This window comes from Shinella sp. M27 (assembly GCF_049199905.1).
GTDB lineage: Bacteria > Pseudomonadota > Alphaproteobacteria > Rhizobiales > Rhizobiaceae > Shinella.
This window is the reverse complement of sequence record NZ_JBLZPK010000008.1, coordinates 119,088-176,758: the sequence shown is the minus strand read 5'-3', so window position 1 is coordinate 176,758 and position 57,671 is coordinate 119,088. Positions and strand designations below refer to the sequence as shown.

The following is a 57,671-nucleotide window of genomic DNA, read 5'->3' as shown; positions in this document are numbered from 1 at the left end:
GCATTCCCAGATGCGTCTTGATCTCATGGTGGCGCTGGAGGCGGCCGAAGAAGACGCCGCCGTCGGCGCGATCATCATCACCGGGGCAGGCGAGCGCGCCTTTGGCGCAGGGCAGGATCTCAACGAGACCAAGACCTTCGACCCCGATCGCGCGGAGCTCTGGATCGGCGAATGGGAACGGCTCTACGATCGTATCCGCAGCCTCTCCAAGCCGTTGATCATGGCGCTGAACGGCCTGGCAGCCGGCTCGGCCTTCCAGGTGACCCTGCTCGGCGATTTCCGCATCGGCCATGATGGCGTGAAGATGGGGCAGCCGGAAATCAATTCCGGCATCGCCAGCACGACCGGCCCGTGGATCATGATGGAAATGATCGGGCTTGCGCGCACTACCGACCTGACCCTCAGCGGCCGCATGATGGAGGCGGCGGAATGCGTCGCCATCGGTCTCATCAACCGGATCGTCCCGCGCGAGGAGGTGCTTGAAGCATCGCTGGCACTTGGCGAACAGCTTGCCGCCAAGCCGCGGCTTGCCATGAAGCTCAACAAGCAGCGCTTCCGCGAAGTCACCGAGGCCCGTTTCCGCGACGCGCTTGCAGCCGGCGTGCGCAACCAGCGTATCGCTTATGGCGATGGCGAGCCCAACCGCATGATGGAACAGTTCCTCGCAGCCAAATCCAAGGCGAAGTCCGGCTGAGCCGCGCCTGCCCTCCGCTTTTCAAGATCAATGACTTTTCAGGATTGTAGCGTGGAAGACCAAGGTTTCATTTCTCGCCTGCCAGCCCGGGCCATGGCCTCGCCCGATGCCATCTATGCGACGTTTGACGGCGAACCGATCACCTTTGCCGATCTGCACCGCAAGTCGGACAGTGTTGCGGTCGCGCTTCGTCGCCTCGGCGTCGAGAAGGGCGATCGCGTCGCGCTCATGCTGCGCAACAGTCCCGACAGCCTCGCCGTGCTGTTCGCCATCGCCAAGTGCGGCGCCGTGTGGGTGCCGGTGAATGTGCAGCTGCGCGGCGATGGATTGAAATACATCCTGGAACATTGCGATCCGCGCGTCGTCTTCGCCGATCGCGATCTTTTCCAGAATATTTCGGAGTGCGGTGCCGACACCTCGGTGTTCCAGCTCGTCGCGGAGGCGGGCGACACCGAGTCGCTCGACCAGCTTGCCAGCGGCGATCATGCCTTCGTCGAGCCGCTGCCGTCTGCCGATGACCTCTTCGCGCTGAACTATACGTCCGGCACGACCGGCCGTCCGAAGGGGGTGCGCGTCACCCATCGCATGCTGCGCTATGCGGCGGAGGGTGCGATGCTCTGCTCGGATGCGCGCGATGGCGATGTCTTCTTCGTCTGGGAGCCGCTCTATCACATCGGCGGTGCGCAGCTCATCCCGATCCCGCTGCTGCGCGAGGTCACGTTGTCCATGGTGCAGCGCTTCAGCGCCAGCCGTTTCTGGGATCAGGTGCGCGATTGCGGCGCGACGCAGATCCACTATCTTGGCGGCGTGTTGCAAATCCTCCTGAAACAGCCGGAGAGCGTGCGCGATCGTGACCACAAGGTTCGCGTCGCCTGGGGCGGCGGGTGCCCGCGCGATATCTGGCGCGCCTTCGAGGAGCGCTTCGGCACGCCGCTGCGCGAATGCTACGGCATGACGGAATCCTCCAGCATCACCACATTCAACGCGGCGGGCGTGCTCGGCTCGGTCGGCACGCCCGTGCCGTGGCTTTCCGTCGAGATTCTCGACGAACAGGGTGCGCCCGTGGCGGCGGGCGTGCATGGCGAGATCGTCGTCCATCCGCGTCAGGCGGGCGCGGTCTTCGCCGGCTATTTCCGCAACGAGGAGGCGACCGCCAAGGCGCTGCGGCCGGACGGTTTCCACACCGGCGACCTCGGCATGATCGATGCAGACGGCAACCTCTATTTCCTCGGCCGCCTGACGGACAGCGTGCGGGTAAAGGGCGAGAACGTCTCGGCCTTCGAGGTAGAGCATGTCGCCGGCAGCCATCCGATGGTCGAGGACTGCGCGCTGATCGGCGTCAAGGCCGAGGTCGGTGAACAGGAGATCAAGCTGTTCATCAAGCCGAAGGAAGGGGCCGCCATCGATTATCCGACTTTCTCCGACTGGCTTGCCCAGCGTCTGGCGCCGTTCCAGAACCCGCGCTACCTCGCCGTAGTCGAGGATTTCGAGCGCACGCCGAGCCAGCGCATCATGAAACACCGGCTGCCCGCATCCGTCGAAGGCAGCTGGGACAGGCAGCAGCGCACCGGCCGATAAGGTCCGGTCCCGATACGCACGAAACCGCATACCCCAAGGGGAGACAGTCAGAATGAAGGCCGCCGTTCTCTACACGTTCAACGAAGATCTCGTCATCGAGGATGTGCCGATCGCCGATCCCGGCGATCGCGAAGTGCTGGTGCGCATCATCGCGACCGGCGTCTGCCACAGCGATCTCAGCGCCGCAAAGGGCAAGTCGCGCCCCAAGCTGCCGGTTATCCTCGGCCATGAAGCGGCCGGCATTGTCGAGCGCACCGGTTCGGCGGTGTCGAAGGTGAAGAAGGGCGATCACGTCATCCTCTCCTGGGCGCCCAATTGCGGCGAATGCTTCTATTGCCACAAGCGCCTGCCGACCATGTGCGATACTTATGGCGAGGCTGCAGGCGGCAACACGCTCTGGAAGGGTGCCCGCCGGCTTGGCAGCGCGCAGAAGCCGGTCAATCATTTCACTTGCGTCTCGAGTTTTGCGGAGCTTGCGGTCGTGCCGGAAGCGGGCTGCTCCAAGATCGAGGATGACATTCCCTTCGAGGTCGCAGCCCTCGTCGGCTGCGCGGTGACGACGGGTTTCGGTGCCGTGGTGAACGATGCGCGCGTCGAGCCTGGCGAGATCGTCGGCGTCATCGGTGTCGGTGGTGTTGGCATCAACGCCATCCATGCGGCGTCGGTCGCTGGCGCAGAAGCGGTCGTTGCCATCGATATCAATCCGGACAAGGAGGCGGTCGCCCGCTCGTTCGGCGCGACGCACTTCCTGAATTCGGCAACGCAGGATGTCACCGCGGAACTGAAGGCGCTGAGCCGTGGCCGCGGACCCGACAGCATCATCGACTGCACCGGACGGCCGGCAGCCATCGCGCTTGCCTATGACAGCGTTCGGCTCGGCGGTTCGGTGATTTCCGTCGGCATCGCGGCGAAGGGCGAGATGGTCTCCCTGCCGGCCTCGACCTTGCCCAATACCCAGAAGCGCATCATCGGCAGCAACTATGGCGGCGGGGTTCCGGAGCGTGATTTCGAACGCATCCTCGGCCTCTACCGGGCGGGCCGTTTTGACCTCGACCGCCAGGTCGGCGCACGCGTGCCGCTGGAACAGATCAATGAGGCCTTCCGCTGGCTGGAGCAGGGCGTTCTTGCCCGCACGCTCGTGTGCTTTGACCGCTGACCGACGAAATCGAACGAGACAGATCATGTATCCCGATACCCAACTCTTCATCGCCGGCGAATGGACGAACGGCACGGACGGCGAAACGCTCGCGGTGCTCAATCCGGCGACCGGCGGTGAAATCGGCCGCGTTGCGAAAGCGACGACCGCAGACATGGATCGCGCGCTTGCCGCCGCCGCCAAAGCCTTCGAACAGTGGCGCAAGACGACGGCGCGCGAGCGTGCAAAACTGCTGCATGCAGCCGCCGACAATCTGCGCGCCCGCATCGAGGACATCGCGCCCATCCTGACCATGGAGCAGGGTAAGCCTCTCGCCGAAGCCCGCTCGGAACTGCGCAATGCCGATGATGTCATCCGCTGGTTCGCGGAAGAGGCCATTCGCTCCTACGGCCGCATCATCCCGGCGCGCAAGCCCGGCGTGCAGCAAATGGTCATGAAGGAGCCGATCGGCGTCGTCGCCGCGTTCACGCCCTGGAACTATCCGGTCGCCCAGGCGATCCGCAAGATCTGCGCGGCCCTTGCCGCCGGCTGTACCGTCATCCTGAAGGCCGCCGAAGAGGCCCCGGCCTCCTGTGCGGCCATGGTCCGCGCCTTTGCCGATGCCGGTTTCCCGGAAGGCGCGATCAACCTGCTTTACGGCGTGCCGTCGGACATTTCCGAATATCTCATTCCGCATCCGGTGATCCGCAAGGTGTCCTTCACCGGCTCGACGCCGGTCGGCAAACATCTGACCGCGCTCGCCGGCGCCCACATGAAGCGGGTGACGATGGAGCTCGGCGGCCATGCACCGTACATCGTCTGCGCCGATGCGGACCTTTCGTCCGCCGTTTCGATGCTGGCCGGCCACAAGTTCCACAATGCCGGTCAGGTCTGCATCGCGCCGACGCGCGTGCTCGTGGAAGAGCCTGTCTTCGACAATGTTCTCGAAGATTTCGTCAATGCGGCCAAGGCCGTGAGGGTAGGGGATGGGCTTTCCGACGGCATAGACATGGGGCCGATGGCGAATGCCCGCCGGCTCGACGCGATGGACCGGCTGATCGGCGATGCCGTCGCAAAGGGCGGCCGCCTGCTGACCGGCGGCAACCGCATCGGCAATGCCGGCTTCTTCTTCGAGCCGACGGTGCTGGCAGACGTGCCGCTGGACGCTGCGATCATGAACGAGGAGCCGTTCGGGCCTGTCGCGATCGTCAACCGTTTCGCGGCGGTGGATGCGGCGATCGACGAGGCGAACCGGCTGCCGTTCGGCCTGGCTGCTTATGCCTTCACACGGTCCCAGAGACATGCGCAGCGTTTCGCCGAAGACATTGAAACGGGCATGCTTTCGATCAACGATTACGGCCTTGCCTATGCGGAGGTTCCCTTCAATGGCGTGAAGGATTCCGGTTACGGCTCCGAGGGCGGTCCCGAGGCGCTGGAGACGTTCCAGACGGTCAAGTTCGTTTCACAAACGAATTTGTGAAAATCATCAAAATGAAATCTTGACTTCATTTTTTCATTAGTGTGAATTCGACATTGAAGTGAACGCACAGGAAAGACCCTCTCCGCCATGTCCCAGAACGCCTATGCCCTCCCGCAGCGCGCGCCCCTCTATCAGGCGCCGCCCTTCGACTACAAAGCCTTCAGCAAGGTCAGCGTGTTCTGCCGCGTTGACGAAGCGGCGATCCGCGCGGCTCTACCGGCGCAGTTCGACGTCCGGGGCGACGTGATCGAATTCTTCATCATGGACGTGCCGGCCGGTGGCGCGCTTGGGTCCTATGCGGAAGGCGGCATCGTCGTGCCGATGAGCTACCAGGGTCGCCCGGGCGGTCACGTGCTGTACGAGATCGTCACCAATGACGACTCCATGGCGGTCGGCCGCGAGGTCTGGGGCTATCCGAAGAAGATGGGCGAAGTGGCGTGGAAGGCGAGCGATACGGCAGTCACGGCCAAGCTCTCGCGCCGCGGCACCTCGCTGATCGAGATCGACTTCAAGGCCGATGGCCCGGCCTTCGAGAAGCCGGCTCTTCATCCGCGTTTCCAGACCCGCATCATTCCGTCGCCGGAAAGTGCGGCGGTCGAAACGCAGATCATCGAGAACTCGCTGGGGCAGTCGGAAACGCTTCGCCACGCTCTCGGCACGGCCGAGATCAAGGTCGGCGGCAGCGCCAGCGATCCGTTCTCCGATTTCCAGATCCGCGAGATCGTCGGCGCGGAAATGATCGTCGCCAACTTCGTCCTTGGCTTCGGCAAGATCGTCGGCTGAGGCGGGATTTAACAGGGAACCGTACACATGATGTGTGCAAATGCGCCCGAAAAGATGTTCAGACTCGATGAAAAGCGGGTCTTCATCACCGGCGGCGGTGGAGGCATCGGCCGCGCTGCGGCGCTGATGTTCGCTGCTTTCGGGGCGCATGTGGTGGTTCTCGACAGGGATCGGACGGCGGCGGAAGCCGTCTGCCGGGAGGTGCGGGAGGCCGGCGGTGCGGCGACGGCCTTCGCCCTCGACGTCACCGAAGAGGCCGACGTTCTCGCTGTTTTCGCTGCGGCGGAACAGGAAGCCGGCGGCCTCGACATCCTCGTCAACAATGCGGGCATCTCGATCCGCCGGCCTTCGACCGAACTTGCGATCGAGGACTGGAACAGCGTCGTCTCGGTCAACCTGACGGGCATGTTCCTGTGCTCGCGGACGGCTGCCCGCTCCTGGATTGCCCGCGGCATTCCCGGCGTGGTGATCAACACGGCGTCGATCATGAGCTTTTCGGGCGGCGGTCTCCATCCGAACGTCTCCTACCAGTCGACCAAGGCCGGCGTGGTGAACCTCACCCGGACGCTGGCCGTCGAATGGGCCGACAACGACATTCGCGTCAATGCGGTGGCGCCGACCTGGGTCCGTACGCCGCTCATCGATCATTTGATGATCGACGGCGCGCAGATGGAAAAGATTCGCAGCCTGACGCCGCTGAAGCGCCTGGCCGAACCGGACGAAGTGGCCTCCGCCATGATTTTCCTGGCCGGACCGGCCTCGGCAATGACCACCGGCCATGTGTTGGCGGTGGACGGCGGTTATCTCGCGAAATGAGGAGGGCGACGGGAAACTTCAGGTAGTCGTGCGCCTGGTCACTATCGTGAAGAATGTAGCTAATAATTTCACGCATGCGTTGCCCGGACGGGAGTTCCGTGCAACGAATCTCAACGAGCAAAAGGGGAACCAAAATGAACAGAACCCGTACACTTCTTTCTGCCGCAGCCCTCCTCTTCGCCTCCGGCGCCATGCCGGTGCTGGCGGATGATATCGTGCTGGGCGGCAGTGCGCCGATGTCCGGCGCGCAGGCCGAGTTCGGCCAGTCGCAGATCGACGGCGCCCAGCTCTATTTCGACCAGCTGAACGAGAAGGGCGGCATCAAGGGCAACAAGATTGTCTTCCGCCCGCTCGACGACCGCGCCGACCCGCGCCAGGGCACGCTCGTCGCCCAGCAGTTCTGCGACGACAGCGCCGTCATCGGCGTCATCGGCCACATGAACAGCGGCGTCACCATGCCGGCCCTCGACATCTACTCGGAATGCGGCATGCCGCAGGTCGTGCCCGCCACGAACCCGGAACTCATGCGCATGGGCTTCAAGACCGTCGTGCGCCCCGTTGCCAACGACTTCGTGCAGGGCGCGTTGCCGGCGAAATACGTCACCGAAAAGCTCGGCTTGAAGAATGCCGTGCTCGTGCATGACAAGACCGTCTTCGGCCAGGGTATTGCCGGCGTGTTCAAGGACAATTTCGAAGCCGGTGGCGGCAAGGTCTCGGGCACCTACGGCACGAACCCCGAGGACGTCGATTTCTCGGCGCTCATCGCCTCGATCAAGCTGGAAAACCCCGACGTCGTCTATATGGGTGCCGGCATGCCGCAGCTTGCTCTGTTCCTCAAGCAGATGCGCGAGCAGGGCCTGAAGGCCCAGTTCATCGGCCCCGATATCGGCTTCACCGTCGATTTCATCACGCAGGTCGGTGCGGCCTCCGCCGAGGGCGCGCTCATGACCTTCCAGCTTCCGCCCTATGATTCCTCGCCGGAACTGAAGGATTTCTCCGATCGCCATCAGGCCCGCTTCGGCCGCGCACCCGGTCCCTATGCCTCGCTTGGCTTCGCCAACGCGCAGGTGATGGCCGCTGCAGTCGAAAAGGCCGAAAGCCTTGACCGCGAAGGCGTTCTCGCCCAGCTGCATGGTGTGACGGTCGAAACTCTGCTCGGCCCGGTCGCCTTCGATGAGAATGGTGAAAACACCACCGCGCCGATGTACCTCTACGTTGTCAAGGACGGCAAGTTCGAGCTGATCAAGCAGTAATCAGCCGGACATTTGTTCAACGGGGCCGGCGCAGTCCGTGCCGGCCCGTCGTCACAAAGGCGATTCCCTTGTTCGACTATTTTCTTCAACAGCTGATCTTCGCGCTCGCTATCGGTGCGATCTACGGATTGATCGCCCTCGGCTACACGATGGTCTATGGCGTGATGCGGCTGATCAACTTCGCCCACGGCGAGTTCTTCATGCTCGGGCCGTATATCTACACGTTCCTCTTCAGCGGTCTCCTCGGTCTCGGTGGCCTGGCTCCGGTGCTGGACTCCGCCATCGCCATCGTCGCGAGCTTCGTGATCGTCGGCCTGCTGGGCGTGGCGATCGAGCGCTTTGCCTACCGGCCGCTGCGCGCCTATGGCCGCCTTGCGCCGATGCTGAGTGCGCTCGGCATGTCCATCGTGCTGCAGAGCGCGGTGCGTGTGACGGTCGGCCCGCAGCCGGTGCATTTCCCGGCGATCGTGCCGAGCACGCCGATCGACGCGTTCGGCGGCATGGTGACGACGGTGCAGCTTGGCATCCTCGCTGCCGCTGTCCTGCTGATGGTGGGCTTGACGCTCTTCGTCAACGGCACGCGCCTCGGGATCTGGATCCGCGCGGCGTCGGAAAGCTGGACCACGTCGAGCCTGCTCGGCATCCGCGTCAACCGAGCTGTCAGCCTCGTCTTCTTCATCGGCCCCGGGCTGGGCGCCATGGCGGGCATCATGTACGCCTCCTATTACGGCATCATGCAGCCGACCATGGGCTCCGTCATCGGCCTGAAGGCCTTCACGGCGGCCATCCTCGGCGGCATCGGCTCCATTCCGGGTGCCATGCTTGGCGGCTTCCTGCTCGGCGCGATCGAGACCTTCGGCACGGCCTTCCTGCCGATCCTCTCCTTCGGCTATATCGGCACCGAATATCGCGATGTCTTCGCCTTCGCCGTCCTCATCCTCGTTCTTCTGTTCAAGCCCGCCGGCCTGCTCGGCGAGACCGTCTCGGAAGAAACGACCGTCGCAAAGAAGGATTACTGACCCATGGGGAATTCGGTGATCGCCCGGCGGCTCGGCCTTCTCGCAGTTCTCGCGCTTTGCGTGGTTCTGCTGGCGCTGGTGCCGTACCTTCCGTCCTATTACGTCCGCGTCGTGGACAGTATCCTGATCTACATCATCCTCGCCGTCGGCCTGAACCTCGTGGTCGGCTATGCGGGTCTGCTGGATCTCGGCTTCATCGCCTTCTACGCGGTGGGCGCCTATGCCTATGCCCTGCTCGCCAGCGGGCAATTCGACATCCACCTGCCGTTCATTGTCATCCTGTTCATAGGGGCGGCGGCCGGTGCCATAGCGGGGGTCCTCCTCGGTTTCCCGGTGCTGAAGCTGCGCGGCGACTATCTCGCCATCGTCACGCTCTCTTTCGGTGAAATCATCCGCATCGCCATCAACAATGCCGATGAGCTGACCAATGGTCCGCAGGGCATTGCCGGCCTCGACAGGGCGAACCTCTTCGGCCTGCCGCTGACCAGCCCGGTGCATTTCTACTGGCTGCTGCTCGTGCTGACCGTCATCGTCTGCGCCGGCGTTTACTACATGGAACGCTCGATCCTCGGCAAAGCCTGGCGGGCGCTGCGCGAGGACCAGGATGTGGTGCGTGGTCTCGGCATCAACACGACGACGCTGAAACTGCTGGCCTTCGCGCTCAGTGCGGCGATCGGCGGGGCAGGCGGGGTGATCTTCGGCTCGTTCCAGCGCTTCGTCAGCCCGGAAAGCTTCACCTTCCAGGAATCGCTGCTCGTCGTCCTGATCATCATCATCGGTGGCGTCGGCAATATCGTCGGCGTCATCGCGGGGGCAGTCGTGCTCGTGATCCTGCCGGAAGTCCTGCATTTCGCCGCGCAATACCGCCTTTTGATCTACGGCGTCGTCCTTGTGACCGTCATCGTGCTTCGCCCCGGCGGCCTCGTTTCCCCCCGCTTCAACCTCGGCTTCATCATTCGAAAGGTCCGGACCCTATGGCTCTCGCCCTCGAAAACGTAAGCAAGCATTTCGGCTCACTGGTTGCGATCAGGAACCTGTCGCTGTCCTTTGACGTCGGTTCGATCTACTCGATCATCGGGCCGAACGGTGCCGGCAAATCGACCGTCGTCAACATGATCGCCGGCTCCTACTCGGTGACGTCAGGCACGATCCGGCTCGGTGCGACGGCGCTTAACCGGTTGCCCAAGCACCGCATCGCCCAGCTCGGCGTGTCGCGCACCTACCAGAACCTCCGCCTCTTCGACGGCATGACGGTTCTGGAAAATCTCGAGGTCTGCTTCTTCCCGCAGTCGTGGCTGACCTTCCTTACCGGTGCGAAACGGCTGAGCAAGGCCGAGCGGCTCGAGATCTGCCATGCCTGCCTCGCTGAATTCCATCTGTCGGACGTGGCGGATGTTCTGGCAGGCGACCTGCCGTACGGACGCCAGAAGATCCTGGAACTGGCGCGCGCCTTCGTCACGCAAGCCCCGATCGTGCTGCTCGACGAGCCGGCGGCCGGTCTCAACCATACCGAAACAAAGGACATGGCGGCGATGATCGCCGGCCTGAAACGTGAAGACCGCGCGATCATCCTCGTCGAGCACGACATGGACATGGTGATGTCCATTTCCGACCGGATCGACGTCTTGAACTATGGCGAGCTGCTTTGCTCCGGCACGCCGGATCTGGTGCGCACGAACGAAAGAGTGCAGGAGGCCTATCTTGGAACCACGGAAGAACTCGACGACATCCGCAAGCTTGCTCAAAGTCGCCGGGCTCAAGGCGGGCTACGGGCGAACGCAGGTATTGTTCGGCATTGATCTGGAAGTCCGCGCCGGCGAGATCGTCACGATCATCGGCGCGAACGGCGCGGGCAAGACATCGACGCTACGCTCGATTTCCGGCCTGACGCAGATCTTTTCCGGCGAGATCGAATTCAAGGGCCGGCCGATCAAAGGCCTGCCGCCGGAAGAGATCACCCGCCTGGGTCTCGCCCATTGCCCCGAGGGTCGCCAGATTCTTCAGCGGCTGACGGTCGAGGAGAACCTGCTGGCAGGCTACATTCCCGGCCGCGGGCGCAGCTTCGACGAGATTCGGACCCAGGTCTATGACATGTTCCCGATCCTCAAGGAGCGGCGTCATTCGCTGGCAAGCCGCATGAGCGGCGGCCAGCAGCAGATGCTGGCGATCGGCCGCTCGCTGATGGCGACGCCCGAACTCCTGATGCTGGACGAGCCGTCGCTCGGGCTTGCGCCAAAAATCATCAACCAGATCTTCGAGATCATCATCACGCTGTCGAAGTCCGGCATCAGCCTCATCGTCGTCGAGCAAAACGCGGCAGTGGCGCTGGAAATCGCCGACTATGCCTATGTGATCGATGCCGGCCGCTGCTCGGTGGAGGGGGGCGCAAACAACGTGCTCAACGATCCCGATCTCAAGGCCGCCTATCTCGGCGCCTGACTGGCGATATACGGAGGAAACATGTCTAAAGCCGAGACATCCATCCTGATCTCCGGCGCGGCCTCCGGGATCGGGCGGGCAACTGCGCTTTGCCTTGCGAAAGGCGGCGCTGCGCTCACCCTGTTCGACCGCAATGCGTCGGCAATGGCGGAGGTGGCAAGTGCCTGCCGGAGCCAAGGTGCGGCGGTGGTCGCGGTGGCGGGTGACGCCACCTCCGATGCCGACGTCGCCGCTGCGGTGGGTCGAGCCATCGAAACACACGGTTTTCTCTCCGGCGTGGTCGCCGCAGCCGGTGTCGCGCGGAAAGGCGACGTCACGACGCTGACCGACGAGACCTGGGAGATCACGCTGGCCGTGAACCTCACAGGCCCGTTCCTTTTGGCGCGGCATGCGGTTCCGCACCTGTTGCGCAACCCGTCCTCCGCCTTTGTCGCGGTCAGTTCGGACTCGGGCGTGCGCGGCTCACGCGGTTATGCCGCCTACAGCGCATCCAAGCATGGCGTGGTTGGCCTGATCCGCTGCATGGCGCTCGACCATGGCCCCCAGGGCCTGCGCAGCAATGTCGTCTGCCCGAGCTTCGTCGACACGCCCATGGCCGACGGTCTCCTTAAGGAAAGCGGCGGCGGCTACGACCGCGCCTTTTACGAGCGCCGCGTGCCGCTCGGCCGTTTTGCCCGGCCGGACGAAGTGGCCGATGCCATCGGCCATCTGCTGTCGCCGCAGGCGAGTTATGCCAACGGCATGGTCTATATGCTGGATGGCGGCACCACGGCGGGAACGTTTGGCTGAAATGAACCGGTAGATGGGGACAACCGGCGCGGCGGTTATTGCAATCTAAGGCTGGCGTTGACTTCGATGAAGTGTTTGATCAATTCCATCATTCAAGTGAATTTATCAGGTTATGCTCGATGTCCAATTCTGTTTTCGAAGCCCCGACGCCCGATCATGTGGGCAAGACGCTGCGTGAGCTCCGACGCTCGCGGCGCATCACCATCCAGCAGCTTGCCGAAGGGCTGAATCGCTCGACGGGCTATGTCAGCCAGCTCGAACGCGGCCTGTCGCAACCGACGCTGAAGGATCTCTACGCGGCCTGTACGATCTTCGGCGTGCCGATGAGCTGGTTCGTCGATCTGGAAGAGAAGCAGCCGGAGGCCGAACGCGAAAAGGATGTCGTCGTTCGCAGCGGGCAACGTCGCTTCATGCTGCATCGGGGCGCGCGAACCGAACTCCTGACGCCGCAACTCGATTCCGATGTCGAATTCATGATGTCGACCTTCGAACCCGGTCTTGAAACGGAACCCAAGAACGTGCCGACGGCAGGCGCCGAATACGGCTACATCCTCAAGGGGCGCCTGGAGCTCTGGGTCGACGAGGAAAAGTTCGAACTCTTCGAGGGGGACAGCTACCGCTTCGACCGCGCGTCGACCTATCGCTCCCACAATCCCTCGAAGACCGAACCGACCATCATCATCTGGGTCGGCGTTTACAAGTAGATCACGGCAGGCGGGCACGCATGGCATCTTCCATTTTCGACCCCGCGGCATTTTCGGGCAAGGTCGCCTTCGTTTCCGGCGCTGCTTCGGGCATCGGCGCTGCAACCGCCCGCAGACTAGCCGATCTCGGTGCAAAGCTCGTTCTCGCCGATCGGGACAAGATACGTCTTGACGCTCTTGCCGAAACACTCGCACCGGAGAACGTGCTGGCGGTCGAAGTCGACGTCACGGCGATCGGCAGCGTGGAAGAGGCAGTCACGCGTGGTGCCGATCATTTCGGTGGCCTCGATCTCGCCGTCAATTCCGCCGGCATCGACCTGCCGCGCTGCGAAACGGCGTCTTATCCGTCTGAGCAATGGGACAGGATCATCGCGGTCAACCTGACGGGCGTGTTCAACGCCGTCCGGCACCAGGTTCCGGCCATGCTGGCGCGTGGCAGCGGATCCATCGTCAATGTCTCTTCCATCATGGGGTTTCGCGGTTTTCCTGGCCAGCCGGCCTATACCGCCGCCAAGCATGGCGTGATCGGCCTCACCAAGGCGGCTGCGCTCGACCATGCAGCACAAGGCATCCGCATCAACGCCGTCGCGCCGGGCTTCATCGACACGCCGTTGCTCGGCCATCTGAGCGACGAAAAGCGCAACGCCGCAGCCGCCCTTCATCCGATGCAGCGGGTCGGGCAGCCGGACGAGATCACCAATGTCATTCTCTTCCTGCTCTCCGATGCCGCGTCCTTCGTCACCGGCGCATGCTTTGAAGCTGACGGCGGATATCTCGCAAAGTGAGGAAGGGCGCTCCATAGACCTCGAAGCGGAACCGTTTTCCGGGCAGAACGCCTCGGTGGCTCGCGCACCCTTGCAACATGGTTCCGCCTTCAGGCTGCGGGTCGGATAATAGATGCCGCCATGGATGACGCCGCTGTTGTGGCCGGTCTGGTGCCGGCCGAGCGCATCTTCCCTTTCGAGGAGGAGAAGGCTGCTGCCGGTATAGGTTTCGAGCAGCCGCATGGCTTTTGCCAAGCCCACGACACCCCGCCGATGACGCAATGGTCGATCGCAAACGATACTGCCCGCTCGTCCAGCATCGTGGGATCAAATTCGTCTTTCCGTGCCAAGGTCGAATTGTCATGCGTTCTCGCACCATGAACTCTGTTTCTATCGGAATGTGAATCAATTTTGGGTTCATCCGCTCGTGCGCCGGTTCTTGTGTTGATCCTGCCCCTCTCCACTGGCTATGAGGAAGCAGGTTCTGAGGACATTCCATGAAATCAGTTATTTACCGCCTTCGGGCGCCGCCGTTGCATTGCTGATGTGAAACAGACCTCCGAATGTCTGCAGGCAAAGCATGGCCTCGTCATTCGGACCCCGGACAGAAAGATCCCACTCTCCAGGCGGCGACGCGACAGCGACGTCGGCCTTCGATGCGGCGTGGCCTGTAAGTGCCCGTGCCGCGCATTCGATACGAATCCCAGGAAGCGCCGACATGAGCACGTTTGCCGAAATCCAGTCCAAGATCCAATCTGGCCTGCCGTCGCAGGAAATCGATCTGGGTGACAACAAAGCTTTACTGACGGTGGCTGAGGCAGCGCAGCTCGTTGCGGCGGGCGTGCATTTCGCAGCAGGCGACGCCATAACCATCCTTGATGCGGCGGAAAACATAGAGGCGGTCGATGCCAACGGCATCGCTTCACTTGCAACCATGGGGGCCGCGTCTCTTGTGGCGACAGACCGCGGCCTCGAACTCGACCTTTCGCAAATCAACGCCATCGCCAATGGCGGTCTTTCAGTCACCACCCGCTATGAAAGCGTGACTTCGACGCAGGAAGCGGCAACGCTCGTCAACAACATCGGCTCCTTCTATCCCAAGGCAGACCAGTCGGTGGTGGTACTCGCAAACGAAGGCTATGTCGTCACGTGGCGCTCTTCCGCCAATCAGGGCGACGTCCACGTCCAGCTTTTCGACACGGATGGCAACAAGCGCGGCGGCGACTTCACGGTACATGCCGATGTCACCCGTCAGCAAACCGATCCGACGATCACCGCATTGTCGGATGGCGGCTTCGTCGTTGCCTGGCAAGGGCGCGATTCCAACGGCGCGGGTGTCTATCTGCAGCGCTTCGATGCCGACGGCAACCGTTTGGGCGGCGAGACGCTGGTCAACACGCAGATAACAGGCGAGCAGCAGCATCCAACGATCGTGGCCTTGGCCGGCGGCGGTTACGCCGTTACGTGGTTATCCTACGGTTCCAATCTTTGGAGCGCCACGGCCCAGGTTTTCGGGGCCAATGGCCAACCTGTCGGCGGTGAACTCACGCTCGGCGCGCATCTCTATGAAGAGGGCATGCGGTCTTTCAGCGTCAAAGCGCTCTCCAACGGCAGTTTCGTCTTCACCTGGATGACCGAGGATCTCGGGGTCGAGGCCCGTATCGTCGCGGCCGACGGAACCATCGTCGGCTCCCTTGTCACCGCGGGCTCCGAAAAAGGCTATTATCCCGAGGTCACCGCCCTGTCGGGCGGCCGCTTCGTCCTTGCCTGGACCTGGGAGGATGCGGCCATCGGGCAGAGTGGCGATGTGCGCTGGCAGATGTTCGACGATCAAGGCAACAGGATCGGCGACACGCAGACGGCCAACACCGACACCACGGACCGCCAGGCCGACATATCGATCGCCGCCACGGCGGATGGCGGTTTCGTCGCAACCTGGCTTTCCTTCAAACCGGCAACCTCCGTCACTTCACTTCATGCGCAGAAATATGACGCGCAGGGAAATCCGGTGGGCGGCGAACTCACCGTTGCTGCGCCGACGCCGGACGACATGTATGCACCGAAAATCACCGCATTGCCGGATGGCGGCTTCGCCGTGGCATGGGCGACAAACTCCGACAGTGGCGAGAGCCACGCCTATTTTCAGATATTCGGTCGGGACGGCGGGAAGATCGGCAATGCCATCCGGGTCGGAACGGAATCGAACGCGCAGCGGGAACCCAGCATAACCGTGCTGGCAAATGCGGATATTCTCATCACCTGGCTTTCCGACTCTTCGAATGGATCCAGCGTGCTGTCCCTGCGGCTTGCGCACGACACGGAAAAGGTGTCGCTAAAGGGTACCGCCAGCGCCGTCAACGGCTTGATGCTTGCAGATATTGCGAACTTTGCCGAGCTTGGCGTGCAAACCTTCAAGGTCAGCGACGGCGGCGACGTCAGGCTTTCGAAGGCCATTCTCACCGAAATGCGTGCGATGGAGGGGTTCAAGATCACCGGGGCGGGCTCCGTCACGCTGATGGACACGGGACACGGGATTGAAGCGCTATCGGTCACCGATATCGTCGCGCTGAAGACGCTCGGCGTGACCAGTCTCGAGGTCAGTGATAACAAGATCACGCTGTCCCTGGATCAGGCCATGGCCTATCTCGACGCAGGCATCACGCTGGCCAGCGGTGATGTGGCGACGGTCGAGATGACATTCCTTGAGCTCGTAGCGCTGATTAGCAATATCAACGCGCTGGTCGCCTTCGGCATGAAGATCATCGACCTCACAGAGAATGAGATCACCCTCGGCCTGGTTGGATACCGCTATCTCGACAGTATCGGCGTGCGCTTTGCGGCATCGGATGTGCTGACGCTGACCGACTACAAGTTCAACATCGTCAATCTGACCGTGGCGGAAATCGCCGAACTGGCCGAATGGGGTATCACGAAAATCGATACCAACGCCGCGGAAACGGAACCGGCCGTTCTCTCCCTGGCGCAGGTGAAGGCTTTCGCTGCCGGTGGGATCAGCTTCGCCGCGGATGAACTGGTTCATCTCTCCGACGGTGTCGCGGCGCTGTCCAGCCTCAGTGCCGGCGACATTGCAGATCTCGCGGCGGTCGGCGTTTCCAAGGTGGTCGTCGAGCAGGCCCTGGCGCTCACCGTCTCGCAATTCACTGCCTATGCGGAGCACGGTATCGACGTACAATCCCTCAACGGGATCATTTCGGTCCACGATGCCGGTGCCAATTTCGCCGCACTCGCAGCCGATGGGATCGCCGGGCTTTCCGCCCTTGGCATCACGATACTCGACGTGACCGACAACAAGGTCGTGCTTTCGCTTGCCGCGATCAAGGCCTATGCGGCGGCGGATGCGCACTTCGCCAGCGACGACCGGGTCGTCATGGGCGTAACGGCCGCATCGCTTTCAGCAACGAGTGCCAGTGATCTTGCCCTGGCGAAGGCGTTCGGCGTTGCTGCAATTACCACGACACAGTCCAGTCTGGACCTCGCCGTCGCAACGGCGGAGAGGGTCAGAAGCGCGGGCTTGTCGCTGGATTCGGACTTCACTGCCCGTATCGCCGATACCGCTGCAAACCTTCTTTCGCTCAGCTTCCAGGACGTTTCCAGCTATCGTGAGATGGGGGTCGATGGTTTACGGCTGGTCGATAGCGGCAGCGTCATTGCGGGTCTGTCACTTGCCAACATCGCCAATCTCGCAGGCAGGAGCGTCAGCGAAGTCGATGTCACCAACGGCGCCGTGACGCTCACCCTTGCGCAGGCAAACCAGTTTGCGGCCTCGGAAATCGTCTTCGCCGCAGCGGACACCATTGTCGTCACCGCATCCTCGGCGAGCTTGAGCGACCCGGATACGCTCGATCTCATCGGGCTGGCGGCCATTCATGTCGACCGGATCGATGCCTCCGACAACAAGCTCACCCTGACGCTTGCCGCCGCTCAGACTTATGTCAGCGCCGGCATCGGTTTCACGGCCGCCGATACCGTGACGGTAAAGATCAGCTATGCCGAGGCAAAAACGCTCTCCAAGGCAACGGGCAGCGCATTGCATGCCGCCGGCGTGGATCGTGTCGAAATCGATATGACCGCGAATGAGTTGAAGGCGCTGACCTATACCGAGCTTAAAGCGTTCGTCGCCGCCGGTGTCGATGGCATCACGGGGCTGACGACCGTCACCTTCTCCAACCTCACCTACGATCTCGTCACCCATACGGCGAATTACAACCCCGTCATCACTTCCAACGGTGGCGGTGTGACTGCGTCAATAACAATTGCTGAAAACACGAAGGCCGTCACGACCGTTCGGGCAACGGACAAGGAGGCGGCAACGCTCACCTATTCCATCGTCGGCGGCGCGGACAAGGCGTTCTTCACCATCGATGCCCGAACCGGTGCGCTCGTCTTCAAGGCCGCGCCCGACTATGAGACCCCGAAGGACAGCGGAAAGAACAATGTCTATGACCTCATCGTGCAGGTCAGCGACGGGAGGCTGATCGATACGCAGGCGCTCGCGGTGAGCGTGAAAGATGTCAACGAGGCGCCCACGGTGCCTACGCTCTCAGGCACTGCCGTCAAGGAGAACGTCGCGACCGGAACCCTTGTCGGAACCTTTGCGTCGAAAGATCCGGACGGCAAGGCGCTGAGCTACAAGCTTCTCGATACGGCAGGTGGCCTCTTCAAGCTTTCGGGCTCCAAGCTGGTGACGGCAAAGGCGATAGATTACGAGAAGGTGCAGAAAGACACGGTGACGATCGAGGTCTTCGACGGCCTGCACAAGGTGACGAAGGTTTTCACCATCACGGTTACGGATATTCTGGAAACGATCACGGGTACGGCGAAGGGCGAGGTGCTCAAGGGCGGTATCGGCATGGATCGGATCGTCGGGCTTGCCGGCAACGACACGCTCCATGGCTATGCCGGCAACGACATCCTGGAAGGCGGCGACGGCAATGACGTGCTGATCGGCGGGGCCGGCGCCGACCGTCTCCTTGGCGGCAATGGCCTCGACACCGCTTCCTATGCCGGCGCAAAGGCGGGGGTCGTGGCAAGCCTCGCCAAACCCTCCGTCAACACGGGCGACGCCAAGGGCGACACCTACTCGTCCATCGAGAACCTGACAGGCTCCTCTTATGCTGACCGCCTCACGGGTGATACCAAGGCCAATGTCATCGATGGCGGCGCGGGCGATGATGTGCTTTCGGGCGGGGCGGGAAATGACCGGCTCGTCGGCGGGCTCGGCTTCGACGACCTCTATGGTGGCACGGGCAGCGATCGATTCGTCTTCCGATCGGTCAAGGAACTCGGAACATCAAAAACGGTGACGGACACGCTCTTCGATTTCTCGCAGAAGGAGAAGGATTTGATCGATTTTACCGCGATCGATGCGAACCTGAACAAGGCGGGAGACCAGGCCTTCAACTTCATCGGCGCAGCCAAGTTCTCAAATGCCGCCGGCGAACTCCGCTACGAAAAGACGAAGGCTGACACCTATGTCTATGGAGATATCGATGGCAACGGCAAAGCTGATTTCGTCCTGCATATCGACGTTGCACTTAATCTAAAGACAGATGATTTCCTTTTGTAAGCGGTGCGAAATAAGACCCTGTCAGGTCGAGCGGCGAAGTCGTTTCTGCAGTGTTTTGTTTCAAAATTGTTAATGAAGGCCACCGTTACTAGCGCTTTCGAACGGCTGATAAGCTTGGTGTCGCCGAAGGATTCGAGCTGTAAGCTTCACTTGGCGTGCCTTCTCTGAGTTGCTGGTGTCGCACGGCATATTTAAAAGCCGTTGCACGGACCAAACTCCGGATGAGCGGAGATTGTTCATAAGGCATTGGACGTCTGCTTGCGCGCCGCAAGGAGCCCGTCGAGCCAGTTGGAGCGCATCTCGGGGACGGAGGAGAGCAGTAGTTCCGTATAGGGATGATAGGGTGGCGAGAAGATTTTTTGCGTCTCGCCATAGGCGACGACTTCGCCCTTGCGCATGACGGCGACCTGGTTGGCGATGCGCCGCACGGTGCCCAGATCGTGGGTGATGAAGAGATAGGCGAGGCCGAGTGTTTCCTGCAGCTTGCGCAGCAGGTTGAGGATCTCTTCAGCGACCAGCGGATCGAGCGCTGAGACGACCTCGTCGCAGATGATGACATCGGGTTCCGCTGCAAGTGCTCGGGCGATGCAGACGCGCTGTTTCTGGCCGCCCGAAAGGGCTGGCGGCTTGCGCAGCAGGTAGCTTTCGGGAAGCTCGATCTGGCGCAGGAGCGCCAAAACCCGCTCGCGCACCTCTTCCTTCGATTTGCCGAGATAGAATTCGATCGGCCGGCCGATGATCTCCAGCAGGGTCTGCTTCGGGTTCAGCGCGAGATCCGGGATCTGGTAGATCATCTGGATGCGCCGCAACGTATCGCGCGAGCGCTCGTGCAGCGCCGGCGGCAAGCGCTCGCCCTTGAAGTGGATGTCGCCGCTTTCGCGCGGCAGGAGGCCGACGACGACGCGCGCCAGCGTGCTCTTGCCCGAGCCGGATTCGCCGACGATGGCCAGCGTTTCGCCGCGCTTCAACTCGATACTGACATCGCTGACGGCGCGGGTCAGGCTGCTATAGCTCGCCGCGACGGCCTTCAGGTGGAGGACCGGTGCTTCTCCCGTGTGGCTGTCGGTGACGAAATGCTCCGTCATGGCAGCGTTGCGCTCGGCGACGAGCCGCTTCGTGTAGTCCTCCTGCGGGTTTTGCAGGATATCGTCCGCAGTCCCCGTTTCGACCGTCTTGCCGTGCCGGAGCACCATGATGCGGTCGGCGATCTGGGCGACGACGGCGAGGTCGTGGGTGATGTAGAGCGCGGCGGTTCCGCGTTCGCGGATGAGCTTGCGGAAAGCGGCCAGCACTTCCACCTGCGTAGTCACGTCGAGCGCGGTGGTGGGTTCGTCGAAGACCAGCAGGTCCGGTTCGGTGATCATCGCCATGGCAGCCATGGCGCGCTGCAACTGACCGCCGGAGGCCTGGTGCGGGTAGCGGTTGCCGAAGGTTTCCGGGTCGGGCAGCTCCAGCGCGCGGAACAGGTCCGTCGCGCGCTGCTTGGCCTCGGCCTTGCCCAGGAGCTTGTGGCGTATCGCCACCTCGCAGACCTGCCGGCCTATGGTCAGCGCCGGATTGAACGAAGCAGCCGCGCTCTGCGCGATATAGGCGATCCGCGCGCCGCGCAGGGCGCGTCCCTCGCGTTCGGAGAGGTCCAGGATGTCGCGGCCGTCGAAGAGGATCCGCCCGGCGGTGATTGCGCAGCCGGTTCGCGTATAGTTCATGCTGGCGAGGCCGATGGTCGATTTGCCGGCGCCGGATTCGCCGATGAGGCCGAGAACCTCGCCGCGTTTCAGCGTGAAGCTGGCGTTTTCGACCAGAACCGCGGCACCTGACGAGGTGGCCGCCTCGATGCGCAGGCCTTGCACGTCCAGCAGTGTCGTATCCCGTTGCCTGTCGTTCATAGCGGTTCTCAATGTTCGGCTGCGGTTTTCGAGGTCAACCAGTCGACCACGAGGTTGATGCCGATGGTCAGGAGGGCGATGGCACCAGCCGGATAGAAGACCGTGGGGACGCCAAGCATGATCATGGCCGAATAGTCCTTCACCATGCTGCCCCAGTCGGCGCTGGGCGGCTGGATGCCAAGGCCGAGGAAGCTCAGGGCCGAGATGAAGAGGAAGGTGAAGCAGAAGCGCAGCCCGAATTCGGCGACGAGCGGCAGCACGGCATTGGGCAGCACTTCCCGGCGCACGATCCACCACAGGCCTTCGCCGCGCAGCCTTGCGGCCTCGACGAAATCCAGCGCGACGATGTTCATCGCCAGCGCCCGGCTGACGCGGAAGATGCGGGTGGCGTCTAGCAGGCAGATCGTGACGACAAGCACGACGAGATCGGTGCCGAGGACCGAGAGCACGACCATGGCGAAGATCAGGGCTGGCATCGACAGGAGCAGGTCGACGATGCGCGAGAGCACCATGTCGGCCGTCTTGCCAAGCACGGCGGCGGAAAAGCCGCCGAACACGCCGAGCGAGAAGGAAAGCGCGGTGATCAGCAGCGAGAGACCGATGGAAAGCCGCGCGCCGTAGAGCAGGCGCGAGAGCACGTCGCGCCCGAGATTGTCGAGGCCGAGCCAGTGGGCGGCGGTGGGGCTTGCCCAGGCGCGCCCGACCACTTCCGCTTCCGGATAGGGGGCGATGACGGGGACGAGGAGGGCCGCAAGCGCGTTGATGACGACGATGGCGAGGCCGATTTGCGCCTTGAGCTGCATCTTATGACCGAAAAGCCGCATGGATATCACCTCGGATGCCGCAAGCGCGGATTGCTGACGATGGCCAGGATGTCCGCGATCATGTTGAGCGATATGAAGACGGCGGCGAAGATCAGGCCGCAGGCCTGCACGACCGGAACGTCGCGTTTGGAGACGGCATCCACCATGGACTGGCCGAGGCCCGGATAGACGAACACGACCTCGATCACCACAACACCGACGATGAGATAAGCGAGATTGAGCGCGACCACGTTGATGATCGGCGCCAGCGCATTGGGCAAGGCGTGCTCGACCACGACGCGCCATTTCGCCAGCCCTTTGAGAACGGCCATCTCGATATAGGGGTTGGACATGACCGAGATTACCGAGGCGCGCGTCATGCGCATGATATGCGCCATGATGACCAGCACGAGCGTCAGCATCGGCAGGAAGGTCATGTAGAGCCGTTCAGTGAAGGATGTCTCGGGCGTCACGCTCGCCAGTACCGGGAACAGCCCCCACTGCACCGCTACCCATTTGATCAGCAGGTAGCCGAGGAAATATTCCGGCAGCGAGATGGCAAGCAACGTCACGGCGTTGGCCGCGCTGTCGAAGGCGCTGCCCTGCCAGGCGGCGGCGAGTACGCCGAGCCCGACGGACAGCGGAACGGCAATCATCGCGGCGTAAAGCGCCAGGAAGAACGTGTTGTAGAGACGTGGCGCAAGATCCTGCGCCACGTCGCGATGGTTGACGAGGGACGTGCCGAGATCGCCGTGCACCGCATTGCCGAGCCATTCGGCGTAGCGCTCAACGGCCGGCCGGTCGAGGCCAAGTTCCTCGCGCAGCGCGGCGACGTTCTCGGGGGTCGCATTGTTCTGCAGCACCGCCTGGGCCAGATCCCCGGGAAGGATCTGGGTGCCGGCGAAGATCAGCACGGATGCGGCCCACAAGGTTATCAGCCCGAGTGCCGCCCGTTTCAGCACGAGATTGAGCACGGTTCCCCCTTCTTGTTGTACGGCCTGTTATGCGGCGCGGCCGGATCAGGCGTCGAGCCAGACCTTTTCGCAAAGCCGGCCGTTGGCAAGATCGAACTGCGTGTGCGGCGTATGCCCCTTCACATGCGAGCGGTGCGCATCGAGCCAGTCGGAGAACACCGGGATCAGCGCGCCGCCATCGTCGGACAGCATGGTCTGCATGTCGCCGATGATGGTCTTGCGCTTGGCCTCGTCCACTTCGGCCTTGGCGGCGGCGCGAAGCTGGTCGAAGGTGTCGTTCTTCCAGTGCGTCTCGTTCCAGCTTGCACCGGAATAATAGGCGGAGGCCAGCATATCGGTCGCCGAGGCGCGGCCGGCCCAGTAGGAGGTGCAGAACGGCGCCTTCAGCCAGACATTGCTCCAGAAGCCGTCATGCGGCTCCTTCTTCACATCGATCGTCAGGCCGGCCTTGGCGGCGGAGGCCTGGAACAGCACGCTCATATCGACGGCGCCGACATAGGCGGCGTCGGAGGCCGAAAGCGTGATGGTGGTGTCGGCAAGGCCGGATTTCTTCAGGTGGAACTTCGCCTTGTCGAGGTCGAAAGCACGCTGCGGCAGGGCCGCATTGAAGAACGGGTCCGAAACCGGGATCGGATGGTCGTTGCCGATCCGCCCGAAGCCGTTGAACAGAGCGTTAAGGATTTGCTCGCGGTCGCAGGCATATTTCAGCGCAAGACGGAAGTCCGGATTGTTGAACGGCGCGACGTCGCTCTGCATCGCCATGATCGTATGCCAGCCGCCGGGCGCCTGTACCAGCTCGATGCCGGGGGCTGCGCGGAAGAGATCGACGGCGCGCTTGTCGACGTCGTTGATCACGTCGACCTGGCCCGCCACCAGCGCATTCATGCGCTGCACGATGTCGTTGACGACAGTGATCTCGATGCGCTCGACATTGCCGCGGCCGGCTTTCCAGTAGTTACCGGTATTGCTGAGCACGCAGCGCACGCCCGGATCGAAGCTGTCGACGGTGAAGGCGCCGGTGCCGACCGGCTTTGCCCAGTCGGTAAAACCTTCCGGCACGACGAGAAGGTGATAGTCGGCCAGCGCATAGTGCAGGTCGACGTCGGAGGACGACAACACGATCTTGATCTGGTGCGTGCCGAGCTTCTGGACCTCGCTGATATGCTTCAGGCCGCCGGCGGCGGGTGATTTGCTGTCCTTGCCGGTGTGCAGCGAGAGGGAATAGAGCACGTCGTCGGCGGTCATGTCCTTGCCGTTGTGGAAGGTCACGCCCTTGCGGACGTTGAATATCCACTCCTTGGCCGCAGCGCCGATCTCCCAGCTTTCGAACAGTTCCGGTTGCGGCACGCCCTTTTCGTCGATCTCGATCAGGCCGTTCATGACGGCATAGCCGACGAGCAGCGGCACCGCGTTGGAATAGGAGGTCGGGTTCAGCGTGTCCGTGGTGCTGCCGCCGCGCATGCCGATGCGCAGCGTGCCGCCCTTCTTGGGCGTCTCCTGCGCGAAGGCGGAGCGCATCATGTAGGGCGCGGCCGTGGCGGAAAGCCCGAGCGCTGCCGCCGTCTTCAAGAAATCGCGCCGCGATTGCTGACCAATCCGTTTCATTTCATTCCTCCCGTTGTCATCTGTTCCGTTGGCGAGTGGTCCGCCGAGGCAATTTGTGTGACGCCGTTCGCCCGGCGCAGGTGCCGGTTTGCGGCGGCCGCGTCAACCGAGCGCTGTCTTCAAGTCGTCGATCAGGTCGCTGGCGGCCTCCACGCCGACCGAAAGGCGCAGCAGGCCCGGTTCGACATGCGAATCCGCGCCCTCGATGGCCGCGCGCCGCTCGACAAGGCTTTCGACGCCGCCGAGCGAGGTGGCCGGCTTCCAGATGCGTGTGCGCGTCATGACGCGCTCGGCTGCCTCCAGCCCGCCCTTGACGACGATCGAAACCATGCCGCCGAAACCGCCCGTCATCTGGCGAAGGGCGAGCGCATGGCCGGGATGCGAGGGCAGGCCGGGATAATAGACCGTCTCCACCTGCGGGTGATCGAGGCAGGCGGCGGCGATGGCCATCGCACTTTCGCTGGCGCGCTCAATGCGCAGGTGCAGCGTGCGCATGCCGCGCATCAGAAGTGCGGCCGGGAACTGGCCGAGAATGCCGCCGTGATAATCACGGTTGAAGCAGACACACTCCCAGAATTCGTCCGTCGCCGCCGTCATCGCCGCGCCGGCCAGCACGTCGCTGTGGCCGTTGAGATATTTGGTGGCGGAGTGCACGACGATATCGGCGCCGAAGGCGAGCGGCTGCGTCAGGAGCGGCGTCGCGACCGTGTTGTCGACCACCAGCCGCGCGCCGGCGGCATGGGCGATGTCGGCAAGGGCCGAGAGATCGTAGAGATACCAGTGCGGATTGGACGGCGTCTCGGCCCAGACGATGGCGGTGGTACCCGGCACGATGGCGGCACGCACGACGTCGAGGTCGGCCATGTCGACATGGTCGATCCGCATGCCCCAATGGGCGGCGTAGCGTTTCAGCCAGGTCCGCATGCCGTGATACATATCGATCGGGAAGACGCAGTGCGCGCCGGGCTTCAGCGCCAGCATCACGGCTGTCATGGCCGACATGCCGGAGCTGAACAGCCGGCAGTCCGCAGCACCTTCGAGCGCCTTCAGGGTGGCTTCCGGCTGCTCCAGCCCCGGATAGCCATAGCGGCTGTAGCTCCAACCCGTGGCGGAATAACCTTCCGGCGGGCGCAGGAAAGTGGTGGCGAGATGGATCGGCGGGATGACGGCGCCCGTCGAATCCGGGTCGTGACAGGTGCCCTGGGCGAGGATCGTATCGGGAATATATTGACGCATGCGGAGCCGTGACCAAGCCTGAATAAGCTGGATCACCGCACCGGCGATCCCTGTTTTCAAGGCGAGTATGGCACCCTTGCCGGTGATGGATTTCTCGTTCTCACGGCTCTGGATGAGAAATTTATAACCGCGCGACGGCTTTTGCGCATAAAACTCTCACCCGTTCGAAACGGTCGGTTTCGGGATTTCGGGGCACAGGAAACGGGATCGCGGCAATCTTCCCGTTTGCCGCATTTGGGCGGCGCCAGGTGATTTCACTTGGCGGCAAAATGCTTTAGAGCAGGTCCGTTGTTGGGAGCGCGTGATGTCCTCGTCGAAAGTGAGCCTCGATCGTATCGATCGCAAGCTGCTCAACCTGTTGCAGCAGTCGAGCATGTTCACCTTCCAGCAGCTTGCCGACAAGGTCGGCATTTCCCAGCCCGCCTGCCATCGCCGTATCCACCGGCTGCGCGATGCTGGCGTGATCGCCGGCGACGTCTCGCTCGTCAATCCCGCCTATGCCGAGCGCCGCATGGCGATCTGGATCGAGATCTCGCTCTCATCGCACGAGCTGAAGATGTTCAACGAGCTGATCGAGGTGCTGAGAACCTCGCCCTATGTGTCATGCTGCGACGTGATCACCGGCGATACGGATATCCTCGCCTGCATCACCGTGGCCGACATGGACGAATTCCGCGAAGTCACCCGCGAATTCATGCGGCGGTGCCCGATCATCAAGACCTACCGCTCGATCACGGTGGCGCAGCGCGTGAAGCTCAATCCCGTCTATCTCTTCGACGAGACCTGACCCGAACGAAAAAGGGCGGTGCCGTGGACACCGCCCTTTTCGTCGTTGTTTCCGGCCGTTTCAGCCGGCGCTGGCTTGCCGCGGGCCGGCGTCCCGCCGCGCGACGGACTCCGCCGCTTCGATGATCGCCTGGGTGTCGATGCCGAAATGCGCGTAGAGATCGGCGATCGTGCCGGTCTGGCCGAAATGTTCGACGCCGAGCGAGATCGTCCGGTGCCCTTCCACGGATCCCAGCCAGCCGAGCGTCGCCGGGTGCCCGTCGGTGACTGTGATCAGGCTCGCGCTGCGCGAGACGGTGTTAAACAGCGCCTCGATATGGCTGCGGGCGGTGGTGTCGCCCTGCCGGCGGGCGCGTTGCGCGGCCGTCCAGCCGGCATTGAGCCGATCGGCGGAGGTGACGGCGAGCACGGCGATGTCGCCGTGGCGCCCGGCCAGCCGCCCAGCGGCCATCAGCACTTCCGGCGCGACGCAGCCCTGATAGGCTAGCACGATGCGGGTGCGGGCGGAGGGCGCGCGCAGCCAGTAGGCACCGTCGATCACGCCCTGCCGGAAGGCAGGATCCTCGCGGCGGAGCGCGATCTGCTCCAGCGGCCGGGTCGTCAGGCGGAGATAGACCGAGCCGCCGGTGCCGTCGCGCAGCCAGGTGCGCGTGTCATGCGTACCCTCGCCGTTGCGCTGCATATAGTCGAAGGACCAGTCCATGATGACGGACAGCTCGTCGAGGAAGGCGGGCTCGAAGCTTGCCAGCCCGTCTTGGCTCATGCCGATGAGCTGTGAGCCAATGGACTGGTGCGCGCCGCCCTCCGGCGCCAGCGTCACGCCCGAGGGCGTGCCGACGATCATGAAGCGCGCATCCTGGTAGCAGGCATAGTTCAGCGCATCCAGGCCGCGCGCCACGAAGGGATCGTAGACGGTGCCGATCGGCAGCAGGCGTTCGCCGAACAGCGAATGCGAGAGGCCGGCGGCGCCGAGCAGCAGGAAGAGGTTCATCTCGGCAATACCAAGCTCGATATGCTGGCCGGCCGGGCCGAATTCCCATTTCTGGACCGAGGGCACCTGTTCGTCGCGGAATGTATCGGCCTGCCGCTCGCGGGCGAAGAGGCCGCGGCGGTTGACCCAAGGGCCGAGATTGGTCGAGACCGTGACATCGGGTGCTGTGGTGACGATGCGGGCCGAAAGGGCATCGTCACGCTTTGCCAGTGCATCGAGGACCTTGCCGAAACCGGCCTGGGTCGACAATTCGCGATCGTCGAGGAAAACGGGACCGGCGGAAGGCAAAGCGGGGGAGGTGAAGCGCCGGGTGCCCTTGGCGAAGAACGGCACGGTCTTCAGGAAGGCCCGCGCCGATTCAGGCAAAGGGATTGCGCCGAACGTCTCCCATTCCCGTCCAGGCGAGACGCCGACGCGGCCCTGGAACAGCTCCATCTGCGCCTTGGTCATCAGGCCGGCATGGTTGTCCTTGTGACCGGCAAGCGGTGTGCCCCAGCCCTTGATCGTATAGGCGACGAAGACGGTCGGCCGGTCATGATCGATGCTCTCGAAGGTGCGGATCAGCGTTTCCAGGCAATGGCCGCCGAGATTGTTCATCAGGTCGGAAAGTGCCTCATCGCTGCGGGCGGCGAGAAGGCCGGCAACGCCCGGTTCATGGCCGATCTCGTCGGTCAGCCGCTTGCGCCAGGCGGCGCCGCCCTGGAAGGTCAGCGCCGAATAGAGCTGGTTCGGGCAGCGGTCGATCCAGTCGCGCAATGCGGTCCCGCCCGGCTCCCTGAAGGCCGCTTCCTGCAGTGCGCCGTATTTCAGCACCTTCACGTCCCAGCCGAAGGCGGTGAAAATGCCTTCGATGCGCTGCCAGAGGCCTTCGCGCACCACGCCGTCGAGGCTCTGCCTGTTGTAGTCGATCACCCACCATGTGTTGCGCAGGTCGTGTTTCCAGCCCTCCTGAAGACATTCGTAGATGTTACCTTCGTCGAGTTCGGCATCGCCGACCAGCGCGATCATGCGGCCCTGCGGCCGATCCTTCGACCACGACTTCGCGGCGATGTAGTCCTGCACGATGGAGGCGAAGGCGGTGATCGCCACGCCCAGCCCGACGGAGCCGGTGGAGAAATCGACGTCGTCGATATCCTTGGTGCGGCTCGGATAGGATTGCGCGCCGCCGAAGCCGCGGAAGTTTTCCAGTTTCTCGCGCGTCTGGTTGCCCATGAGGTACTGGATGCCATGGAAGACCGGCGAGGCATGCGGCTTGACGGCGACGCGGTCTTCCGGCCTGAGCACATGGAAGTAGAGCGCGGTCATGATCGAGGCGAGCGACGCCGAGGAGGCCTGGTGGCCGCCGACCTTGACCTCGCCCTTTTCGCGCAGATGGTTGGCATTGTGGATCATCCAGCAGGCATGCCACAGGATCTGCCGTTCCAGCTCCTTCAGGCGGGCCAGGGTTGCTGGCGTCAAAGCCGGTTCCGTCATCAGCGTCTCCTCTTCACTGCATTGGCAGGCAAACTACCGGGGCTTTCCGGGAAAATCTGATCTCAGTTGACGGGTGGCGCGGAAATTGCGAATGAAATGACCGATATTTTACATTTTTCCGGTCAATCATGCCTGCTTCCAAGTCCGTGCTCGATCCCGCGTCCGTCCGTATCCTCGACCTGTTGCAGGAAAATGCCGAGATGAGCATTTCCGATCTGGCCGATGCCACCGGGCTATCGGCCTCGCCCTGTTGGCGGCGCGTCAACGAGTTGAAGGAGAGCGGCGTCATAAAGGGAACGGTGGCGTTGGTCGATGCGCCGGCGCTCGGTCTTGCCGTCAATGTTTTCGTGCAGGTCTCGCTGAAGCAGCAGGACCGGCAGTCCCTCGACGTCTTCAACGCCGCGATCCGCACGAAACCCGAGATCGTCGAATGTTATCTGATGACGGGCGAAGCGGATTACATGCTGCGCGTCGTCGTCGAGGACCTTGCGAAATTCCAGGCGCTGGTGGTCGATTTTCTGACCCTCATTCCCGGCGTCGCCAACATCCGGTCCAGCTTTGCGCTGAGCCAGATCAAATACACGACGGCCCTCCCGACCGGGCATCTCAAGGGCAAGGGTGCCTGAGCGCGATTGATCGGGGCGTCTAAGCAAAGGTGCCGTTACAGCGGCCTGAACCGGTCGTCCTCAAGCCATTTGTCGAAGAAATAAGCGATCTGCTTGTTCCACCAGGGCCAGTCGTGGCTGGCATCCGTGCCCCAGAAATCGACCCAGGCGGGGATGTTTTTCTCTCGCAGAACAGCCTCCAGATGGCGCGTGTCTTCGATCATCGGCTCCTCCCAGGCGCCCTGACCGCAGCAGAAGAACAGGCGGCGCGAGCGGATCCGGTCCAGCAGGTCGCTATCCGGCAAGCCGGCCAGATAGTTCACCGGCGAGTTGAAGTAGATCTGGCCATCGAGCGCGCTGCCAAAAAAATGCCGGGTGGAATAGACCCCGCTCAGCGCGATCACGCCTGCGGCGCGGTCGGGAAAGCGGAACAGGAAATTGCTGGCGTGAAAGGCGCCCATCGAGCAGCCCGACAGGATGGGCGCGCGTTCCCCGATGGCAAGGATCTCCGGTAGCAATTCCTCGTTGATGTAGCGGAAATAGGCTTCGTGCCTTCCGATCCTGGCTGCGAGGTCATGGCCGTTGGAAAAGAAGCTCTCGCCATCGATGCCATCCGCGGTCCAGAGCCGGAGTTCCCCGGCTTCGATCCGGTCGGCGAGCGCATTGACGCCGCCGGAATCCTCGTACTGGTAGAAGCGGCCGTTGGAGGTCGGAAAGATCAGCACCGGACGGCCGGCATGGCCGTAGGTTTTGAACTCCATATCGCGCCCGAGATGATGGCTGAAACGCTTGTGATACTCGACCTGCACGTCTTAACGCTCCACATCCTGGATGAAGCGCACAATGGCTTTCACCTCGTCAAAATCTTCCGAGCGGAACTGATAGGCGAAATTGCCCATGGCCCGGCTGAACACGTCCTCGATCGGCGCAAAATGCACGATCCTGTCGCCATGGGCGGCGAGAATGGCCTGATGATCGTTCACATAGCGGATATGGTTTTTCCGGCTGGCATAGCCCGTATAGTACCGCCCGGTGAACGGTCCGCCGACCTTGTTGTTCACGACCATCTGCGCCCACGCGCGATAGATGTCCATGTCGTATGAATAGTTGATGGCGTCGGTCATCCAGGCGCCCGGCGGACGCATGTTGATCTCCAGCGCCACGATGCGGTTGTCGGCGCGGGTCTGGAAGAATTCGATATGGAAGAATTTTTCCCGGATACCGAACGATTTCACCGCCGCGCGCCCGGCGGCCTCCACTTCGGGGTCAACGGATGGCAGGCAATAGTAGTTGAGATGGGAGTTGGTATTGACCACCTCCATGATGCTCTGTTCGAAGCGATGGCTGGCGGCGAAGACGACTTGGCCATCGCGGTCGACCAGGCCGTCATAGGTGAGCACGATGCCGTCGATGAACTCTTCTGCGACGTAGTTCACGCCCGACAGCTTCGTTGTCTCGAAGGCGTCGAGGTCCCTGTCGTCGCATACCTTCACCGTGTTGCTGGCGCCCGAGCCCTGGTCCGGCTTGATCACGATCGGGTAGCCGATGTCGGCGATGAACGCTTCCACGCCGGCGCGGTCGACATATTTGTGCTGCCGGATCGTCTGGACGCCCGCCTTCTTGAAGAAGGCGCTCATTTTGGACTTGTGCTTCAGATTCTCGACGAATTCGCTGCGGATGCCGGGGATGTTGAAATCCGTGCGGATCGCGGCGTCCTGTTCCAGCCAGTGTTCGTTGAGGGATTCGAAGCGGTCGATACGGCCCCAGCGATGGATGAAATGACCCATGGCGCGCAGCACCTGATCACCATCTTCCATGTCGGGGATGCGATAATACTCGCTCAGCGCGGCTTTCAGTCTTGGGGCCAGATGATCGTATGGCGCATCGCCGATCCCGAAAACCGTCGCACCGGCCTGATGCAGGCGATCGCAAAAATCGGTGCCGTTGGTGGGAAAGTGCGGAGAGAAATAGACGAGCTTCACGAGGACCGGACTCCTGGGAGCTGTGACGGGCGACCAACCCCTGACGCATATTAGTCAAGGCGGAAGGTAAAGAAGCCGGATGCAAACGCAAGCCCGTCGTTTGCACGCACCGGCGTCCTGATGTCCTCGCTGTCGCGTGGGAACGGCCCTAGCCGAGCGAGACGAGTTCGCGCGGTAGCCTGTTCATGGTCTGCGCGCCGTCCTTCGTGATGAGGAACTGTTCCTCGATCATCAGCGCGCCGATGCCGTTGGCATAGAAAGGGGCTTCCAATGCCAGAACCATGTCGGGCTCGATGACGATGGCATTGCCATGCGAGAGGAATGGCCATTCCTCGATGCCGGCGGCAGCACCTACGGAGTGGCCGAAATGGCCGCGATAGTATTCCTTGAAGCCGTGGCGGCGCATGGTGGCGAGCATGGCTTCGTGCACCTCGCCGAAACGCCGACCGGGCCGCAAGGTCTCGACACCGGCCAGGAAGGTTTCCAGCAGCGCCTTGTAGATATCGGCGGCAAGCGGCGAGGGCTCGCCCCAGACGAAGGTGCGGGCGCCGTCGGAGGAGTAGCCATCGACCAGCGTGCCGACATCGGCCTTGATGAGGTCTCCGTAGCCGAGCGCTGTGCCGGCATTCTGCAGGTCGGCGCCGACGGAAATGTAGTCCCAGTGGCCCGAGAGCGCGTGTCCGTTGCGCGCCGCTTCGTTCCGCGCGCCGGAAAGCCAGGCGGCCGAAAGATCGGCGGCGCGCAGGCCGAGGCGGGCAGCCTGGACGAGGTTTTCCAACCCGGCCTCGGCGCAGGCGGCCGCCCGGCGCAGCCGTTCGATCTCGCGCGGGTTCTTGATGAGGCGCAGCCGCCGCAGCACGTCGGAAGCATCCCGCCAGTCTATATCGGGCAACAGGCTCTTCAATCGCGCGAAATCGGCGGCCGGCATGAAATCGAGATCGACGCCGAGCGTGGCGCGCAAGAGCCCGCGTTCGGCAAGCAGATCGGCGAGCAGGCGGAAACAGGTGTCCTGGTCAAACGTCTCCGGCCGGGGGCCGACGTTGCCGCCAGCGCGGTAGGCGGCATCGACCTGCTCGATGGATGTGGCGTTCGCGACGGTGACGCCGTCGATCCAGATGCGGTGCGTGCGGATATCGATGGGCCGGGCGTTGCCGGCGGCATGGTCGCTCATAACGGCGGCGAGCGGCGCGTCCGCATCGGCCGGAACCAGCGCGATGGCTGAGCCGGCGCGGCCCCACATCGTCGCGACCCCGGCGGCAAGGCCGGTCGCATAGCGAAACGCCTCCGGCCGAAAGAGGACCATGCCCTCCAGCCCTTCCGCTGCCAGCAGCTTTTCCGCTCTTGCGCGATCGATCTCGCTCATGTCGTCCTCATGCTCTTATGTAATGGCCGCATCGCGGGCGCGAAAACTATCCATGGATTTAGCCTTCGTTGAAAGACAATTCCCTTTAATTTCCGCAAATTGGAGTGAGCGAGGATGTCATGCTCCCGCAAGGGCAACTACAATCGGCATCAGAACGCCGGCAGACGGCGATCGCCAAACAGGAGAATGACATGAGCGGTTCCAAAATCCGCAACCGGGCGCTGACGACGGCGCTTGCCGCCGTCCTTGCCGCCGGGATCCTTAGCCCCGCGCTGGCCCAGGAGGCCAATCCGGACGCCACGATCAATATCGGTTCGCTCTACGAGCCGCAGAACCTCGACAACACGGCGGGTGCGGGCCAGGGCATCAACGAAGCTTTCAACGGCAATGTCTATGAAGCGCTGTTCCGCCTGACGGATGCGGGCGCGGTCGAGCCGGTTCTTGCCAAGGACACCAAGGTCAGCGAGGACGGCCTGTCCTATACGTTCACGCTGCAGCCGGGCGTCACCTTCCATTCCGGCGCGCCGCTCACCGCCAAAGACGTGAAATTCTCCATCGAACGCGTGACGGCCGAGGCCTCCAAGAGCTCGCGCAAGAACAGCCTGAAGTCCATCGCCGGCATCGAAACGCCTGATGACGCGACGGTCGTGGTGAAGCTCGCGTCCCGCTCGATCTCGCTGCCCTATAACCTCAGCTATGTCTGGATCGCCAATGACGAGGCGACGGATTTCCAGGCGAAGGAAGACGGCACCGGTCCCTATGCGCTGCAGGAATGGCGCCGCGGCTCGTCGCTGGCGCTGGCCCGCTTCGACAAATACTGGGGTACGAAGCCAAAAAACGGTGAGGTCGTCTTCCAGTATTTCACCGAGGCGACGGCGCTGAACAACGCGCTGCTCACCGGCTCGGTCGATATCATCACTTCCGTGCAGAGCCCGGATTCGCTGGCGCAGTTCAAGGACAACCCGGAATTCACCGTCAGCGAAGGCAAGTCGACGACGAAGCTGCTGCTCGCCTATAACGACCGCGTCGCGCCCTTCGACAATGTGAAGGTGCGCAAGGCGCTCGCCCGCGCCATCGACGACGAGAAGCTGCTGAAGGCCGTCTGGGGCGACTACGGCACGCTGATCGGCTCCTTCGTGCCGCCGACCGATGCTTGGTATGCCGATCTTACCAAGACCGATGCCTATGACCCGGAAAGCGCCAAGGCCCTGCTGAAGGAAGCCGGTTATCCCGATGGTTTCACCTTCACCATCGATACGCCGAACTACGATCCGCACCCGATCGCCGCGCAGTTCATCCAGAGCGAACTGGCCAAGATCGGCGTCAAGGTCGAGATCAACGTGATCACCGCCAACGAGTGGTACACGAAGATCTACAAGGCGCACGATTTCCAGGCGACGCTGCAGGAACACGTCAACCATCGCGACATCGTCTTCTACGGCAATCCCGACTTCTACTGGGGCTACAACAATCCCAAGGTCGTCGACTTGATCAAGCAGTCCGAAGCGAGCGCCACGGAGACCGAGCAGACCGAGAAGCTGAAGGAAGCCAACACGCTCATCGCGGAAGATGCGGCCAGCAACTGGTTCTACCTCTATCCGCAGATCGTCGTGTCGAAGGCGACGGTCAGCGGTTACCCGGTGAACGGTCTCAATTCGCAGTTCTTCGCCTACGATATTACCAAGGCGGAATAAGCGGCCCCGCAAGGGCAAGCTCGACACCGGACGCCGCCTGACCTATTTTCAGGCGGCGTCCGCGCTTGTGAGAGGTAACCACCATATTTTCCTACATAATCCGCCGCTCGGCCATTCTGCTGCTGTCGGTCGTCATTGCTGCCGTCATCCTCTTCGTGCTGCTGCGCCTCCTGCCGGGCGATCCTGCGAACGCGCTGGTCTCCGTCGGTGCGGATGCGGCGCAGATCGAGGCGGCGCGCAAGCAGGTTGGCTCGGACCTGCCGCTCTATGAACAGTTCCTGCGCTTTGCCGGCAGCCTGGCACGCTTCGATCTCGGCAATTCCTTCGTCTCGGGCGCGCCCGTTCTGGCCGAGATCGGCAAGCGCCTTATCGTTACCGTGCCGCTGACGCTGCTCGCCTTCGTCGTTGCTGTCGCGATCGCCGTGCCGCTCGGCATCCTCTCGGTGGTGCGCCAGAACCATTGGTATGGCGGGCTGATCTCCGTCGTCTCGCAGCTTGGTATCGCCGTGCCGGTATTTTGGATCGGCATCCTTCTCGTCACTCTCTTCGCGGTCAATCTGCGGCTTTTCCCTTCTGGCGGCTTTCCCTCGCGCGGCTGGCAATCGCCCGGTGTCGCTTTGCAGGCGCTCGTCCTGCCGGTCGCGACCATCGCCATCGTCATGTCGGCTTCGCTGATCCGATATGTGCGCTCGGCGACCCAGGACGTACTCGGCAGCGATTACCTGCGAACGGCGCGTGCGCTCGGAGCGACCTTTTCCGAGGCGCTGATCCGTCATGGCGTCCGCAATGGCGCGGTGCCGGTGATTTCCGTGCTCGGCATCGAGCTGGCCTCCACGCTGCTCGGTGCGGTCGTGGTGGAGCGGGTCTTTGCGCTGCCGGGCCTCGGCTCCATGCTGCTGCTCGGCATCGAGCAGCGCGACTATCCCAATGTGCAGGGCGTGCTCTTCGTCTCGACGCTGCTGGTCCTGCTGCTCGGCTTTGCCGCCGATCTCCTCCAGCGCCTGATCGATCCGCGCCTGCGTGGCCGCATGGTCGGAGGTGCGGCATGACGGTGCCCAAAACGCTTGGCACACGCGTGCCGCAAAAGTCCGCGCTGCCCTGGCCGCTCGTCGTTGGTGGCCTGCTGGTGGGGCTTCATGTCGTTGTGGCGCTGCTCTCGCTCGTCTGGACGCCCTATGGCGTCGGCGACATGGTGGGCGGCCGGCTCGAGGGGCCGTCGTTCCTTCATTGGGCCGGTACGGACCGGCTCGGTCGTGACCTGATGACCCAGATCATGATCGGTTCGCGTATCGCGCTCGTCGTCGGTTGTGGTGCGGTCTTCCTCGGCGCGTTGATCGGCGTTACCGTCGGCGTGTTCGCCGCCTTTGCCACGCGCACGCTCGACGATGTGCTGGCGGCCGCCCTCGACATTCTCATCGCCTTCCCGACGCTGCTGCTCGCCATGCTGATCGTCGCCTCCAGCGATGGTGCAAGCCTCGGTACTGCGATCCTCGCCATCGGCATTGCCGGGTCTGCCATCGTCGCCCGGCTGACGCGTATCCTCGCCAAGCGCATTCTTGCGATGGACTACATCACCGCCGCGCGGATTTCCGGCACCTCCTGGCCCGCCATCGTGCGTATTCATGTCCTGCCCAATATCTGGCCGACGCTGATCGTCAATTTCGCGCTTCAGTTCGGGCTTGCCGTCATCGCCGAGGCGTCGCTCTCCTATCTCGGTCTCGGTGCCCCGCCGCCGAATGCCTCCTGGGGACGGCTGCTGCAGGAGGCGCAGGCCTCCGTCTATACCGCCCCCTTCGGCGCCATCGCACCCGGCCTTGCGCTGGTCTCGCTGGTCATCGGCCTCAATCTCTTTGCCGATGGCCTGCGTGACGTCGCCGACCCGACCCGCAGGAGAAGCCGGTGAGCGCCTTGTTGTCCGTCGAGAACCTCGACATCGGCGCCGCCGGGCGCACGCTCGTCTCCGGTGTGTCCTTCTCGATCGCCGCCGGGGAGCGGGTCGGTCTGATCGGCGAATCCGGCTCCGGCAAGTCGCTGACGGCGCTCGCGGTGCTGGGCCTTTTGCCGGACACCATGCGCGTCGGCGGCTCGATCCGCCTCGACGGGCATCAGGTGATCGGCGCGCGCGACCGCGATCTCGTGCCGTTGCGCGGCGTCAGCATCGCCGCCGTGTTCCAGGAGCCGATGACCGCGCTCGACCCGTTGATGCGGATCGGGGATCAGGTCGGAGAGGTGGTGCGCCGCCGTGCTTTCCGCGATGGCGAGAGGCTGAGAAAGAGCGAGGTGCGAACGCGTGTCCTCACGCTTCTCGACCGTGTCGCTCTGCCGGAGCCTGAGCGCATCGCACGAGCCTATCCGCATGGCGTTTCCGGCGGGCAGCGTCAGCGCGCGGCCATCGCCATGGCGCTTGCCTGCCGGCCGAAACTTTTGATTGCGGACGAGCCGACGACGGCGCTCGACGTCACCACCCAGGCCGAGGTGCTAAAATTGCTTGAGGGGCTGGTGCGTGACGAGGGCATGGGGCTTCTGTTCATCAGTCACGACCTGCCGGTCGTCGCCACCATCGCGGAACGGGCGCTGGTGATGCGCCATGGCGAGCTGATCGAGGCCGGCCTGGTCGGTCCGCTCTTCGAGCATCCCGCCCATCCCTATACGCAAGGTTTGGTCGCGGCCGCTCGCGCCTTTGACAAAGCCCTGGAGACCACCCTGTGACGCTGCTCGACCTCTCCAGTGTTTCCTTCGGCTACACGAAGACGAAGCCGGTGCTGCATGGCATCGACCTCACCGTGACCGCCGGCGACAATCTCGGCATCGTTGGGGAATCCGGTTCCGGCAAGACGACCTTGCTGAAGCTTTTGCTTGGGCTGGAGCGCGCCTCCACGGGTGCGATCGCATTTCGCGGCAATTCCCTCGATACGTCCGACCGCGCCTTCATGCGTGGCTTCCGACGCAACGTGCAGGCGGTGTTCCAGGATCCCTATTCCTCACTCGACCCGCGCCAGCGTGTCTTCGACATTATCGCGGAGCCGCTGCGCTCCCTCAAGGTCGACACCGACATCGCCGCGGCGGTAATGCAGGCCCTCAAGGATGTCGATCTGCCCGCCGATGCCGCCGTGCGCTACCCCCACGAATTTTCCGGCGGCCAGCGCCAGCGGATCGCCATCGCGCGGGCAATCGTCGCGAAACCCGACCTGATCATCGCCGACGAAGTGGTGAGTGCTCTGGATCTGACGACGCGCACCCGTATCATCGATCTGCTGCGCATCCTTTCTGAACGAATGACTTTTATCGTTGTTTCGCACGATATCGCCCTCGTGGCTCTGCTGTGCCAAAGACTGGTGGTGCTGGAAAAAGGCAGGATCGTCGAGCAAGGCGCGACCCGGGAAATCCTTGCCCGCCCTAAGCATTCCTATACCCAAAAACTGCTTGCCAGCACGCCAAGGATGCCGGGCATCCTGGGCGGCTAGACGGGGCGAACGATCCCCACTTTTTCATCGGGCGGCAAAGAGATTTCCTGAGGTTTCGGCCTCCACACGCAGAACCGGGCCTTTGACGACGAGGCTAAGATGAACGGAAGCACACTTGCGAGGTTTCGTCGCCCGCGCAGTGATTGAAAAAATGATGCGGCTCGGTGGGTTTCAAGCGCTCAAGTTTTGTTGTGATTTCAGGTATTTTCGCCTGCCATCACCGTTTGTATTGGCCTGCAGTGGTCGTCGCAGTGCTTTTGGAGTGTATGTTCCGAGCGCCGTGATTTTAAGGCCTGCCGGTGCTCGCGGTTTTCGAAAGCACCGTTGGAAGGATAGGGGCGCATCTGCTCGGCCAGCCGCTTGGCGCCTGACGGGTTCTTGACAAAGAACGACCGAGCGTATTTCAATCCTCTGTAATAGGCGGGAATTGTTATCCCGCCGTCTCACATGACTTCGTTTGTCGAAGGGCAATAGCGCCCACAGCGGCCCGGTTTCCGGGGCTTCCCGCTGTGGGCTTTTCGTTTTGGTGGCTGATGCAGGAAAGCGTGAAGATCGGCATCCTTTATTCGACCTCCGGACCCTATGGGGCGATGGGGCGGGATGCGCATGCCGGCGCGGAATTCGCCTTTCACGATTATTGTGCCCGTGGCGGGTCCGAGATCGAGCCGGTGTTCTTCGATCCGCGCGCCGATCTCTCGGCCTATCTGGAGGGCGCGCGCAGCCTCATTCGGGATCATGGCTGCCGGCATATCGTCGGCACCATCACCTCTTCGGCGCGCAAGGAGGTCATTCCGCTCGTCGAGAAGCACGATGGCCTGCTCTGGTACATGTGCCCTTACGAGGGTTTCGAGGCGAACGAGAACGTCATCTATATCGGCGGCTGCCCGAACCAGCACCTGATCCCGCTCTTCGACTATCTGCTGCCGCGGCATGGCGCGCGGCCCTATCTCGTCGGCGCGAACTATGTCTGGGGCTGGGAGATGAACCGGTTGGCGCGCGAGCTGATCCACAATGCCGGCGGCACGGTGCTCGGCGAGCGCTATCTGCCGCTAGAGGAAACCGCCGTCGCGCGCATCGTCGCCGATATCGCCGAGAAGCGGCCGAGCTTCGTGCTGAACAATCTCGTGGGGCCGTCGAGTTACGCCTTCCTTGCCGCCATGCGCGAACTGGGCGAGCGCGACCCGGCCTTCCTGCCGGAAAACTGCCCGGTCGCCAGCTGCGACCTGCAGGAATGCGAACTCGGCGATATCAGAGACGGTGCCGCCCTCGGCCAGCTCTGCGCCGCCTCCTATTTCGATACGCTCGACACGCCTGATAACAAGGCTTTCAAGGCTCGGCTGACAGCCTGGAACGGCGGCGAGCGTGTCGTCTCCAGCCTTTTTGCCAGCGCCTATACGGCCGTCAGCTTGTGCATCGCCGCCATCGAGGCCGCCGGTTCCGATGCGCCGGAGCGTGTGCGCACAGAAGTTCTCGCCCGCGACTGGCCGTCGCTGTTCGGTGCCATGCGGGTGGATGCGGCGACCAATCATGCGGCACTTCCCTTCCTGCTCGGCCGTATCAACGATCGCCGCGGCTTCGATGTCATCGCCTCCACGACGGCACTCGCCGCCGACCCCTATCTGACGGGTACATCCAGCAAGCCGGCACCGCGCTTGAGGGTCGTGTCATGACGACGAGGACCCCGAATTTCACCGGCTGGCGCGCCGTTATCCTCAGCGAGGCGGATAGCAACACGGATCGCCTGCGCCGCCAGCTCGGTCTGCTCGGCATATCAGTCTCCATCCAGTGGACGCCGCTTGCGGCGGCCGACCTGCCGGATTTGGTCCTGATCGACGCCGATCGCGGCTGGGACGAGCTTTTGCCCTTTTCCGATGCCGCGCCGGCCTGCCCGGTCGTGGCGCTGCTCGGGTCGGAAGCACCGGGCCGCATTTCCTTTGCGCTGCGTCACGGTGCCGGGGCGATCATTCCCAAGCCGGTCGCGGCCTCCGCCGTCTATCCGGCGCTGGTGCTTGCCGTTTCCATCCATGCCGAGCGGATGGAGGCAAGCCGTCGCATCGCCCATCTCGAAGAGCGGCTGAAGCTCAGGCCCATCGTCTTCGCTGCCATCGTCCGTCTCAAGGCCGAGCGGCACATCGATGACGAGAAGGCCTATGCCATCCTGCGTGACTGCGCCATGCGCCGCCGCATGCCCATCGAACAGCTTGCCGCCGTCTTCCTCGGCGGTTCCGAAACCCTGCGCGAGGTCGGTTGATGCGGGTCCTGAAGGAATTATGCCGCCAGCCCGCCGCGGTTTTCGGCCTGATCATTGTGCTCGCTGTCGTCTTCGCGGCCATCGCCGCGCCATGGCTCGCGCCCTACGAACCCGATAACCAGATGTTCGACGGCCTGACGCTGGAAGGTGCGCCGATGCCGCCCGGCGAACAGTTCACGCTCGGCACGGATACGCTCGGGCGCGACCTGCTTTCGCGCCTGCTTTATGGCGCGCGTACCTCGTTGATCATCGGTCTTGTCGCCAATGGCATCGCGGTTGCCATCGGTCTCTTCGTCGGCGTCATCGCGGGTTACATGCGTGGCTGGGTCGGCGGGCTGCTGATGCGCTTCACAGACCTGATGATGGCTTTCCCCGCGCTGCTGCTCGCCATCGTGCTCGCCGCCATTCTGAAGCCGAGCCTGTGGATCGTCGCCATGGTGATCGCGCTGGTCAACTGGGTGCAGGTGGCGCGCATCGTCTATACGGAGACGCGCGGTCTGGTGGAGCGGGATTTCATCATGGCCGAACGGGCGCTCGGTGCCGGCAATGCCCGCATCGTGCTGCTGCATGTCCTGCCACATCTCGTGCCGACCGCCATCGTCTGGGGCACGCTCGGCATCGCGACGACCGTGCTGCTCGAGGCGACGCTCTCCTTCCTCGGCATCGGCGTGCAACCGCCGCAGCCGTCCTGGGGCAACATCATCTTCGAGAGCCAGAGTTATTTCCAGGCTGCTCCGTGGCTCGTCTTCTTCCCTGGCGCGGTCATCCTGCTGACGGCGCTCGCCTTCAACCTGGTGGGCGATGTGCTGCGCGACATCCTCGACCCGACCCAGCGGGGCCGCGGCTGATGGCGACGCTGCTGGCAAAACGCCTCGTGCAGTCCTGCCTGATCCTGCTCGGCGTGGCGGCCATCACCTTCGTGCTGCTCTATGCACTGCCGGCCGATCCCGCGCGCATGCTGGCCGGCCGCAGCGCGACCGCGCAGACCGTGGAGAACATCCGCCGAGAACTCGGCCTCGACCAGCCGCTGCTCACGCAGTTCCTGCACTATCTCGGCAATCTCCTCCAGGGCGATCTCGGACGCTCCTATGCCCAGAAGACCGAGGTCGCGACGCTGATCGCCGCCCGCCTGCCGGCCACACTGACGCTGATGGCAGCCGGCATTTTCGTGGAAGTGCTGCTCGGCCTCACCTTCGGCATCGTCGCGGCGCTGAACCGCGGCGGCGCCATCGACCGTATCGTCATGGCCTCCGCTTTCGTCGGCGTCTCCGCACCGCAATTCGTCGTCGCGCTGCTGCTGCTCTATGTCTTTGGCGCCACGTTGGGCTGGTTTCCGATGAGCGGCTACGGCACGGCCGCCCATGTCGTGCTGCCCGCCATGACGCTCGGAATTCTCGGGGCCGGTTGGTATGCGCGCATGGCGCGCTCGGCGATGATCGACGTCTTGAACCAGGATTTCATCCGCACCGCCCGCGCCAAGGGGCTTTCCGGCCGCCGCGTCGTGCTGCGCCATGCGCTGCCCAACGCCATCCTGCCCATCGTTGCGATGATCGGCATCGATATCGGCCAGTTCATGGGCGGAGTCGTGGTGGTCGAGGCGGTTTATGGCTGGCCGGGCATCGGCCAGCTCGCCTGGCAGGCCATTCAGCAGGTCGACATTCCCATCATCATGGGCGTCACGCTCACCTCCGCCTTCGCCATCATCGTCGGCAATCTCGTCGCCGATCTGATCGCGCCGATGATCGATCCACGCATCCGTTCGCATTGAAACCAAAGGGGAACTTTAAAAATGTTCAATCGCTGGATTTTGACCACCACGACGGCGGCCGTGCTCGCCTTTTCTCCGTTGCTGGCCCATGCCGAAACGCCCGCCCAGGGTGGTGAGATCGTCGTGACCTACAAGGACGACATCACCACGCTCGACCCGCATATCGGCTATGACTGGGTCAACTGGTCGATGATCAAGAGCCTGTTCTCGCGTCTGATGGACTATGAGCCAGGCACCGCCAATCTCGTGCCGTCGCTTGCCGAAAGCTTCGAGGTCGCGCCCGACGGCCTCACCTATACGTTCAAGCTGCGCAAGGGCGTGAAGTTCACCAACGGCCGCGAGATCGTCGCCGGCGACGTGAAATATTCCATTGAACGCGCCGTCAATCCGAAGACGCAGGGCCCTGGTGCCGGCTTCTTCGGCGCCATCAAGGGCTTTGACGACCTGACGGGCGGCAAGTCCGAGCTGCTCTCGGGCATCGAGACGCCGGATGATCAGACCGTCGTCTTCAACCTCTCGCGTCCCGATGCGACCTTCCTGCATGTCATGGCGATCAATTTCGCCTCCGTCGTGCCGAAGGAGGCCGTCGAGGCCGCGGCCGGTGATTTCGGCAAGAAGCCTGTTGGTTCCGGCTCGCTCATCCTCAAGGACTGGACGATCGGCCAGAAGCTCGTGTTCGAGCGCAACCCCGATTATTTCGTCAAGGATGTGCCGCATGTCGACAAGGTGACGGTCGAGGTCGGCCAGGAGCCGCTGGTCGCGCTGCTGCGCCTGCAGAAGGGCGAGGTCGACATTGCCGGCGACGGCATTCCGCCGGCAAAGTTCCTGGAGATCAAGAACTCGCCCGAGGGGGCGGCGATGATCGTCGACGGCGAGCAGCTGCACACCGGCTACATCACGCTCAACACCAAGGTAAAACCCTTCGACGACGTGAAGGTGCGCCAGGCCGTCAACATGGCGATCAACAAGGAGCGCATCACGCGCATCCTGAACGGCCGCGCGACCGCCGCAAACCAGATCCTGCCGCCGCTGATGCCGGGCTACGACAAGGCCTTCACCGGCTATGCCTATGATGTGGAGAAGGCGAAGGCCCTGCTCGCCGAAGCCGGCCATCCCGATGGTTTCGAGACGGTGCTCTATTCCACGAACACCGATCCCCAGCCGCGCATCGCCCAGGCGATCCAGCAGGACCTCGCCGCGATCGGCATCAAGGCCGAGGTCCGTGCGCTGGCGCAGGGCAACGTGATCGCCGCCGGCGGCACGGAAGGCGAAGCGCCGATGATCTGGTCCGGCGGTATGGGCTGGATCGCCGACTTCCCGGATCCGTCCAACTTCTACGGTCCGATCCTCGGTTGCTCGGGCGCGGTCTCGGGCGGCTGGAACTGGCCGTGGTACTGCAACGAGGCGATCGACAAGCGCGCCGGCGAGGCCGACGCCATGTCCGATCCGGCGAAGGCTGCGGAACGCCAGGCGGCCTGGGGCAAGCTCTTCACCGACGTCATGGCGGATGCTCCCTGGGTGCCCGTCATCAACGAGCGCCGCGTCGTGGCAAAGTCGCTCCGCATGGGCGGGCCTGATAATATCTACATCGACCCGACGCGCGTCATCAATTACGACGCGATCTTCGTGAAGCCGTAAGCCTTTGCTATCGCTCTCCCCATTTCGGTGGGGAGGGCTTTCCAAGAACACTATGACGGGAGGCTTTCATGTGCGTCGCCTGCACCCATACCATCCACCGCGCGCAGCATAATTTCGGCTGGAACCGCGACTTTCCGCCGGCGCTGACGGCCAAGCCCGGCGAGACCATCTTCTTCGAATGTCTGGATTCCTCCGGCGGCCAGCTCGGCAGGGATGCGACGCTGGAAACGCTCGCCGCGCTCGATTTCGGCAAGGTGAACCCGGTTTCCGGCCCCGTCTATGTCGAGGGTGCCGAGCCTGGCGATGCGCTGAAGGTGACGATCCGCAAGTTTCATCCCTCCGGCCACGGCTGGACGGCCAATATTCCCGGCTTCGGCCTGCTCGCCGACCAGTTCAAGGACCCGGCGTTGCACATCTGGTCCTACGACACCGCCTCCATGGCGCCCTCGGCCTTCGGCCCCGGTGGCCGCGTGCCGCTGAAACCCTTTACGGGCACGATCGGCGTGGCTCCCGCCGAAGCCGGCCTGCATTCCGTCGTGCCGCCGCGCCGCGTCGGCGGCAACATGGATATCCGTGATCTCACGGCCGGTGTGACGCTCTATCTGCCGGTCGAGGTGGAGGGCGCGCTGTTTTCCGTCGGCGATACCCATGCCGCGCAGGGCGACGGCGAGGTCTGCGGCACGGCCATCGAAAGCCAGATGAATGTCGAACTGACGCTCGACGTCGTGAAGGGCGCCAATCTGCAGACGCCGCGCTTCACCACGACCGAGCCGGTGACCCGCCATCTCGATGGCGCCGGTTACGAGGTGACGACCGGCATCGGCCCCGACCTGATGACGGGCGCACGCGAAGCGCTGATGCGCATGATTGACCTGCTCGTCGCCGAACATGGCTACAGCCCCGTCGATGCCTATATGCTCTGCTCGGTCTGCGGCGATCTCAGGATCAGCGAGATCGTCGACATGCCGAACTGGGTCGTCTCCTTCTACTTCCCGAGGATCGTCTTCGCGTGACTTCCAGCAATGCCGCTCCGGTTCTCTCCGTCCGCAACCTCTGCGTCGATGCGCGCACGCCCGAAGGGCTGAAGCGCATCCTCGACGGGGTGAGCTTCGATCTCGCCGCGGGCGAGACGCTCTGCCTTGCGGGGGAATCGGGGTCGGGCAAGTCCGTGACCTCGCTTGCGATCATGGGGTTGCTGCCGAAGGCGTCGCTGAAGGTCTCCTCGGGTGAAATCCGGCTGGAGGATCGCAACATCATCGGCATCCCGCACCGCGCGCTCAGAAAAATCCGCGGCGGCGAGATCGCGATGATCTTTCAGGAGCCGATGACCTCGCTGAACCCGGTCATGACCATTGGCGACCAGATGGTGGAGGCGATCCGCGAGCATCGCGAGGATGTTTCCGAGGGCGCGGAGAACATTGCCCGCTCCATGCTCGATGCCGTGCACATGAGCGAGCCAGCGCGTCGGTTGAAGCAGTTTCCGCACGAGCTTTCGGGCGGCATGCGCCAGCGCGTGATGATCGCCATGGCGCTCTCCTGCCGCCCCAAGGTGCTTATCGCCGACGAGCCGACGACCGCCCTTGATGTGACGGTGCAGGCGCAGATCCTGACGCTGATGCGGGAGCTGCGGCGCGAATTCTCCACGTCCATCCTGATGATTACCCACGATATGGGCGTGGTCGCGGAAATGGCCGACCGGGTGGCGATCATGCAGCAGGGGAAGATCGTCGAGCAGGGCGATGCGCTCCACATCTTTGCGCGCCCGACCGAGCCTTATACGCGCCAGTTGCTGGCGGCCGTGCCGCGCCTTGGCGCCCATGCCGGCACCGATGCGCCGCCGCGCCTGACGAAGGCCGCAGCACCTGCCGCTGAAAAGCCGGTACTGGTGGTCAAAGACCTCAGCGTCACCTATGGCGCGCGCGCCGGCTGGTTCAACCGGTCGCCAGCCGCACCGGCAACGGTCAGCGGCGTTTCCTTCTCCATCAAGGCCGGCGAGACGCTCGGCCTTGTCGGCGAAAGCGGTTCGGGCAAATCGACCACCGGCAAGGCGGTGCTGAACCTCATTCCCTTCGAAGGCAGCGTCGAGATCGATGGACGCGAAACGGCCGGCTTGAAACCGGCGGCCATGCGGCCGGTCCGCCGCATGGCGCAGATGATCTTTCAGGATCCCTATGCCTCGCTCGATCCGCGCATGACGGTCGGTGCGGCGATTGCCGAGCCGCTGGTCATCCATGATGTCGGCAATGCGTCCGAGCGGCAGGATCGGGTGGCGGCCCTGCTCACCCGCGTCGGCATGCCGACGGATGCCGGCAGCCGTTATCCGCACGAATTTTCCGGCGGCCAGCGCCAGCGCATCTGCATCGCCCGCGCCTTGGCGCTGGAGCCGAAGCTGATCGTCGCGGACGAGAGCGTGGCTGCGCTCGACGTCTCCGTGCGCGCCCGCGTGCTGGACCTGATGCTGGAATTGCAGGAGCAGATGGGCCTTGCCTATCTCTTCATCTCGCACGACATGGCCGTCATCGAGAAGATGTCGCATCACGTCGCGGTCATGCGTGGCGGGCGCATCGTCGAGATGGATACGCGCCGGCAGGTGTTCGAAAACCCCGCCGACGACTACACCCGCAACCTGATGGCCGCTGTCCCGATCCCCGATCCGACACGCTATCGTGACGGGCTACGCGTGATGTGATCGGGTTTCGTTGCGGCAGGGAACATGATCACGCGATAATTCTGGCCCCTCGGTGTGGAGGGCGATATCCGGACCATCCGAACGCTCGCCAAAACACGCCGATAACCGGAAACGTGCACGCCACCGGCGAGGATTTCGACGTTCGCGACACGCCGCCCAAGCCGGCAGCATGTGCCGTGAAACCTTCAGGACGGCCGGGCCGATTTTACTGGGCGATCGGCTTCAGCGAGTTGAAGATCGCGCCGATCTCTTTGCTGTGCGCCTTCTGTTCTTCGGTGCCGCCCCAATAGGTAATGACAAGGGTCTTGTCGGCATCGGCCACCAGTGCCGTCAGGCCGATGGTCACGGGGCCGTCGCTGTCCTTGCCCGACCAATAGACATTGTAGGCCTGCATGCCGTTGAGCTTGCCTTCCTCTTCCTTCTTGGTCGAATCGTCGACCGTGACATTCTGGCTTGCAAGATATTCGATCGCCTCCTTGACCGTCTCGCTGGTATCCTTGCCGTCCTGCGCGTCGATTGCGAAATAGACCGAGTCATCGTCGGCCTGGACCTCGATGCCGGTCTCGGTCGGGGTGGTTTTCCAGCCATCGGGAATGGTGATCGAGGCAACCGGCTCATCGGCCGGGAACTTGACGTCCGCGGCCTGTGCGGTGCCGGCGACCAGAAGCGTGGCGATAAGGATGGCATATTTCATGACGATGTCCTCCATAGTGAGCGCTGTTGCGTGAAGTCCAGTATCTGCCCAAAATACTGTCTGCTTTCATCGGGTTATGCTGCAGCCGGGTCGCTTCCCGGCCTGCGATCACCCGATAATATCGAAATCCGTCGCTGATATTTTCAAACCGGTATCAAGCGTGGCGAACTGGATGGCCGCGCCCTTGCCGGACCCGTCGGCGTCGTACCAGAGCTTGCCGGTCTTGGTGTCGTAAATGATCCGGTCCGTCTCCGCATGCGCCTGGCTGCCGATGTAGAAGGACTTTGCCGAGAGGTCCCCGACCTTGCCGGCCTTGGTGAAGATGTCGTTGTCGAGGAAGATCGTATCGTCCTTGACGGAGAAGTCGTCGATCGTGTCGATATTCGCAGTGCCGAGCTTGGTGTCGAATACGAACGTATCCTTGCCGGAACCGCCGACCAGCAGGTCCCTGCCAAGCCCGCCGTAAAGCCTGTCGTCTCCGGCGCCGCCCTTCAGCGTGTCGGTTCCGTCAGCGCCCTTCAGGATGTTGGCGAGCCCGTTGCCGGTGAGGATATTGGCAAGGCCGTTGCCGGTGCCGTTGATCGCCTTCGAGCCGGTCAGCGTCAGGTTTTCCACATTGGCGGCAAGTGTATGCGAGACGGAGGCGAAGACCGTGTCGGTGCCCTGCTTTTCCGCCTCGATCACCTTGTCGCCGCTGTGGTTGACGACGTAGGTATCGTTGCCGCCGAGCCCGCGGAAGGTGTTGGCGCCGGCCGTGCCCTTGAAGGCATCGGCGCCCGACGTGCCGGTATAGCCGTCGATGACCAGGATGCCGGTCGGATTGACGATGGCGCCGCTGAGATTGGCATTGTTTCCGGCGGTATCGCGGATGGTCGCGCCATTGAGGCTGATCCCCCTGGCGGTGAGATCGCTCGACGTCTCCTCCAGCCCGACCGTATATCTGAACACCAGCTTCGTGGCGGTGGAGACGGCCGCATCGTAGACGGCCTTCTCGCCATTGCCGAGCGTCAGCACCAGCTTGCTTGCATCGGTGATCGTCACCGCTTCGCTCAGGGCAATGCTGAACCGTGCGGTTTCGCCCGTCGTCAGCGTGCCGGAACCGCCGCTGATGCCTGGACCTGACGTTGTGATCTTGGTCACCGTCGGCGCGGCCTTGTCCAGCGTGAAGGTGAGGCTGCCGGCCGAGGAAACATTGCCCGCCAGATCGGTCTGGAGGATTTTTACCGTATGGCTGCCATTGGTGAGAGCGTTCGGATTGTAAGTGCTGGATGCCGTGCCGCCATCGACGATGTAGCTGAGCGTCGCGCCCGTTTCTTTGCCCGTGATCGTCAGGGCGCCGTTGTTGGTGATCTTGTCGGTCGCGGATTTACCGGTGTCGGCGGTCAGGGCGAGCGTCGGCGTGGCGGGTTTGGCGCGGTCCAGCGTGAAGGTGATGCTGCCTGTGGAAACGTTGCCGGCCGCGTCGGTCTGGATGACCTGCACCGTATGGGTGCCATTGGCAAGCGCGCTCGGGTTATAGGTGGTCGAGGCCGTTCCGCCATCAACGATGTAGCTGAGCGTTGCGCCGCTTTCCTTGCCCGAGATCGTCAGAGCACCGTTGCTGGTGATCTTGTCGGTCGCGGATTTACCGGTGTCGGAGGTCAGGGCCAGCGTCGGCGTTGCGATGGACTTGTCGAGCGTGAAGGTGAGACTGCCGGCCGAGGAGACGTTGCCGGCCGTGTCGGTCTGAAGGACCTTTACCGTATGGCTACCGTTGGCAAGCGCGTTCGGATCGTAGGTGCTCGATGCCGTTCCACCGTCGACGATGTAGCTCAGCGTCGCACCGCTTTCCTTGCCTGTGATCGTCAAGGCACCATTGCTGGTGATTTTGTCGGTGGCGGACTTGCCGGTGTCAGAGGTCAAGGTGAGTGTTGGTGTCGTCGGTTTGCTTCGGTCGAGGGTGAAGGTGATGGTGCCATAAAAGAAGGAGACGTTGCCGGCTGCATCCGTCTGCTTCATCTTGATCGTATGCTCGCCGTCACTGAGTGCGGTCGGATCATAGGTCGCCGTCGCTGCGCCGCCGTCTATGATGTAGCTCAGGGTTGCGCCGTCCTCCACGCCCGCGAGCGAGAGCGTGGCGTCATTGGTCACAAAGTCGTTTGAGGCGCTGCCGTTGTCATTGGCGAGGTAAGACTCCGGCGAGCCGATCGTGAGGTCGTATGTGAAGGAAACGGTGCCGGCCAACGAAACATTGCCGGCCGCGTCCGTCTGGAGGACCTGTACGACATAGTCGCCGTCGTCGAAAGTGCTCGAATCGTAGGTGCTCGAGGCTTCGCCGCCATTGACGATGTAGCTCAGGGTCGCCCCGTCTTCCACGCCTGTTATCGTCAGCGAGCCGTCATTGGTCAGGCCGTCCGATGAGGATGTGCCGCTGTCGTGGGTGAGCACGACCGTTGGCGCTACCGGCCGGGTCGCATCCACGCCGCGCCCGGTGTCCGCGCCGTCGGCGGTGGAAACCGTCGAGCCGTCGAAAGGCGATCTGCCGTGTGACGTGTTCAGGAGGACCGCAACGGAGGCGTTCGCCCTCGTTGCGAGGATATCGAGCTTGCCGTCACCATTCACGTCGGCAACGGCGACGGAATACACCTGGTAGCTGCCGCCCACGGCGATCTCCGTCGAACCGGAGAAACCACCCGTGCCGTTGCCCAATAGGACGGAGACGGATTTGCCGGTCTGGTTGGCCGTCACGACATCGAGTTTACCGTCGCCGTTCATGTCACCAATCGCGACGGAAATCGGACCGCCGCCCACGCTCATTTCCGTCGAGCCGGAGAAGCCGCCGGCACCATCGCCCAGCCGCACCGAAACGGTGGCGCCGGCCTGGTTCACCGCCACGATGTCAAGCTTGCCGTCGCCGTTCATATCGGCAGCGGCAACCGAATACGGATCACTGCCCACGACGACCTCGGTCGAGCCGGAAAACCCGCCAGCGCCGTCGCCCAGCCGCACCGAAATGGTGTCGGTTTCCATATTCGGAGCGAGGATGTCGAGCTTGCCGTCGCCATTCACATCGGCAACGCAGATAGACGGCGCCGTGCCGATGGGGATCTCGGTCGAACCGGAGAAATTGCCGGTGCCGTCACCCAATCGCACCGAGATCGTATAGTCGTAATTCGGGGTCAGGAGATCGAGCTTGCCGTCGCCGTTCACGTCGGCTACGGAGAGGGAAAAAGGACCGTAACCGACGTTGATATTGGTCGCATCGGAGAAGCCGCCGTCACCATCACCCAGGCGGACGGATACGGAGCTGCTGTTGAAATTTGCCGTAAGGATATCCAGTTTGCCGTCGCCGTTTACATCGGCAACGACAACGGAGCGCAGACCGTTTCCCCCAGCAATATTGGTCGAACCGGAAAAGCCGCCTTCGCCGTCGCCCAGCCGGACCGAGACGCTGTTGTAGTTCGCTGTCACGAGGTCGAGTTTTCCATCGCCGTTCACATCGACCGCTCTGACCGAGCTCGGAGAAGAACCGACATCGACACTTGTCGGCGTCCCGAAACTCAGTTCAGCATCACGCCCGTCCACCGTCCCGTCGGTCGTGTCAACACCGGTGACGGATAGGTCGCTTGTGTCGCCATCGCCTTCCGCAATGGTATAGACGAATGTCGGTCGGCCATTCGTGTCGAACCCGGCAAAGACGGCACGGCCACCGTTGCTCAGCACCAGTTCCGGCTCGCCTGTCACGGTGACGGGCAGTTCGGTGGAGAGCGTGAACGTGATTTTGTCGCCGATCTTCAGCGTGCCGGTGTGATCGGTGCTGACGGAGATCTCCGTCGCGGCGGTTCTCTCGCCACCCAGGAGGACGGTCACGGAGCGACCGCTCAGATTGGTGACGACGATGTCCATCTTTCCGTCTTTGTTGACATCGGCCACCTTGAGGGTTTCGGGGCGATAGCCGACGGCGATATCCATCCCTCCGGAGAACCCGCCGGTGCCGTCGCCCCAACGAACCGAAACGCTGCTGGAAAAGGAGTTCCCGGTTATCAAATCCAGCTTGCCGTCGCCGTTGATATCCGCCACGACGACGGATTTGGGATCCCTATCGACGCTGACATGCGTTGCCGACGTGAAATGACCGGTGCCGTCGCCGAGCAATACCGACACAGTATTATAGTTACCGGTCAGCGCATCTAGCTTGCCGTCGCCGTTGACATCCGCGAGGGTGACGACGTTCGGATAGTTCCACGGATCGAGATCGTAGCCCGATTCGGTCGAGAAACCGCCTTCACCATCCCCCAGCAGCACGAACACTGCGGAATGGCCGCTGCTGGACGTCACGAGGTCAAGCTTGCCGTCGCCGTTCATATCGCCAAGCGCGAGAGAGCCAAAATAGAGGCTTGAAAGGGATGTATTGGTGGTAATGGACTGGAAACCGCCTTGGCCGTTCCCCAGAAAGACCGTGATCGAGAAGTTGTTGCCGACCGACACCGCATCCATGTGGCCGTCGCCGTTCACGTCGGCCGTGGTCATCGATACCTGACCCGGATAGACGTAGAGCGGGCTTCCGGCCTGATATCCACCCGCACCATTGTTGGTGAGCACCCTTACGACAGAGTCGTAATAACTCGCATAGATGACATCGAGATCGCCGTCACCGTCCAGGTCAGCCAATGTCGCCAATCCGCTGCTGGAGCCGGTGTTCGTCAAATCAAGAGCGGTCGATGTCGTGAAACTGCCGGTGCCGTCACCCAGTAGCACCAGAAATTCGTTCGTCGAACTGGCGGCTGTTACGACAAGATCGAGATTGCCGTCGCCATTCACGTCGGCAATAGCAAGGTCGTCGGGATAGGCGTCGAGGCTGACGTCCTGTCTGGTAAAGCTCGTGCTCATTATAGCCTCCCGAATAGGCCAGAGGGCCAGTCGTGATAGGGGTAAAACCAGGTTGGCCCTTTCGCGCGCCTGATGCGGGGACAGGCCCCGGCGTTTCGTCTTCAAGCAATGCGCGTTCGGGAATTCGTGCGTTTTTTAACGCGCCGGACCGTGATTTTCGCCGTCCATTTTTGACTGCTATGCCTCCGCCACTGCAAAAGCGGTTTGGAAAATGAGGAGCTTGCGCGCCTGCATCATCGCGTATTCCGAAAAGAAGCCGTGCGAAATCCACAGGGGCGAGTAGCCGCGGCGGCCGCTCCAGCCGATGCCGCCGATGGCTTCCGCTTCGGCGAATTTGCGGCTGGTATGCGCCCGCGAAAGGCTGAACGCGCGTGCGAGCTCAGCGATCGTGACGACATCCGTCAGGTGGCCGCCGGACCACAGGGTCTGCCGGTCGATGCCGGCCACGAGCCGGTCCATCAGGAGCCCGCCAGCGTCGGTCCAGGCGAAGATGCGATACAGCGGTCCCGGCATGCGGACATGCGGGTTTGCCAGGAGCCCCTCGCTGAGCGGCGGCATCAATAGGGGAAGCAGCCGGTCGGGGGCCGAGCGAAACCGCTCGCTTCGCGTGCCCGCGTCGACGCGGTCGAGGGCGGCGAGATGCATGTCGCACCATTGAACGAGGATCGCCAGCGCGTCCGGCGAGGGGACGACGACCAACTCCTTCGAGAGATCTCTTCCGGCCATGGGAAGGACGATGCCGTATTTGAGGATTTCGTCGAAGAAGGCGTAGGCCGTGTTGCGGCTGGCGATCAGATGTTTGAGCGCCGATTGTGCGATGGACCGTCGGGACATGCCCGCTCCGTCGGCGCCATAATGCCCGGAGAGCGCCGCAAGGGAGAGCAGCCAGCGCTGTTGCGTCGCAAAGAGGGCCGACGCCCGTGGCGCGCTCTCGTATCCGGCGACGAAACTCTGCGCTAGGAACCCGACCGCGTCCGGGAAGGTCGGGGCCGCCATAAGGCGGTCGGCGCCAGCCGCCGGTGCATGCAAAGCCGGCGGATCGACCCTTTCCTTGGTTTCGTCTTTCGTCACGGCCAGTTCGGTCAGCATCTTTCGTCCTCGGGGTATCCATGCGAATGGATAACCGGCTGGGATGGCGTGCGTCCTGAAGGCTATGCGGCTGGGTTCTAAAGTTTTCTGATATTTTTCTGAAGCGCGCCGCCGGGCTGTGCCTGGCGTTTCAGCATTCTGTTGACGGCCCGGGCGTGCGCTCACTATGGTGCGCTGCGTTCGAGGGCAGGGTTCGGGGGATCCGTGTACGTTTTTGCGGACTTCGTTCTGGATACGGACCGGGCCGAGTTGCGGCACGCCGACGGATCCGTGACGCATCTGCGTCCCAAGACCCTCGACCTGTTCAAGCTCCTGGCAGAAAACAGCCATCGTGTCCTCACCAAAGAGGAGCTGATGGAGGCGATCTGGCCCGGCATTCATGTCGGTGAAGACAGCCTCTTCCAATGTATCCGCGAAATCCGTCTTGCCCTCGGCGATACCAGGCGAGAGATGGTTCGCGTGGTCTCGGGTCGCGGTTATCTTTTTGCCCTTGATGTCACCAGCGAACACGTTGTCGGCGCCGAGCCGCAGAAGCCGGAAACACAGGACGACCGCAGATCGCACACCGGGCGGCTCCTTGTCGCGGCTGCGGCTTTCCTGCTTGTCGTCATTGCCGTAGCCGGCCTTGCGCTTCGTGGCGGCCGTCTCTCTACGCCGTCACGGCTGGTGGTCGTGTTGCAGCCGGTTGCGACTGTGGAGGCAGGTCCTGAGGGTGTGGCGCTCGCGCGCGACCTCACATCGGAACTGGTCAAGGGGTTTTCCCGGATCGACGGTATCGATCTGATCGTGCCGGAGGTCGAAGCGGCGCGGCAAGGCCAGACAGGACTGGACATGCGGAGCGCGTTGAAGCGCGGCCGGGGCAGCTGGGTCCTCCAGGCCCGGCTCATCGATGCCCAAAACCAGGAGATCAAAGCGGTTGCCGAGGTCGAGACGAGTGCGGGCGAAACCGACCGGCAACGTCTCGTCCAGCGCCTAGCAGCCGGCATCGGTTACCCGCTGGGCGTCCGGCTGAGTGGCCTTCAGGAGCCCGACGGGCGGGCGGCCGCCGTTACGTCCGATGTCGCCATTCGGCAGGCGGTCGCATCGATCAACCAGACGACGCGCGAACGCTTCGGCACGGCACGGGCCATTCTTGAACAATACCTTGCCGGGGATCCCGACAATGTCGAACTGCAGATCGCCCTTGCCGGGCTGCACCTGCGCGGAGTGCAGATGAATTGGTACGATCCGGCCCAAAGTGCTGCGGCCGAGCACGATGCGGATACCCTGCTGAAAAGCGCGCTCGCGTCGCGGCCATATTCACTGCCGGTGCTCGATGCCTATTGCCGTTTCCTGACCGTTACCAACCAGTTCACCGAAAGCCTCGTCGCCTGTGCCAGGGCGCTGACCGTCAATCCCTGGGACGGTGCAGCGCTCTACAATCTCGGTTTGACCCAGCTCCAGCTCGGCCGCTTCGACGACGCGCTGGACGGTTTTCTGGAGGCGGAGCGCTATGATACGCCGGAGGTCTCGCGCTGGACATGGCTGCTCGGCGCGGGCTGGGCAAACCTGCTGCTCGGCCGCAACGAGGAGGCTGTCACGTTCCTGGAGCGCTCGATTGCGATCACCCCCGGTTCCGGCCGGCCCTATCTCCTGCTTGCCGCCGCCCACCAGCGCCTGGGCCATGTGCGGGAGGCGAGGGAAGCGCTGGCGAAAGCCATGGAGATGCGTCCCGGCTCCACCGCCCGCAACGTCGCGCTGCCCACCCGCAACGCGAGTGAAACGTTCCTGGCGGCCGGCAACACCGTGCTCCGCACTCTCATCGAGATCGGCCTGCCGCCGGGCACGCCGCGATAAGTCACGAACCCGGACGCATGGCCACGGTCAGGACATGCGGCAGTAGCCGATCCCGCGCGCCAGCCAGCAGCCGACGCGAAGCCCTATGACGGCACCGGCCGCATCCCGCTCCACCAGTACGGTCCAATCGCCGGGTGCCGCCGCATCGAGGGCGCGGCGGCTGGTGATGATCCAGACGTCTTCCGCCAGCGCATACATGCGCTCCATCGGTCCCTTCCCATAGAGACCCTCGAAGACGGCAAAGGCTGCGCCGTCGCGTGCTTCGATCTCGAGATGGGCCTCCAGTTCCGCGGACCAGTAGCGGCCGGCGAGGGCCGTGGGATCGGTCCATTCGACCGGCTGGAGCCGGCGGGCATGAACGGTGAGGTTTTCGCTCTTCTGCTGCATGAGCAGCCCGTCGCCTTCCTTGCGAAGGGTAAAGCCCTGTCCGCGGGCAATGCCGTCGGCCGAAAGCGTCGCCCGCACGGGTGAGGGGCCGTAGTGAAGCTTCACGCCCGTCGCGTCCGCCACCGTGCGCACCACCAGTCCCTGGGCCTCGTCCAGCCATAGCCCATCCCAATCCGTGGGTGGCTGACCTTCAGCCTCAGCGTCGAGGCCAAGCGCGGCATCGACCAGCATCGTCGCGGCGTTGAAGGCGCTGGTGCCGTGGTTGAACATGACGACCACGGATAGGCGTTCCTCCGCGACATGCAGGCGATAGGAGCCGAAACCACGCAGGCCGCCGCCGTGGCCGGTGAATTCCAGGCCGTTATAGATGTCGCGTCGCAAACCGTAGGCATAGGTCGCCGGCGTGCCATCCGCATAGAAGGCGGGGGCGGAGAGGCGATTGTAGAGACTGTCCGGGTCGCTGCGCGTCGCGTCGATATGGCACTCCCAGGCGAGCATGTCGTCCAGCGATGCGGCAATGCCGGCATCGCCGAACCAATAGATGCCGTTGTCGGCCGGCAGGAAGCCGACATCGTCATTGCCCTCGTAGCCGATGACGCCATCGGGGGGCACGCGCGTATTCGGGGAGAGGATGGCCGTTGCCATGCCGGCCGGCGCAAACAGGCGCTCGGCAAGAAGATCGGCAAAATCGCGGCCGGTGCCGCGCTCGATCAGTTCGCCGAGAATGCGGAAATTGCCGTTGCTGTAGGAATAATGCGCGCCGGCCGGGAAATGGCCGCTCTTTGCGCTGGCGATGAGCGGCAGCGCATCCTCGCGGCGGAACTCGGTTTCCGGATAGGCGCCGTGCAGCACGGTCAGCGCCCAGTAGTCGCGCAGGCCCGACTGGTTGTGGCACAGTTCAGAGACGGTCGGCAGCCGCTCGCGATAATTGGGCAGGAAGTCGCGCACCTTGTCGTCCAGCGTGGCGGGATCGCCGAACTGGTCGAGCAGCAGCGCGCAGGTGAACTGTTTCGAGATCGAGCAGATCGGCAGGCGCGTCTGCGCCGTCATCGGCAGACGGCGATACATGTCGGCAAAGCCCGAGGCGCGCCGCGCCACGACCTTGCCGTCCTTGACGACACCGGCCACGCCTCCGGGGCCTCGAAAACGAAAGGGGAGGCGGTTCAGTGCCTTTTCGAGTGCCGCGATATCGAGGTCAGTCATTCCATAACCTGTCAAGCCGTCGCACGGAACGCGAAATGCGTCCAGCGCGTGCGCAAGAAATGCCAACAGATCTTGCTTGGCAAGAGCGGCACAGCCTTCCGCCGGGGAATAATTCGGGCGGGTGATCGGTGGGGAGATCGTGCAGAATTCTGCCACCTCTTCAAGGGAACCGAGCGGCCGACCGACAAGACGGACCATTCCTGCGTCTTCGCAGCCGGCGAAACCTTTGTGTTCTCCGCGGCCGCTAGAGCACGCCCGCTTCGATCGCATTGAGATAGAGAAATTCCGGTGCGCGCACACCGGCGATGCGCCTGATCTCGACGAGCTCCGGGGACTCGAAGAAGGCGCGGGCGGCTGGAAGCGAGGTCCAGCGGGAGAAATGCACGACGCGTCGTTCGTTACTCTCGCTGGCAAGGAGGCGGTATTCGATCTCCCCGGCTTCGCGCCGGATGGCGGCGGCATCGTCGAAGACCTGCTTCCATCGGCCATAGTCCTCGACGTCGTGCACGATAAGGACGAAGGCGCCATCTTCTGGCGCAGGAAATGCCGTCATATTTTTCCTCCAAAACGGATCGCCAGATCGGCGAGAAATCCAAGCCACATCGCGGCCAGGGCGATGCAGGACGCGAGATAGATGCGGAAACGGGTCCGGATCGTGTTCGGGCCGATATGGACCAGGCTGTGCAGCAGCCGCAGGGCGACGAAGACCCAGGCGAGGGTCACCTGCAGCAGGGTGGCGCTGCCGGTTTGCAGAAGGATCGGCACCAGCGCGAAATAGAGAACCGGCATTTCGAACAGGTTTGCCAGGTTTTGTGCCGGCCGCTCTACCGGGCGGAAATAACGCGCGACGCTTTCCCCATCGGCAAAATCAGCGCGCGTCGGCCTATGGCTGGCGACGTGACGAAGGCGCGCCCGCATCAGGACGAACCACACCGTGAAGACAAGCCCGGCAAGCGAAATCGTCGGCCAGAGGATGGGATGGAAGTCCTGGTTCATCCTGTCTGCGCCTCCCGCTCATGGATGTGGGTTCTGAGTCCATTTTTGATACTCAAGCCTAGCAGCTGGATTTCTTTTTGCAACCCAGCTATGTCTACGACGATGCAAAACAGCCATTTTCGCCATCGCTCGCCGATCCATCTCAGCCATTGCACGCTGGCTGAGAGTTTCGATTTTCTCGGGGATCGCTGGTCCCTGCTGATCCTGCGCAGCGCGCTGTTTGGCCTGCGCCGCTTCGAGGATTTTCACGGCGAACTCGGCATTCCCCGCACCGTGCTTGCGGCCAGGCTCAAGCGGCTCGTTTCCGCGGGGCTGATGGTGCGGCAGGATTACAAGGCGGCCGGCAGC

General features: G+C 63.1%; 46 protein-coding genes and 1 pseudogene (1 of these 47 only partly in view). 31 read left to right on the top strand and 16 right to left on the bottom strand.

Features of this window, described 5'->3' with window-relative positions; genetic code table 11:
- The 14 genes from ACOZK4_RS03025 to ACOZK4_RS02960 all read left to right on the top strand — a co-directional run.
- Window positions 1-694, top strand: the 3' portion of a protein-coding gene (locus ACOZK4_RS03025) for an enoyl-CoA hydratase/isomerase family protein (protein ID WP_421590364.1). 80 nt of this gene lie to the left of the window's left edge; only the last 694 of its 774 coding nucleotides appear in the window; its start codon lies off the left edge, out of view; the stop codon is at window positions 692-694.
- A gap of 51 nt (window positions 695-745) precedes the next feature.
- Window positions 746-2,272, top strand: a complete 1,527-nt coding sequence (locus ACOZK4_RS03020) for an AMP-binding protein (RefSeq protein WP_421590363.1) — start codon at window positions 746-748, stop codon at window positions 2,270-2,272.
- Between the two features lie 52 nt (window positions 2,273-2,324).
- Window positions 2,325-3,428 (top strand): Zn-dependent alcohol dehydrogenase, encoded by a 1,104-nt coding sequence (locus ACOZK4_RS03015; protein ID WP_421590362.1) that lies wholly within the window; start codon window positions 2,325-2,327, stop codon window positions 3,426-3,428.
- Window positions 3,429-3,453: 25 nt separating this feature from the next.
- Complete coding sequence (locus tag ACOZK4_RS03010) at window positions 3,454-4,887, top strand: NAD-dependent succinate-semialdehyde dehydrogenase (protein ID WP_421590361.1); 1,434 nt, start codon at window positions 3,454-3,456, stop codon at window positions 4,885-4,887.
- Window positions 4,888-4,974: 87 nt separating this feature from the next.
- Window positions 4,975-5,670, top strand: a complete 696-nt coding sequence (locus ACOZK4_RS03005; RefSeq protein ID WP_421590359.1) for an acetoacetate decarboxylase family protein — start codon at window positions 4,975-4,977, stop codon at window positions 5,668-5,670.
- 54 nt (window positions 5,671-5,724) lie between these two features.
- Window positions 5,725-6,486, top strand: a complete 762-nt coding sequence (locus ACOZK4_RS03000; protein WP_421590358.1) for an SDR family NAD(P)-dependent oxidoreductase — start codon at window positions 5,725-5,727, stop codon at window positions 6,484-6,486.
- A 134-nt stretch (window positions 6,487-6,620) separates the two neighbouring features.
- Window positions 6,621-7,739 carry a branched-chain amino acid ABC transporter substrate-binding protein gene (locus ACOZK4_RS02995; RefSeq protein WP_421590356.1) on the top strand — a complete coding sequence of 373 codons (1,119 nt, stop codon included), beginning with the start codon at window positions 6,621-6,623 and terminating at the stop codon, window positions 7,737-7,739.
- A gap of 68 nt (window positions 7,740-7,807) precedes the next feature.
- Window positions 7,808-8,758, top strand: a complete 951-nt coding sequence (locus ACOZK4_RS02990) for a branched-chain amino acid ABC transporter permease (RefSeq protein ID WP_421590355.1) — start codon at window positions 7,808-7,810, stop codon at window positions 8,756-8,758.
- Window positions 8,759-8,761: 3 nt separating this feature from the next.
- The gene (locus ACOZK4_RS02985) at window positions 8,762-9,757 is read left to right on the top strand and encodes a branched-chain amino acid ABC transporter permease (protein ID WP_421590353.1); all 996 of its coding nucleotides are present in this window, start codon (window positions 8,762-8,764) and stop codon (window positions 9,755-9,757) included.
- Window positions 9,733-10,557 carry an ABC transporter ATP-binding protein gene (locus ACOZK4_RS02980; protein WP_264222795.1) on the top strand — a complete coding sequence of 275 codons (825 nt, stop codon included), beginning with the start codon at window positions 9,733-9,735 and terminating at the stop codon, window positions 10,555-10,557. Before ACOZK4_RS02985 ends, ACOZK4_RS02980 begins: the two co-directional genes overlap by 25 nt.
- Window positions 10,496-11,197, top strand: coding sequence for an ABC transporter ATP-binding protein (locus tag ACOZK4_RS02975; protein ID WP_421590352.1), 702 nt, complete (start codon window positions 10,496-10,498; stop codon window positions 11,195-11,197). Before ACOZK4_RS02980 ends, ACOZK4_RS02975 begins: the two co-directional genes overlap by 62 nt.
- A 21-nt stretch (window positions 11,198-11,218) precedes the next feature.
- Window positions 11,219-11,986 (top strand): SDR family NAD(P)-dependent oxidoreductase, encoded by a 768-nt coding sequence (locus tag ACOZK4_RS02970; RefSeq protein ID WP_421590350.1) that lies wholly within the window; start codon window positions 11,219-11,221, stop codon window positions 11,984-11,986.
- A 119-nt stretch (window positions 11,987-12,105) separates the two neighbouring features.
- Complete coding sequence (locus ACOZK4_RS02965; RefSeq protein WP_421590349.1) at window positions 12,106-12,690, top strand: helix-turn-helix domain-containing protein; 585 nt, start codon at window positions 12,106-12,108, stop codon at window positions 12,688-12,690.
- 20 nt (window positions 12,691-12,710) lie between these two features.
- Window positions 12,711-13,475, top strand: a complete 765-nt coding sequence (locus tag ACOZK4_RS02960; RefSeq protein WP_421590348.1) for an SDR family NAD(P)-dependent oxidoreductase — start codon at window positions 12,711-12,713, stop codon at window positions 13,473-13,475.
- Window positions 13,476-13,505: 30 nt separating this feature from the next.
- Here the strand turns inward: ACOZK4_RS02960 and ACOZK4_RS02955 are convergent.
- Window positions 13,506-13,774: pseudogene (locus ACOZK4_RS02955) on the bottom strand (FAD-dependent oxidoreductase); the annotation flags it as partial.
- Between the two features lie 398 nt (window positions 13,775-14,172).
- Here ACOZK4_RS02955 and ACOZK4_RS02950 point away from each other — a divergent pair.
- The gene (locus ACOZK4_RS02950; RefSeq protein WP_421590347.1) at window positions 14,173-19,041 is read left to right on the top strand and encodes a M10 family metallopeptidase C-terminal domain-containing protein; all 4,869 of its coding nucleotides are present in this window, start codon (window positions 14,173-14,175) and stop codon (window positions 19,039-19,041) included.
- A 236-nt stretch (window positions 19,042-19,277) separates the two neighbouring features.
- Here the strand turns inward: ACOZK4_RS02950 and ACOZK4_RS02945 are convergent, their stop codons facing one another.
- From ACOZK4_RS02945 to ACOZK4_RS02925, 5 genes are all read right to left on the bottom strand, one after another.
- On the bottom strand, window positions 19,278-20,927 hold the full coding sequence (locus tag ACOZK4_RS02945; RefSeq protein ID WP_421590345.1) for an ABC transporter ATP-binding protein: 1,650 nt from the start codon (window positions 20,925-20,927) through the stop codon (window positions 19,278-19,280).
- Window positions 20,928-20,935: 8 nt separating this feature from the next.
- Window positions 20,936-21,751 carry an ABC transporter permease gene (locus ACOZK4_RS02940; RefSeq protein WP_421590344.1) on the bottom strand — a complete coding sequence of 272 codons (816 nt, stop codon included), beginning with the start codon at window positions 21,749-21,751 and terminating at the stop codon, window positions 20,936-20,938.
- Between the two features lie 5 nt (window positions 21,752-21,756).
- On the bottom strand, window positions 21,757-22,704 hold the full coding sequence (locus tag ACOZK4_RS02935; RefSeq protein ID WP_421590342.1) for an ABC transporter permease: 948 nt from the start codon (window positions 22,702-22,704) through the stop codon (window positions 21,757-21,759).
- Between the two features lie 45 nt (window positions 22,705-22,749).
- Window positions 22,750-24,309 carry an ABC transporter substrate-binding protein gene (locus tag ACOZK4_RS02930; RefSeq protein WP_421590341.1) on the bottom strand — a complete coding sequence of 520 codons (1,560 nt, stop codon included), beginning with the start codon at window positions 24,307-24,309 and terminating at the stop codon, window positions 22,750-22,752.
- 102 nt (window positions 24,310-24,411) lie between these two features.
- Window positions 24,412-25,545, bottom strand: coding sequence for a trans-sulfuration enzyme family protein (locus tag ACOZK4_RS02925; RefSeq protein WP_421590340.1), 1,134 nt, complete (start codon window positions 25,543-25,545; stop codon window positions 24,412-24,414).
- Window positions 25,546-25,849: 304 nt separating this feature from the next.
- Here ACOZK4_RS02925 and ACOZK4_RS02920 point away from each other — a divergent pair, with 304 nt between their 5' ends.
- Complete coding sequence (locus ACOZK4_RS02920; RefSeq protein WP_313530556.1) at window positions 25,850-26,332, top strand: Lrp/AsnC family transcriptional regulator; 483 nt, start codon at window positions 25,850-25,852, stop codon at window positions 26,330-26,332.
- 60 nt (window positions 26,333-26,392) lie between these two features.
- Here ACOZK4_RS02920 and ACOZK4_RS02915 read toward each other — a convergent pair whose 3' ends face one another.
- Window positions 26,393-28,795: a transketolase gene (locus ACOZK4_RS02915; protein WP_421590339.1), complete on the bottom strand. Its 2,403-nt coding sequence runs from the start codon at window positions 28,793-28,795 to the stop codon at window positions 26,393-26,395.
- A gap of 128 nt (window positions 28,796-28,923) precedes the next feature.
- Between ACOZK4_RS02915 and ACOZK4_RS02910 the strand changes: the two genes are divergently transcribed.
- Window positions 28,924-29,421, top strand: a complete 498-nt coding sequence (locus ACOZK4_RS02910; protein WP_421590337.1) for an Lrp/AsnC family transcriptional regulator — start codon at window positions 28,924-28,926, stop codon at window positions 29,419-29,421.
- 35 nt (window positions 29,422-29,456) lie between these two features.
- Here the strand turns inward: ACOZK4_RS02910 and ACOZK4_RS02905 are convergent, their stop codons facing one another.
- From ACOZK4_RS02905 to ACOZK4_RS02895, 3 genes are all read right to left on the bottom strand, one after another.
- Entirely contained in the window at window positions 29,457-30,209 is a 753-nt protein-coding gene (locus tag ACOZK4_RS02905; protein WP_421590335.1) for an esterase family protein, read from the bottom strand.
- Window positions 30,210-30,212: 3 nt separating this feature from the next.
- Window positions 30,213-31,382: an ATP-grasp domain-containing protein gene (locus tag ACOZK4_RS02900; protein ID WP_421590334.1), complete on the bottom strand. Its 1,170-nt coding sequence runs from the start codon at window positions 31,380-31,382 to the stop codon at window positions 30,213-30,215.
- Between the two features lie 148 nt (window positions 31,383-31,530).
- Window positions 31,531-32,745: a M24 family metallopeptidase gene (locus ACOZK4_RS02895; RefSeq protein WP_421590332.1), complete on the bottom strand. Its 1,215-nt coding sequence runs from the start codon at window positions 32,743-32,745 to the stop codon at window positions 31,531-31,533.
- Between the two features lie 191 nt (window positions 32,746-32,936).
- Between ACOZK4_RS02895 and ACOZK4_RS02890 the strand changes: the two genes are divergently transcribed.
- From ACOZK4_RS02890 to ACOZK4_RS02835, 12 genes are all read left to right on the top strand, one after another.
- Window positions 32,937-34,439 (top strand): ABC transporter substrate-binding protein, encoded by a 1,503-nt coding sequence (locus ACOZK4_RS02890; protein ID WP_421590331.1) that lies wholly within the window; start codon window positions 32,937-32,939, stop codon window positions 34,437-34,439.
- A 98-nt stretch (window positions 34,440-34,537) separates the two neighbouring features.
- Window positions 34,538-35,488, top strand: coding sequence for an ABC transporter permease (locus ACOZK4_RS02885; protein WP_421590379.1), 951 nt, complete (start codon window positions 34,538-34,540; stop codon window positions 35,486-35,488).
- On the top strand, window positions 35,485-36,342 hold the full coding sequence (locus tag ACOZK4_RS02880) for an ABC transporter permease (protein ID WP_421590330.1): 858 nt from the start codon (window positions 35,485-35,487) through the stop codon (window positions 36,340-36,342). Before ACOZK4_RS02885 ends, ACOZK4_RS02880 begins: the two co-directional genes overlap by 4 nt.
- Window positions 36,339-37,148 (top strand): ABC transporter ATP-binding protein, encoded by an 810-nt coding sequence (locus tag ACOZK4_RS02875; RefSeq protein ID WP_313527538.1) that lies wholly within the window; start codon window positions 36,339-36,341, stop codon window positions 37,146-37,148. The genes ACOZK4_RS02880 and ACOZK4_RS02875 overlap by 4 nt, the downstream gene beginning before the upstream one ends.
- Window positions 37,145-37,903: an ABC transporter ATP-binding protein gene (locus ACOZK4_RS02870; protein ID WP_421590329.1), complete on the top strand. Its 759-nt coding sequence runs from the start codon at window positions 37,145-37,147 to the stop codon at window positions 37,901-37,903. The genes ACOZK4_RS02875 and ACOZK4_RS02870 overlap by 4 nt, the downstream gene beginning before the upstream one ends.
- Window positions 37,904-38,436: 533 nt before the next feature.
- Window positions 38,437-39,573 (top strand): transporter substrate-binding protein, encoded by a 1,137-nt coding sequence (locus ACOZK4_RS02865; RefSeq protein ID WP_421590378.1) that lies wholly within the window; start codon window positions 38,437-38,439, stop codon window positions 39,571-39,573.
- On the top strand, window positions 39,570-40,154 hold the full coding sequence (locus ACOZK4_RS02860; protein ID WP_421590328.1) for an ANTAR domain-containing response regulator: 585 nt from the start codon (window positions 39,570-39,572) through the stop codon (window positions 40,152-40,154). The genes ACOZK4_RS02865 and ACOZK4_RS02860 overlap by 4 nt, the downstream gene beginning before the upstream one ends.
- Window positions 40,154-41,002, top strand: coding sequence for an ABC transporter permease (locus ACOZK4_RS02855; RefSeq protein ID WP_421590327.1), 849 nt, complete (start codon window positions 40,154-40,156; stop codon window positions 41,000-41,002). The genes ACOZK4_RS02860 and ACOZK4_RS02855 overlap by 1 nt, the downstream gene beginning before the upstream one ends.
- Window positions 41,002-41,922 carry an ABC transporter permease gene (locus ACOZK4_RS02850; protein WP_421590326.1) on the top strand — a complete coding sequence of 307 codons (921 nt, stop codon included), beginning with the start codon at window positions 41,002-41,004 and terminating at the stop codon, window positions 41,920-41,922. The genes ACOZK4_RS02855 and ACOZK4_RS02850 overlap by 1 nt, the downstream gene beginning before the upstream one ends.
- Window positions 41,923-41,943: 21 nt before the next feature.
- Window positions 41,944-43,560, top strand: coding sequence for an ABC transporter substrate-binding protein (locus ACOZK4_RS02845; protein ID WP_421590325.1), 1,617 nt, complete (start codon window positions 41,944-41,946; stop codon window positions 43,558-43,560).
- Window positions 43,561-43,628: 68 nt separating this feature from the next.
- Window positions 43,629-44,573: an acetamidase/formamidase family protein gene (locus ACOZK4_RS02840; RefSeq protein WP_421590324.1), complete on the top strand. Its 945-nt coding sequence runs from the start codon at window positions 43,629-43,631 to the stop codon at window positions 44,571-44,573.
- Window positions 44,570-46,249: an ABC transporter ATP-binding protein gene (locus tag ACOZK4_RS02835; protein WP_421590323.1), complete on the top strand. Its 1,680-nt coding sequence runs from the start codon at window positions 44,570-44,572 to the stop codon at window positions 46,247-46,249. The genes ACOZK4_RS02840 and ACOZK4_RS02835 overlap by 4 nt, the downstream gene beginning before the upstream one ends.
- A 205-nt stretch (window positions 46,250-46,454) precedes the next feature.
- Here ACOZK4_RS02835 and ACOZK4_RS02830 read toward each other — a convergent pair whose 3' ends face one another.
- From ACOZK4_RS02830 to ACOZK4_RS02820, 3 genes are all read right to left on the bottom strand, one after another.
- Window positions 46,455-46,943 carry a histidine kinase gene (locus ACOZK4_RS02830; RefSeq protein WP_421590321.1) on the bottom strand — a complete coding sequence of 163 codons (489 nt, stop codon included), beginning with the start codon at window positions 46,941-46,943 and terminating at the stop codon, window positions 46,455-46,457.
- A gap of 108 nt (window positions 46,944-47,051) precedes the next feature.
- Complete coding sequence (locus ACOZK4_RS02825; protein WP_421590319.1) at window positions 47,052-51,812, bottom strand: beta strand repeat-containing protein; 4,761 nt, start codon at window positions 51,810-51,812, stop codon at window positions 47,052-47,054.
- Window positions 51,813-51,989: 177 nt separating this feature from the next.
- The gene (locus tag ACOZK4_RS02820; RefSeq protein WP_421590318.1) at window positions 51,990-53,231 is read right to left on the bottom strand and encodes a hypothetical protein; all 1,242 of its coding nucleotides are present in this window, start codon (window positions 53,229-53,231) and stop codon (window positions 51,990-51,992) included.
- Here ACOZK4_RS02820 and ACOZK4_RS02815 point away from each other — a divergent pair.
- Window positions 53,172-54,737, top strand: a complete 1,566-nt coding sequence (locus ACOZK4_RS02815; protein WP_421590316.1) for a tetratricopeptide repeat protein — start codon at window positions 53,172-53,174, stop codon at window positions 54,735-54,737. The two genes, ACOZK4_RS02820 and ACOZK4_RS02815, sit on opposite strands and share 60 nt — an antisense overlap.
- Window positions 54,738-54,764: 27 nt before the next feature.
- Here ACOZK4_RS02815 and ACOZK4_RS02810 read toward each other — a convergent pair whose 3' ends face one another.
- From ACOZK4_RS02810 to ACOZK4_RS02800, 3 genes are all read right to left on the bottom strand, one after another.
- Window positions 54,765-56,327: a D-aminopeptidase gene (locus ACOZK4_RS02810; RefSeq protein WP_421590314.1), complete on the bottom strand. Its 1,563-nt coding sequence runs from the start codon at window positions 56,325-56,327 to the stop codon at window positions 54,765-54,767.
- 244 nt (window positions 56,328-56,571) lie between these two features.
- Entirely contained in the window at window positions 56,572-56,880 is a 309-nt protein-coding gene (locus ACOZK4_RS02805) for an antibiotic biosynthesis monooxygenase (RefSeq protein WP_421590312.1), read from the bottom strand.
- On the bottom strand, window positions 56,877-57,323 hold the full coding sequence (locus ACOZK4_RS02800) for an MAPEG family protein (RefSeq protein WP_313527566.1): 447 nt from the start codon (window positions 57,321-57,323) through the stop codon (window positions 56,877-56,879). The genes ACOZK4_RS02805 and ACOZK4_RS02800 overlap by 4 nt, the downstream gene beginning before the upstream one ends.
- A 90-nt stretch (window positions 57,324-57,413) precedes the next feature.
- Here ACOZK4_RS02800 and ACOZK4_RS02795 point away from each other — a divergent pair.
- Window positions 57,414-57,671, top strand: a 258-nt coding sequence (locus ACOZK4_RS02795) for a winged helix-turn-helix transcriptional regulator (RefSeq protein ID WP_421590311.1), incomplete at its 3' end; no start/stop codon positions are given.

Excerpts from the sequence above, each read along its gene's own strand:
- ACOZK4_RS03015 (WP_421590362.1), top strand. The coding sequence starts at position 2,325 with ATGAAGGCCGCCGTTCTCTACACGTTCAACGAAGATCTCGTCATCGAG.
- ACOZK4_RS03010 (WP_421590361.1), top strand. The coding sequence starts at position 3,454 with ATGTATCCCGATACCCAACTCTTCATCGCCGGCGAATGGACGAACGGC.
- ACOZK4_RS03005 (WP_421590359.1), top strand. The coding sequence starts at position 4,975 with ATGTCCCAGAACGCCTATGCCCTCCCGCAGCGCGCGCCCCTCTATCAG.
- ACOZK4_RS03000 (WP_421590358.1), top strand. The coding sequence starts at position 5,725 with ATGTTCAGACTCGATGAAAAGCGGGTCTTCATCACCGGCGGCGGTGGA.
- ACOZK4_RS02995 (WP_421590356.1), top strand. The coding sequence starts at position 6,621 with ATGAACAGAACCCGTACACTTCTTTCTGCCGCAGCCCTCCTCTTCGCC.
- ACOZK4_RS02985 (WP_421590353.1), top strand. The coding sequence starts at position 8,762 with ATGGGGAATTCGGTGATCGCCCGGCGGCTCGGCCTTCTCGCAGTTCTC.
- ACOZK4_RS02980 (WP_264222795.1), top strand. The coding sequence starts at position 9,733 with ATGGCTCTCGCCCTCGAAAACGTAAGCAAGCATTTCGGCTCACTGGTT.
- ACOZK4_RS02970 (WP_421590350.1), top strand. The coding sequence starts at position 11,219 with ATGTCTAAAGCCGAGACATCCATCCTGATCTCCGGCGCGGCCTCCGGG.
- ACOZK4_RS02965 (WP_421590349.1), top strand. The coding sequence starts at position 12,106 with ATGTCCAATTCTGTTTTCGAAGCCCCGACGCCCGATCATGTGGGCAAG.
- ACOZK4_RS02960 (WP_421590348.1), top strand. The coding sequence starts at position 12,711 with ATGGCATCTTCCATTTTCGACCCCGCGGCATTTTCGGGCAAGGTCGCC.
- ACOZK4_RS02950 (WP_421590347.1), top strand. The coding sequence starts at position 14,173 with ATGAGCACGTTTGCCGAAATCCAGTCCAAGATCCAATCTGGCCTGCCG.
- ACOZK4_RS02945 (WP_421590345.1), bottom strand. The coding sequence starts at position 20,927 with ATGAACGACAGGCAACGGGATACGACACTGCTGGACGTGCAAGGCCTG.
- ACOZK4_RS02940 (WP_421590344.1), bottom strand. The coding sequence starts at position 21,751 with ATGCGGCTTTTCGGTCATAAGATGCAGCTCAAGGCGCAAATCGGCCTC.
- ACOZK4_RS02930 (WP_421590341.1), bottom strand. The coding sequence starts at position 24,309 with ATGAAACGGATTGGTCAGCAATCGCGGCGCGATTTCTTGAAGACGGCG.
- ACOZK4_RS02925 (WP_421590340.1), bottom strand. The coding sequence starts at position 25,545 with ATGCGTCAATATATTCCCGATACGATCCTCGCCCAGGGCACCTGTCAC.
- ACOZK4_RS02920 (WP_313530556.1), top strand. The coding sequence starts at position 25,850 with ATGTCCTCGTCGAAAGTGAGCCTCGATCGTATCGATCGCAAGCTGCTC.
- ACOZK4_RS02915 (WP_421590339.1), bottom strand. The coding sequence starts at position 28,795 with ATGACGGAACCGGCTTTGACGCCAGCAACCCTGGCCCGCCTGAAGGAG.
- ACOZK4_RS02910 (WP_421590337.1), top strand. The coding sequence starts at position 28,924 with ATGCCTGCTTCCAAGTCCGTGCTCGATCCCGCGTCCGTCCGTATCCTC.
- ACOZK4_RS02895 (WP_421590332.1), bottom strand. The coding sequence starts at position 32,745 with ATGAGCGAGATCGATCGCGCAAGAGCGGAAAAGCTGCTGGCAGCGGAA.
- ACOZK4_RS02890 (WP_421590331.1), top strand. The coding sequence starts at position 32,937 with ATGAGCGGTTCCAAAATCCGCAACCGGGCGCTGACGACGGCGCTTGCC.
- ACOZK4_RS02880 (WP_421590330.1), top strand. The coding sequence starts at position 35,485 with ATGACGGTGCCCAAAACGCTTGGCACACGCGTGCCGCAAAAGTCCGCG.
- ACOZK4_RS02865 (WP_421590378.1), top strand. The coding sequence starts at position 38,437 with ATGCAGGAAAGCGTGAAGATCGGCATCCTTTATTCGACCTCCGGACCC.
- ACOZK4_RS02860 (WP_421590328.1), top strand. The coding sequence starts at position 39,570 with ATGACGACGAGGACCCCGAATTTCACCGGCTGGCGCGCCGTTATCCTC.
- ACOZK4_RS02855 (WP_421590327.1), top strand. The coding sequence starts at position 40,154 with ATGCGGGTCCTGAAGGAATTATGCCGCCAGCCCGCCGCGGTTTTCGGC.
- ACOZK4_RS02850 (WP_421590326.1), top strand. The coding sequence starts at position 41,002 with ATGGCGACGCTGCTGGCAAAACGCCTCGTGCAGTCCTGCCTGATCCTG.
- ACOZK4_RS02845 (WP_421590325.1), top strand. The coding sequence starts at position 41,944 with ATGTTCAATCGCTGGATTTTGACCACCACGACGGCGGCCGTGCTCGCC.
- ACOZK4_RS02840 (WP_421590324.1), top strand. The coding sequence starts at position 43,629 with ATGTGCGTCGCCTGCACCCATACCATCCACCGCGCGCAGCATAATTTC.
- ACOZK4_RS02830 (WP_421590321.1), bottom strand. The coding sequence starts at position 46,943 with ATGAAATATGCCATCCTTATCGCCACGCTTCTGGTCGCCGGCACCGCA.
- ACOZK4_RS02825 (WP_421590319.1), bottom strand. The coding sequence starts at position 51,812 with ATGAGCACGAGCTTTACCAGACAGGACGTCAGCCTCGACGCCTATCCC.
- ACOZK4_RS02820 (WP_421590318.1), bottom strand. The coding sequence starts at position 53,231 with ATGGCTGTTTTCTGCCAGGAGCTTGAACAGGTCGAGGGTCTTGGGACG.
- ACOZK4_RS02810 (WP_421590314.1), bottom strand. The coding sequence starts at position 56,327 with ATGACTGACCTCGATATCGCGGCACTCGAAAAGGCACTGAACCGCCTC.
- ACOZK4_RS02805 (WP_421590312.1), bottom strand. The coding sequence starts at position 56,880 with ATGACGGCATTTCCTGCGCCAGAAGATGGCGCCTTCGTCCTTATCGTG.
- ACOZK4_RS02800 (WP_313527566.1), bottom strand. The coding sequence starts at position 57,323 with ATGAACCAGGACTTCCATCCCATCCTCTGGCCGACGATTTCGCTTGCC.